This is a genomic window from Paracoccus marinus (assembly GCF_007018965.1).
GTDB lineage: Bacteria > Pseudomonadota > Alphaproteobacteria > Rhodobacterales > Rhodobacteraceae > Paracoccus > Paracoccus marinus.
In genome coordinates, this window is the sequence record NZ_VJYZ01000033.1 from 388,633 (window position 1) to 444,222 (window position 55,590).

The 55,590-nt window shown below is 70.0% G+C and carries 50 protein-coding genes and 1 tRNA gene (2 of these 51 cut by a window edge); 22 read left to right on the forward strand and 29 right to left on the reverse strand.

Translation table 11 applies throughout. The annotated features are described in order from the left end of the window. The 4 genes from FNF32_RS14055 to FNF32_RS14070 form a co-directional block, all read right to left on the reverse strand. Window positions 1–436, reverse strand: the 5' portion of a protein-coding gene (locus tag FNF32_RS14055; protein WP_131672866.1) for an NAD-dependent epimerase/dehydratase family protein. The gene continues 779 nt to the left of window position 1, outside the view; only the first 436 of its 1,215 coding nucleotides appear in the window; the start codon lies at window positions 434–436; the stop codon falls past the left edge of the window. Window positions 437–564: 128 nt separating this feature from the next. Continuing rightward, the gene (locus FNF32_RS14060; RefSeq protein ID WP_131672865.1) at window positions 565–1,998 is read right to left on the reverse strand and encodes a UdgX family uracil-DNA binding protein; all 1,434 of its coding nucleotides are present in this window, start codon (window positions 1,996–1,998) and stop codon (window positions 565–567) included. After that, the gene (locus tag FNF32_RS14065) at window positions 1,998–3,230 is read right to left on the reverse strand and encodes a putative DNA modification/repair radical SAM protein (RefSeq protein WP_131672864.1); all 1,233 of its coding nucleotides are present in this window, start codon (window positions 3,228–3,230) and stop codon (window positions 1,998–2,000) included. Before FNF32_RS14065 ends, FNF32_RS14060 begins: the two co-directional genes overlap by 1 nt. Window positions 3,231–3,468: 238 nt before the next feature. After that, window positions 3,469–3,897 (reverse strand): VOC family protein, encoded by a 429-nt coding sequence (locus tag FNF32_RS14070; protein ID WP_131672863.1) that lies wholly within the window; start codon window positions 3,895–3,897, stop codon window positions 3,469–3,471. Window positions 3,898–4,023: 126 nt separating this feature from the next. On the opposite strand from FNF32_RS14070, the gene thyX reads away from it, so the two are divergent. From thyX to FNF32_RS14100, 5 genes are all read left to right on the forward strand, one after another. Next, window positions 4,024–4,929 (forward strand): FAD-dependent thymidylate synthase, encoded by a 906-nt coding sequence (gene thyX, locus FNF32_RS14075; RefSeq protein ID WP_131672862.1) that lies wholly within the window; start codon window positions 4,024–4,026, stop codon window positions 4,927–4,929. A gap of 120 nt (window positions 4,930–5,049) precedes the next feature. Beyond that, window positions 5,050–5,841: a DUF6973 domain-containing protein gene (locus tag FNF32_RS14080; protein WP_131672861.1), complete on the forward strand. Its 792-nt coding sequence runs from the start codon at window positions 5,050–5,052 to the stop codon at window positions 5,839–5,841. A 74-nt stretch (window positions 5,842–5,915) separates the two neighbouring features. After that, a complete protein-coding gene (locus tag FNF32_RS14085; protein WP_131672860.1) occupies window positions 5,916–6,293 on the forward strand; it encodes a hypothetical protein in 378 nt (125 codons plus the stop codon). A gap of 416 nt (window positions 6,294–6,709) precedes the next feature. Continuing rightward, entirely contained in the window at window positions 6,710–7,624 is a 915-nt protein-coding gene (locus tag FNF32_RS14095) for a hypothetical protein (RefSeq protein ID WP_131672859.1), read from the forward strand. Continuing rightward, entirely contained in the window at window positions 7,617–8,432 is an 816-nt protein-coding gene (locus tag FNF32_RS14100; RefSeq protein ID WP_131672858.1) for a glycosyltransferase family protein, read from the forward strand. The genes FNF32_RS14095 and FNF32_RS14100 overlap by 8 nt, the downstream gene beginning before the upstream one ends. A gap of 23 nt (window positions 8,433–8,455) precedes the next feature. On the opposite strand, the gene FNF32_RS14105 is transcribed toward FNF32_RS14100, so the two are convergent. From FNF32_RS14105 to FNF32_RS14135, 7 genes are all read right to left on the reverse strand, one after another. Continuing rightward, window positions 8,456–9,283, reverse strand: a complete 828-nt coding sequence (locus FNF32_RS14105; RefSeq protein ID WP_131672857.1) for an alpha/beta fold hydrolase — start codon at window positions 9,281–9,283, stop codon at window positions 8,456–8,458. Between the two features lie 82 nt (window positions 9,284–9,365). Next, window positions 9,366–10,154 (reverse strand): enoyl-ACP reductase FabI, encoded by a 789-nt coding sequence (locus FNF32_RS14110; protein ID WP_131672856.1) that lies wholly within the window; start codon window positions 10,152–10,154, stop codon window positions 9,366–9,368. Window positions 10,155–10,159: 5 nt separating this feature from the next. Then, window positions 10,160–11,389: a beta-ketoacyl-ACP synthase I gene (gene fabB / locus FNF32_RS14115; protein ID WP_131672855.1), complete on the reverse strand. Its 1,230-nt coding sequence runs from the start codon at window positions 11,387–11,389 to the stop codon at window positions 10,160–10,162. 22 nt (window positions 11,390–11,411) lie between these two features. Then, window positions 11,412–11,921: a bifunctional 3-hydroxydecanoyl-ACP dehydratase/trans-2-decenoyl-ACP isomerase gene (gene fabA / locus FNF32_RS14120; protein ID WP_131672854.1), complete on the reverse strand. Its 510-nt coding sequence runs from the start codon at window positions 11,919–11,921 to the stop codon at window positions 11,412–11,414. Window positions 11,922–12,021: 100 nt separating this feature from the next. Next, a complete protein-coding gene (gene chrA / locus FNF32_RS14125) occupies window positions 12,022–13,257 on the reverse strand; it encodes a chromate efflux transporter (protein WP_131672853.1) in 1,236 nt (411 codons plus the stop codon). Window positions 13,258–13,264: 7 nt separating this feature from the next. Continuing rightward, complete coding sequence (locus tag FNF32_RS14130; RefSeq protein ID WP_246087845.1) at window positions 13,265–14,281, reverse strand: glycosyltransferase family 2 protein; 1,017 nt, start codon at window positions 14,279–14,281, stop codon at window positions 13,265–13,267. 2 nt (window positions 14,282–14,283) lie between these two features. Continuing rightward, window positions 14,284–14,925, reverse strand: coding sequence for a hypothetical protein (locus FNF32_RS14135; RefSeq protein WP_143796698.1), 642 nt, complete (start codon window positions 14,923–14,925; stop codon window positions 14,284–14,286). 63 nt (window positions 14,926–14,988) lie between these two features. Between FNF32_RS14135 and infC the strand changes: the two genes are divergently transcribed. The 4 genes from infC (at window position 14,989) to FNF32_RS14155 (ending at window position 19,381) form a co-directional block, all read left to right on the forward strand. Continuing rightward, window positions 14,989–15,666: a translation initiation factor IF-3 gene (gene infC / locus FNF32_RS14140; protein ID WP_131675292.1), complete on the forward strand. Its 678-nt coding sequence runs from the start codon at window positions 14,989–14,991 to the stop codon at window positions 15,664–15,666. A gap of 96 nt (window positions 15,667–15,762) precedes the next feature. Next, window positions 15,763–16,242 carry a dUTP diphosphatase gene (dut, locus tag FNF32_RS14145; RefSeq protein WP_131675291.1) on the forward strand — a complete coding sequence of 160 codons (480 nt, stop codon included), beginning with the start codon at window positions 15,763–15,765 and terminating at the stop codon, window positions 16,240–16,242. 23 nt (window positions 16,243–16,265) lie between these two features. After that, a complete protein-coding gene (locus FNF32_RS14150) occupies window positions 16,266–17,360 on the forward strand; it encodes a HesA/MoeB/ThiF family protein (RefSeq protein ID WP_131675295.1) in 1,095 nt (364 codons plus the stop codon). Next, a complete protein-coding gene (locus FNF32_RS14155; protein WP_131675290.1) occupies window positions 17,357–19,381 on the forward strand; it encodes a M3 family metallopeptidase in 2,025 nt (674 codons plus the stop codon). The genes FNF32_RS14150 and FNF32_RS14155 overlap by 4 nt, the downstream gene beginning before the upstream one ends. A gap of 23 nt (window positions 19,382–19,404) precedes the next feature. On the opposite strand, the gene FNF32_RS14160 is transcribed toward FNF32_RS14155, so the two are convergent. Next, entirely contained in the window at window positions 19,405–20,040 is a 636-nt protein-coding gene (locus FNF32_RS14160) for an SH3 domain-containing protein (protein ID WP_246087846.1), read from the reverse strand. Window positions 20,041–20,325: 285 nt separating this feature from the next. After that, window positions 20,326–20,400, reverse strand: a tRNA-Gly gene (locus tag FNF32_RS14165). Between the two features lie 134 nt (window positions 20,401–20,534). On the opposite strand from FNF32_RS14165, the gene FNF32_RS14170 reads away from it, so the two are divergent. Then, entirely contained in the window at window positions 20,535–21,158 is a 624-nt protein-coding gene (locus FNF32_RS14170) for a DUF5671 domain-containing protein (protein ID WP_131675289.1), read from the forward strand. Next, complete coding sequence (locus tag FNF32_RS14175) at window positions 21,148–21,582, forward strand: hypothetical protein (RefSeq protein WP_131675288.1); 435 nt, start codon at window positions 21,148–21,150, stop codon at window positions 21,580–21,582. Before FNF32_RS14170 ends, FNF32_RS14175 begins: the two co-directional genes overlap by 11 nt. Here FNF32_RS14175 and FNF32_RS14180 read toward each other — a convergent pair. Beyond that, on the reverse strand, window positions 21,579–22,031 hold the full coding sequence (locus tag FNF32_RS14180; protein ID WP_131675287.1) for a nucleoside deaminase: 453 nt from the start codon (window positions 22,029–22,031) through the stop codon (window positions 21,579–21,581). The genes FNF32_RS14175 and FNF32_RS14180 overlap by 4 nt on opposite strands. Window positions 22,032–22,140: 109 nt before the next feature. On the opposite strand from FNF32_RS14180, the gene FNF32_RS15820 reads away from it, so the two are divergent. Continuing rightward, window positions 22,141–24,201 carry a pseudouridine synthase gene (locus FNF32_RS15820; RefSeq protein WP_221930738.1) on the forward strand — a complete coding sequence of 687 codons (2,061 nt, stop codon included), beginning with the start codon at window positions 22,141–22,143 and terminating at the stop codon, window positions 24,199–24,201. 76 nt (window positions 24,202–24,277) lie between these two features. Here the strand turns inward: FNF32_RS15820 and hemP are convergent, their stop codons facing one another. Then, window positions 24,278–24,451 carry a hemin uptake protein HemP gene (hemP, locus tag FNF32_RS14190; protein WP_131675286.1) on the reverse strand — a complete coding sequence of 58 codons (174 nt, stop codon included), beginning with the start codon at window positions 24,449–24,451 and terminating at the stop codon, window positions 24,278–24,280. Between the two features lie 458 nt (window positions 24,452–24,909). Between hemP and FNF32_RS14195 the strand changes: the two genes are divergently transcribed. Next, the gene (locus tag FNF32_RS14195) at window positions 24,910–25,146 is read left to right on the forward strand and encodes a hypothetical protein (protein ID WP_131675285.1); all 237 of its coding nucleotides are present in this window, start codon (window positions 24,910–24,912) and stop codon (window positions 25,144–25,146) included. 200 nt (window positions 25,147–25,346) lie between these two features. Here the strand turns inward: FNF32_RS14195 and FNF32_RS14200 are convergent, their stop codons facing one another. From FNF32_RS14200 to FNF32_RS14215, 4 genes are all read right to left on the reverse strand, one after another. After that, window positions 25,347–26,006 (reverse strand): YjbF family lipoprotein, encoded by a 660-nt coding sequence (locus tag FNF32_RS14200; RefSeq protein WP_131675284.1) that lies wholly within the window; start codon window positions 26,004–26,006, stop codon window positions 25,347–25,349. Continuing rightward, window positions 26,003–28,231 carry a YjbH domain-containing protein gene (locus FNF32_RS14205; RefSeq protein WP_131675283.1) on the reverse strand — a complete coding sequence of 743 codons (2,229 nt, stop codon included), beginning with the start codon at window positions 28,229–28,231 and terminating at the stop codon, window positions 26,003–26,005. The genes FNF32_RS14200 and FNF32_RS14205 overlap by 4 nt, the downstream gene beginning before the upstream one ends. A gap of 136 nt (window positions 28,232–28,367) precedes the next feature. Next, a complete protein-coding gene (locus FNF32_RS14210; protein ID WP_143796699.1) occupies window positions 28,368–29,018 on the reverse strand; it encodes a hypothetical protein in 651 nt (216 codons plus the stop codon). A 112-nt stretch (window positions 29,019–29,130) separates the two neighbouring features. Continuing rightward, on the reverse strand, window positions 29,131–30,513 hold the full coding sequence (locus FNF32_RS14215) for an L-serine ammonia-lyase (protein WP_131675028.1): 1,383 nt from the start codon (window positions 30,511–30,513) through the stop codon (window positions 29,131–29,133). 202 nt (window positions 30,514–30,715) lie between these two features. On the opposite strand from FNF32_RS14215, the gene dusB reads away from it, so the two are divergent. From dusB to ntrX, 5 genes are all read left to right on the forward strand, one after another. Further along, a complete protein-coding gene (dusB, locus tag FNF32_RS14220) occupies window positions 30,716–31,735 on the forward strand; it encodes a tRNA dihydrouridine synthase DusB (protein WP_131675027.1) in 1,020 nt (339 codons plus the stop codon). Further along, window positions 31,732–32,835 carry a two-component system sensor histidine kinase NtrB gene (locus tag FNF32_RS14225; RefSeq protein ID WP_246087847.1) on the forward strand — a complete coding sequence of 368 codons (1,104 nt, stop codon included), beginning with the start codon at window positions 31,732–31,734 and terminating at the stop codon, window positions 32,833–32,835. Before dusB ends, FNF32_RS14225 begins: the two co-directional genes overlap by 4 nt. Beyond that, window positions 32,817–34,298 (forward strand): response regulator, encoded by a 1,482-nt coding sequence (locus FNF32_RS14230; protein ID WP_131675026.1) that lies wholly within the window; start codon window positions 32,817–32,819, stop codon window positions 34,296–34,298. Before FNF32_RS14225 ends, FNF32_RS14230 begins: the two co-directional genes overlap by 19 nt. 140 nt (window positions 34,299–34,438) lie before the next feature. Next, window positions 34,439–36,658 (forward strand): sensor histidine kinase NtrY-like, encoded by a 2,220-nt coding sequence (locus FNF32_RS14235; protein ID WP_246087848.1) that lies wholly within the window; start codon window positions 34,439–34,441, stop codon window positions 36,656–36,658. Continuing rightward, entirely contained in the window at window positions 36,651–38,042 is a 1,392-nt protein-coding gene (gene ntrX / locus FNF32_RS14240; RefSeq protein ID WP_131675024.1) for a nitrogen assimilation response regulator NtrX, read from the forward strand. Before FNF32_RS14235 ends, ntrX begins: the two co-directional genes overlap by 8 nt. Before the next feature lie 49 nt (window positions 38,043–38,091). On the opposite strand, the gene hflX is transcribed toward ntrX, so the two are convergent. The 7 genes from hflX to FNF32_RS14280 form a co-directional block, all read right to left on the reverse strand. Then, the gene (hflX, locus tag FNF32_RS14245) at window positions 38,092–39,504 is read right to left on the reverse strand and encodes a GTPase HflX (protein ID WP_281285690.1); all 1,413 of its coding nucleotides are present in this window, start codon (window positions 39,502–39,504) and stop codon (window positions 38,092–38,094) included. After that, entirely contained in the window at window positions 39,505–39,738 is a 234-nt protein-coding gene (gene hfq, locus FNF32_RS14250) for an RNA chaperone Hfq (protein ID WP_089343093.1), read from the reverse strand. A gap of 127 nt (window positions 39,739–39,865) precedes the next feature. Further along, a complete protein-coding gene (locus FNF32_RS14255; protein WP_131675023.1) occupies window positions 39,866–41,521 on the reverse strand; it encodes a TrkH family potassium uptake protein in 1,656 nt (551 codons plus the stop codon). A 14-nt stretch (window positions 41,522–41,535) separates the two neighbouring features. Then, on the reverse strand, window positions 41,536–42,912 hold the full coding sequence (gene trkA, locus FNF32_RS14260; RefSeq protein ID WP_143796700.1) for a Trk system potassium transporter TrkA: 1,377 nt from the start codon (window positions 42,910–42,912) through the stop codon (window positions 41,536–41,538). Window positions 42,913–43,070: 158 nt separating this feature from the next. Beyond that, window positions 43,071–44,591 (reverse strand): HlyD family type I secretion periplasmic adaptor subunit, encoded by a 1,521-nt coding sequence (locus FNF32_RS14270; RefSeq protein ID WP_131675020.1) that lies wholly within the window; start codon window positions 44,589–44,591, stop codon window positions 43,071–43,073. Continuing rightward, entirely contained in the window at window positions 44,588–46,324 is a 1,737-nt protein-coding gene (locus tag FNF32_RS14275; RefSeq protein ID WP_131675019.1) for a type I secretion system permease/ATPase, read from the reverse strand. Before FNF32_RS14275 ends, FNF32_RS14270 begins: the two co-directional genes overlap by 4 nt. A gap of 129 nt (window positions 46,325–46,453) precedes the next feature. Further along, entirely contained in the window at window positions 46,454–49,093 is a 2,640-nt protein-coding gene (locus tag FNF32_RS14280) for a transglycosylase domain-containing protein (protein WP_131675018.1), read from the reverse strand. Window positions 49,094–49,368: 275 nt separating this feature from the next. Between FNF32_RS14280 and FNF32_RS14285 the strand changes: the two genes are divergently transcribed. After that, complete coding sequence (locus tag FNF32_RS14285) at window positions 49,369–50,832, forward strand: ammonium transporter (protein WP_131675017.1); 1,464 nt, start codon at window positions 49,369–49,371, stop codon at window positions 50,830–50,832. 48 nt (window positions 50,833–50,880) lie between these two features. On the opposite strand, the gene FNF32_RS14290 is transcribed toward FNF32_RS14285, so the two are convergent. After that, complete coding sequence (locus tag FNF32_RS14290; protein ID WP_131675016.1) at window positions 50,881–51,879, reverse strand: polyprenyl synthetase family protein; 999 nt, start codon at window positions 51,877–51,879, stop codon at window positions 50,881–50,883. 73 nt (window positions 51,880–51,952) lie between these two features. On the opposite strand from FNF32_RS14290, the gene FNF32_RS14295 reads away from it, so the two are divergent. Genes FNF32_RS14295 through FNF32_RS14305 form a run of 3 tightly spaced genes read left to right on the forward strand, consistent with a single transcriptional unit; the run spans window position 51,953 to window position 53,164 of the window. Then, a complete protein-coding gene (locus tag FNF32_RS14295; protein WP_131675015.1) occupies window positions 51,953–52,159 on the forward strand; it encodes a putative signal transducing protein in 207 nt (68 codons plus the stop codon). A gap of 10 nt (window positions 52,160–52,169) precedes the next feature. After that, on the forward strand, window positions 52,170–52,940 hold the full coding sequence (locus tag FNF32_RS14300; RefSeq protein ID WP_246087849.1) for a tRNA1(Val) (adenine(37)-N6)-methyltransferase: 771 nt from the start codon (window positions 52,170–52,172) through the stop codon (window positions 52,938–52,940). A 59-nt stretch (window positions 52,941–52,999) separates the two neighbouring features. Continuing rightward, a complete protein-coding gene (locus FNF32_RS14305) occupies window positions 53,000–53,164 on the forward strand; it encodes a YdcH family protein (protein WP_131674833.1) in 165 nt (54 codons plus the stop codon). Between the two features lie 955 nt (window positions 53,165–54,119). Here FNF32_RS14305 and phbB read toward each other — a convergent pair. Together phbB and FNF32_RS14315 are read right to left on the reverse strand one after the other, a co-directional pair. Continuing rightward, entirely contained in the window at window positions 54,120–54,845 is a 726-nt protein-coding gene (gene phbB, locus FNF32_RS14310; RefSeq protein WP_131674832.1) for an acetoacetyl-CoA reductase, read from the reverse strand. A gap of 135 nt (window positions 54,846–54,980) precedes the next feature. Continuing rightward, window positions 54,981–55,590, reverse strand: the 3' portion of a protein-coding gene (locus FNF32_RS14315; protein ID WP_246087876.1) for an EAL domain-containing protein. 176 nt of this gene lie beyond the right edge of the window; the window shows 610 of its 786 coding nt (coding positions 177–786); the start codon falls outside the window, past its right edge; its stop codon occupies window positions 54,981–54,983.

Consider the following 55,590-nt stretch of genomic DNA (forward strand, 5'->3'; position numbering starts at 1 on the left):
TCGTGCCCAGATGGACGAGGTGCGCGTCGATGCCGGTTTCCACCAGCGCGGCCAACAGGTTGTGCGTGGCCGAGACGTTGTTGTCCACGGTGTAGACCTTGTGGCGGTCGGTCTTCATCGAATAGGGGGCGGCGCGCTGTTCGGCGAAGTGGATGACCGCGTCGGGGCGGTGGTCCAGCAGCCACGACTTCAGCCGCTCGTATTCGGTGGCGAGGTTCAGCAGGTGGAACTGGATCGTGTTGCCGCTTTCCTGCTTCCAGATGCGGCAGCGTTCCTGGATCGAATCCATCGGCGTCAGCGACTGCACGCCAAGCTCGGTGTCGATCCAGCGGCGCGACAGGTTGTCGACGATGTGGACCTCGTGGCCCAGGCTGGACAGGTGCAGCGAGGTGGGCCAGCCCACGAAACCATCGCCGCCAAGAACTGCGATCCGCATGTCAGGTACCCCTCGTCTTGCGCGTCTGCGCGGTCGTTATAGCGTGGCGAGGCGGCTGTCGAATGAAGATATGACGACAGCCTGATGGTTTGATGACAATCGGCTGATCCTCGCGCCGTTGGCAGGCCTCAGGCGACGAACCGCGCGGCGAGGCGCAGGTCCTCGACCAGCTGCGCCCGCGCCTCGTTCGCCGCGCCCACGTCGGGCACGCGCAGGATGTAGGACGGATGCCAGCTCAGCATGACCGGCCCCCCCTCGGTCTCTTCGACCTTGCCGCGGCGCCGGGTGATGCCTTCCTTGTGGCCGGTCAGGGCGTAGGCGGCGGTGCCGCCGAGCGCGAGCGTCAGCTTTGGCTGGATGAACCGCTGTTCCAGCCCCAGCCACCACTTGCAGATGTCGATCTCGGCCCGGTCGGGGTTCTGGTGCAGCCGCCGCTTGCCGCCCCGCGCGGTCATCTGCGGTTTGAACTTGAAGTGCTTGACCGCATTCGTCAGCCACACCTTGTCGCGTGCGAGGCCGGCCTTGCCCATCGCCTCGGCCAGGATCTCGCCCGCGGGGCCCACGAAGGGGCGGCCCTGCAGGTCCTCGTGGTCGCCGGGCTGCTCGCCCACGATCATCAGCCGCGCGTCGGGCGAACCCTCGCCCCACACCGTCTGGGTGGCGTGGCAGTGAAGGTCGCAGCGGTTGCAGTGGCGCGCGGCCTCGCCTGCCTGTTCCAGCGTGTCGATCCGGTCCGGGGCCTTGGGCATGGCGGCGCGGTACCTTTCGCTGATCTGGGCCGCGCGCGCGGGCGCGACGGTCGCCGCAGCCGAACGCATCTGGATGACCCTTCGTTCGGCGTCGGCCAGCATCGCCGGGATCGCCTGCGTCTCGGGCATGTTCTTCCAATATTTCATGGGCATCTCGGACCGCATCGCGTCCAGCTTGATCCGCGCCGGGTTGAAGATGTTGGTGAAATAAGTTGTCCACAGCGTCTCGGACGCGTCGTCGGGCAAGTCCGGCTTCGGTGCGCCGGGGCCAAGCGACAGCTCGCCTCCGATGAAGTCGGCGCGCTCGTCGGGGGTAAGGATCGTCCAGTCCATGTCGGCGAAGCGGCGCGCGAAGAAGGGCGCGTTGCGGGCGACGATGAAGTGTTCCGGCTCGAACCAGGCGGCGAAACGGCGGCGGGGGGCGTCCCCGGCCGCCGGCAGTTCGCGGAAGCGGACGAAGGCGCGCATCTTGTGGCTGTCGCGGCGGACGGACTTCGCCAGCGCCTCGAGCCGGGCCATCAGCGGATCGGCGGGGTTGCCCATGATGCCGCGGTCGTGCCGCAGCCGGTGCAGCAGGCCGTAAAGCAGCGAAAACCGTTCCGGGTCGCGGTGGCACAGCACGGTGTCGGCCAGATCGACGAAGGCGCGCGGCACGGTCAGCGGCCGGGCCGGGGGCAGGGGCTCTGGCGCAAAGAGGCCCGCCGCCCCGTCCCACGCCACGTCGTCGGGCGGCACGTCGGCGGCGGCGAGGCGGCGGGCGGCGTCGCGCCACGCCTCGCGCCAGCCAGTGTCGGGCAGGACCACGACCTGCATCAGATCAGCTGCAACTGCTCGGCCGGCGGCGCGAAGCGCGCGCGCAGGTCGGCGCTGTCGGTCAGCCCCTTGGGTGACCACCCCGGCACGCTGACAAAAGATCGCGCCTTTTTCATGACCGCCCCCAGCCGCGCAAGATCGTCATAGCGCAGCACGGCATGGCGCCGCGCGCCGAGGATGCGGTTCACGGTCTTGGTCCCGAACCCCGGCACCCGCAGCAGCATCTCGCGCGGGGCCCGGTTCACGTCGAGCGGAAAATCCGCGCGGTTCGCCAGCGCCCAGGCAAGCTTGGGGTCCATGTCGAGGTCGAGGTTGCCCGACGGCGCGACGCCCGCGATCTCGTCCACCTCGAACCCGTAGAACCGCATCAGCCAGTCGGCCTGATAAAGCCGGTGTTCCCGCATCAGGGGCGGCTTCACCAGCGGCAGGATGCTTGATGCGTCGGGGATCGGCGAGAACGCCGAGTAATAAACGCGTTTCAGCCCATATCCGGTGTAAAGCCGCGACGCCGTCGTCAGGATCGCCGCGTCATTGGCGCGGTCCGCGCCCACGATCATCTGCGTGGACTGTCCCGCGGGCGCGAACTTCGCCGGGCGCTTGCCCGTGTGGCTGCGATCGCGGCTCGCCTCGCGCGTCAGATGCACGCGGCCCATCGCGGTGCGGATCGTCTCGGGCCGCTTTTCCGGCGCCAGCTCGCGGATCGAATCGTCCTGCGGCAGCTCGATGTTGATCGACAGCCGGTCGGCGTAAAGCCCCGCCTCATCCAGCAGTTCGGGCGAGGCGTCGGGGATCGTCTTGAGGTGGATGTAGCCCTTGAACCCGTGGTCCAGCCGCAGCGTCTTTGCGATCCGCACCATGTCGGCCATCGTGGCGTCGGGCGAGCGGATGATGCCGGACGACAGGAACAGCCCCTCGATGTAGTTGCGGCGATAGAACTCCAGCGTCAGCGACACGACCTCCTCGACGCTGAAGCGCGCGCGTTCGACGTTCGAGCTGACTCGGTTCACGCAATAGGCGCAGTCGAAGATGCAGAAGTTCGTCATAAGGATCTTCAGCAGCGACACGCAGCGCCCGTCGGGCGTGTAGGCGTGGCAGATGCCCGCGCCCTCGGTCGAGCCGATGCCGCCCGCGCGCGAGTCGCGCTTTTCCGTCCCGCTGGAAGCGCAGGAGGCGTCGTATTTCGCCGCGTCCGAGAGAATCGCGAGCTTGCGTTGCAGGGTCATGCCAGCCATGATACCCAACGTATTTGTTCGCTCTATGTTCCGCAACAGTGGCGTGCGGCGGCGTGGCGGTCCTTCGATGCACCTGCCGGTCCGCTCAAAGCGGACCGGGACGCGCCCGCCCGCCCCTTGGCGGGCGCGTTCGCGCCCACCCGGGCGGACGCGTCCCTCCCGAGTGCTGGCTTCAAGGAGCCGCACGGAAACGGGCTCGTAGCCCGTCTCCTCCAGCAGGACCGCCCTGCCCGTCACATCACCAGTGCCCGGTATTCTCCATGCTTGCCCAAGGCTCCTGCGGCGGCAGGCGCTCGCCCTTCTGCAGCAGCTCCACCGACACGTTGTCCGGGCTGCGGACAAACGCCATGTGCCCGTCGCCCGGCGGGCGGTTGATCGTCACGCCGTTGTCCTGCAGGTGCTGGCACATGGCATAGATATCCTCGACCTCGTAGGCGAGATGGCCGAAGTGGCGGCTGTCCGACGGCAGCGCCTCGTCGCCGTCCCAGTTGTGGGTCAGCTCGACCGGCGCCGATTCGTCGCCCGGCGCGGCCATGAACACCAGCGAGAAGCGGCCCTTGTCGTTGTCGATGCGCCGGATCTCGCGCAGCCCCAGCAGGCCGAAGAATCGCATCGTCGCATCCAGGTCGAGAACGCGCACCATCGTGTGCAGGTAGCGGACTTCCATGATCGTCTCCCATCCGGTTTCGCGGCGATCCTGCCACGGCGGCATCGCCTTCGCCAGAACACAACACCTTCCGCGACGCGGGCAGCCGCGCTACAAGATGTGGTGAGAACCCGAGAGGACGCCGCCATGCCCCTGACGCCCGAACAGCAAGCCCAGATCGACGAGGATCGCAGCACGCCGCGCCCGACCCTGCGCGCCGTAAGCGAGGGGATGGAGCGGCACCTGTACGTCGCTCATCCGGTGCTGGACCACGGGCTCGTCCGCGTCATCGACTACATGGGCGACGATGGCGCGATCGTGCAGGCGGCGCGGGTCAGCTACGGCCGCGGCACGAAGGCGGTGTCGAACGACGAGGGGCTGATCCGCTACCTGATGCGGCACTGGCACTCGACCCCGTTCGAGATGTGCGAGGTCAAGTTCCACGTCAAGCTGCCGGTATTCGTCGCCCGCCAGTGGATCCGCCACCGCACCGCGAACGTGAACGAATACTCCGCCCGCTACTCGATCCTCGACCGGGAGTTCTACATTCCCGCGCCCGAACAGCTCGCTGCGCAGTCGAAGGTGAACAACCAGGGCCGCGGCGAGGTCCTGTCGGGCGACGAGGCGCAGCGCGTCCTGGACCTGCTGCGCGAGGACGCAACCCGCGCCTACGACCACTACGAGGACATGCTGTCGCAGGACGGTCAGCAGGGGCTGGCGCGCGAACTGGCGCGGATGAACCTCCCCGCGAACGTCTACACCCAGTGGTACTGGAAAACCGACCTTCACAACCTGTTCCACTTCCTGCGCCTGCGCGCGGACGCGCACGCGCAATACGAGATCCGCGTCTACGCGGAGGCGATGTGCCGGATCGTGAAAGACTGGGTGCCGCTGGCCTATGGGGCGTTCGAGGACTACCGGCTGGGCGGGGTGTCGCTGTCCGGGCGGGGGGTCGAGGTGCTGCGGCGGAGGCTGGCGGGGGAAGTGGTGACGGCGGAGAACTCGGGTATGAGCAAGGGGGAGTGGCGGGAGTTTGAGGGGGTTTGGGGGTGAGGTGGGCTGCTAGCGGGCGATGATAGCGGCGCTCGGCGATATTCCGCTCTTGCACCTACGACGTCATGTACCCATCGCAGAAAAAATCTACACAATCCTGAAGGATCAGGAGCGCGAGACATGTCATCCATCGTAAAACTGTCGTCTCCGCAATCGGCTTCGTCCGATTCTACCTCGGGCGCTGAACCGGCGAAGCCTAAGGTGGATGCGTCGTCGGCACTTAAACCGCAAGCCGCAAGTGACCAGCGCGCTGCACTTGAGAAAATCTTAACCGACTACAATGTCCACGATGACGAGATGACTGAGTGGGTTCCGCAAATGGGCGGCCTTCCGTTCGACATGCCGTTCGTCAGTCCAAAGTGGATGACCCGCACCGAGGGAAAATTGCTGGACGATCTGGCGTCTGCTCGGGGACTGGCCGGTCTTAAGGAATTCCGAAACATCATGTCGAATGAACCGCGTGACCGAGGTAAGGCCTTTACGACGGCAGACCGGTATTACCCGCGCGTCGATGGAAATGGGCGCGAAATCGCGGGGGCAGATGATGGACACAACGATGCGTTTCGCCACGCGTATTTCAATGCATTGCTGACCAGAAGCTTTGGTTCAGAGTTCGCAGCGGCCTTTGCGACGGCTCACGAGGGGACCCCCGGCAATCCCGCCAGCAAAGAGGCTATGGACCTTTACAACAACGAAGTTGGCCGGCGGGTCGCAATGCGAAACGTTGAAGCATTGGACGACGAACTCGCCGAACTGATTCAAGCTGCCCTTAAGAACGGCGAAATGGTAGTAATTGACGGCGCGGGCGAACTGGCGTTTTCTGACGAAGTTCCTGTCGGGCAGACCGGAAGAGCCAAAGATAGCCCGCGTGGCATACACAGGGCTCCTCCTCCTTTCGAGCCAAAACGGTGATTAAATATTGGATAGCGGCGGGCGTCGTCTCTATCGTTCTGCTGATGTCCGCCCTCCGTGACTCTGAGGCTGTCATGAACGACACTGCTCTAAGCGACGAGATCGCGCGCTTTACGGACGCAGGTCCGAGTGGTGCGACACTGCGGCTCGAACAGGTAACGGATTTCCCTTGGGATACGGTCCGTGCCTTCTCGGGCACGGCGCCACTTGAATACTATCGCCGGTACCTCGGCGCGGATTTTGATCTGGACGACAGCGTTAGCAGCTTGATTACAAGCGACTCCGGCATTCTCGTGTTTCAGCACAAGGGTGCGGTGGTCCGGACCGTCGTGCTTGGCCCGCCTGTCTACCTAGGCGACGGATTGGGACTCGCGCACGAGCGTCAGGACGCAGTGCTGATGGTGATCACCAAGGATCCAGGACCCTACGTTTCAATCGAGTTCGTTGAATAGAGCCGCGGCTTCGCCGGCGCGCTCACCCTCGCCACCCACTTCCTGACCACCGCCACGCGTTCCGCCTCATCCAGCCACGGAAGATGCCCCCGTCCGGGCACCTTCCCATAGATCATCTCGGGCCGCCGACGCCGCATCTCGGCGGCGGTCTCGTCCGACAGCAGGTCCGACCCTGCCCCGTGGATCAGCGCCAGCGGCAGCCCCGCGGTCCCCTACCTCTCGACAACAAGCTTCGCCCTGCCGTCATCCGGCCAACCGCACCCCCATCCCCCGCACCCCCAACCACCACGTGACGTCGCGTCCCATCCGCTCTAAGCTCCCGGCGCGCCAGACGTGGACACGCCGATGCCGAAGCCTTCCCCCGATCCTCGCCGTCCGCTCCGGCCCCTTCACGCCGTCCGGGCGCGCGCCGCCGGATGAGCGGCCCTGACCTGATCTTCATCCGAAGCCACCGCTTCGGCCCCGTCGAGGCGGCACTCGCGGCCCAGCTCGAGCCGGTGTTCGGGGCGGACAACGTCGCGCTTTGCCTCGACGAAAGCCGGGGCGCGGCCGACACCGGGCGGTGGCCCAAATCCAGCCTCACGCCCGGCCGGGTGCAGGACATGATCGGCGCCCCGCCCCCCGCCGACTGGGGCTGGCGCATGGGCGATCTGTGCCACATCGCCGTGGCCGACGATTTCGGCCCCCGCCGCCGCCAGTGGCTGATCGAATCCGACGTGCATATCCCCGCCGGGCGCGAGGCCGAGGTCTTTGCCCGCCTGTCCGCCATCGACGCAGACTTCATCGCCTGCAATCTCGCGCCGAAGAAGGTCAAGCAGATGGCCGCCGGCGTGCGGCTGGCGCTTCCGACCGCCGACTGGGGCTGCATCTTCGCGTTCAACCGGCTGGACGGCGCGCATGTGCCCGCGCTGCGCGACACCCGCCGCGCGATCGCCCGGGCGCTGCCGGGCAGCGGGTTACAGACGCCGAACGACGAGGCGGTGGTGGCAAATCTCGGCCACGCCGCCGGCTGGACGATGGTGGACCTGTTCCAGGCCGCGCCCGAGATGTTCGCGCGCAACTGGTTCGACACGAACCCCCCCATGCTGCGCGAGGCTTGCGACGTGAACCGCCGTCACCCGCGCGTGTCCCACCCGGTGCTGAGCTACGATGCCATCCGCGCGCGCCTCGGCGCGGCAGGCGCGGACGGGCATCCGCAGCGCTACAAGCCGGCGCGCCTTGGTCGCATCCTAAGCGCGCTTGACGAGGAGCGGCGCCAGACGCTGCTTGCGCTCATCGAACGGGACCCGACGCCCGCCGACACCCACCCCGGAAAGGACCCCGATGACTGAGCCTCTGCGCCTTTTCTGGTGGAACAAGTCGCCCAATTTCGGCGACGCCCTGTCGCGGGACGTGGTGGCGCATGTCTCGGGCCGCAAGGTCGAGTGGGCGGCCGAGACCGCAGCCCAGATCTTCGCGGTGGGCTCGATCATGTGGAACGTGCGCAAGGGCGTCCACAAGCGCGCCCCGGGGGGTGAGCCGCCGGTCGTCTGGGGCACCGGCTGCATGGAGCCGATCGGCACCGACTGGGTGAGCAAGGCCGAGATCGCGGCGCTTCGCGGCCCCGTGACGGCCGCGGTCTTCGACCGCTCGCCCGCGCTTGCCCTGGGCGATCCGGGTCTTCTCGCAGCCGAGGTGGTGGGGCCAGTGAGGCGCACCGACGCGATCGGCATCGTCCCGCACCATTCGCAGTTCGGCACGCCCGAAATCGAGGAGCTGCAGGCATTCGTGGCAGGCCAGCCCGACAGGCTCAGGCTGATCGACGTGCGCAGCAACGACGCGGCGGCGGTGATCCGCGACATCGCATCGTGCAGCCACGTGTTCTCGCAAAGCCTGCACGGGCTGATCGTGGCCGACGCCTACGGCATACCCAACCGGTTGATGAGGCCCGATGCGATCCATCGCAGCGCGTGGTTCAAGTTCTACGACTACTGCGCCAGCGTGCGCCGCAAGCCCGAGCCGGGGCTGACCTTGTCGGACCTGACCGCGCTTCTGGCGAAGGGGGAACCGGGCAGCATCACGTCAGCGGATGCAGGGCTGGTCCAGGAACTCTGCGCCGGGTTGAAAGCCGCCTTCCCGGATCGCCTGAAGGCGCAGTGAAGGCGGGTTCGCAGCACATTGGCTCACGATGCCAGCCGGTCCACCCAGGCCCGAACCACCGCCACGCTTTCCGCCTCATCCAGCCAGGGGATGTGTCCCCGCCCCGGCACCTTCCCGTAGATCATGTCGGGTCGCCGCCGCCGCATCTCGTCGGCGGTCTCGCCCGACAGCAGGTCCGACCCCGCGCCGTGGATCAGCGCCAGCGGCAGCCCCGCCATCGCATCGAAGAGCGGCCAGGCCGTCGCCGACGGATCCTTCATCGCCGCAAGGAAGCTGTCGCGCAGTTCCGGGTCGTAGGTCAGCTGAACGCCGTCCTCGCCCTGCCGGTAAAGCCGCGCCGCCTCCGCCTCCCACCGCCCTTCGGGCACTTCGCCGAAGCCGCGCAGCAGCTGCGGCATACGCGCCGCCACCTCGGCCAGGGTCCGCGCGGCGGGCCGCCGCCCGACATAGTCCATGATCGACGCAAGCCCCTCGGCCGACAGCGCCGGCCCCACGTCGTTCAGGCACACCCCCAGCAGCCGGTCCTTGGCGACCGCCGCCAGATACATCGCGATCAACCCCCCGCGCGAGGTGCCGACCACCGCCGCCGCCGGCAGCCCCAGGTGATCAAGCAGCGCCAGCACGTCCTTCGCCTCGACCGGCACGGTATAGGTCGCGGCGCCGGTCCAGTCCGATTGCCCGCGGCCCCGATAGTCCATGCGGATCATCCGGCAATCGGCCAGCGCGGGCGCGAGATAGTCGAAGTCGTCCATGCCGCGCGTCAGGCCGGCCAGGCACAGGACCGGAAGCCCTGCGCCTTCGTCCCGGTATGCCAGCCGCGCCCCGTCCGCCGCGGTAAAGAACTGCACCATCGCCTGCCTCATCTTCTGTCGAGAAATATCCTGGATGAATGGGGCCTCAGCCCCATTCATGGGCGGCGCCCCGGCCCGGCGCTCAGATGTTTTCGGGCTGCGGCATCCCCAGGACGTGATAGCCGCCGTCAACCGTCACCACCTCGCCGGTGGTGCAGTTGCCCCAGTCGGATGCGAGCCACACCGCCGTCCCGCCGATCGCCTCCAGCGTCGCGTTGGCGCGCAGGGGGGCGTTGGCTTCGGTGTGGCGGAAGGTCTTGCGCGCCCCGCCGATCGCCGCGCCGGCCAGCGTCTTCATCGGCCCGGGGCTGATCGCGTTCACGCGGATGCCGTCGGGGCCGAGGTCGTTCGCCAGATAGCGCACGGTCGATTCCAGCGCCGCCTTGGCGACGCCCATGACGTTGTAGAAGGGCGTCACCCGGTTCGAGCCGCCGTAGGTCAGCGTCAGGATGGTGCCGCCAGCCGACATCAGCGGCAGCGCGCGCCGCGCCACCTCGATCAGCGAATAGCACGAGATGTCCAGCGACCGCTGGAAGTTCGCCCGGCTCGTGTTGACGAACCGCCCGGTCAGCTCGTCCTTGTTGGAAAACGCGATCGCGTGCACGACGATGTCGATCCGGCCCCAGCGGTCCGCCAGAACCTCGAACGCGCGGTCGAGCGATGCGTCGTCGGTCACGTCCACGTCCACCAGCAGGTCCGACCCGACCGACGCCGCCAGCGGCTCGACGCGCTTGCCGAACGCCTCGCCCTGATAGGTGAATGCAAGCTCCGCGCCTTCGCGGGCCAGCGCCTGCGCGATCCCCCACGCGATCGAGCGATCGTTCGCGACACCCATGACCAGCGCGCGTTTCCCGGCAAGCAATCCGCTCATTCGTGTCAGTCCCGATACTTGGAAAGAACCAGCGTGGCGTTGGTGCCGCCGAAGCCGAAGCTGTTGGACAGGACGCTGTCGAAATCGACGCCGTCGATCCGCTCCATCGCGATTTCCTCGGGGCGGATCTCGGGGTCCAGCTCGGTGATGTTGGCCGAGGCCGAGATGAACCCTTCCTGCATCATCAGCAGCGAATAGATCGCCTCGTGAACACCGGTCGCGCCAAGGCTGTGGCCGGTCAGCGACTTGGTCGATCCGACCTTCGGCACGTTCCCCTCGCCAAAGACGCGGCGCAGCGCCTTGATCTCGGTCACGTCGCCGGCTTGCGTCGAGGTGCCGTGCGCGTTGACATAGTCGATCCGCCGCCCCTCGGGCAGGGTCGCGAGCGCCAGCCGCATCGACCGTTCGCCGCCCTCGCCTGACGGGGCGACCATGTCGTAGCCGTCGCTGGTCGCGCCGTAGCCGGTGACCTCGGCATAGATCTTGGCGCCGCGCGCCTTGGCGTGTTCCAGTTCCTCAAGCACCACCACGCCGCCGCCGCCGGCGATGACGAAGCCGTCGCGGGTCGCGTCGAAGGGCCGGCTCGCGGTGGAGGGATCGTCGTTGTACTTGGACGACATCGCGCCCATCGCGTCGAACAGGCACGACAGCGTCCAGTCCAGTTCCTCGCCGCCGCCGGCAAAGACGATGTCCTGCTTGTCCAGCTGGATCTGTTCGACCCCGTTGCCGATGCAGTGCGCGGAGGTGCTGCAGGCCGAGGTGATCGAGTAGTTCACGCCCTTGATGGAAAACGGCGTGGCGAGGCAGGCCGAGTTCGTGGACGACATGCAGCGCGTGACCATGAACGGCCCCATGCGCTTGGGCGCGCCCTTTTCGATGACGGTCTGGTGGGCGCTGAAGAAGTTCGACGTGGACGGCCCGCCCGACCCCATGATGAGACCGGTGCGCGGGTTCGACACGTCCTCGGGGGAAAGGCCGCTGTCCTCGATCGCCTGGTTCATGGCGATGAAGTTCCAGGCCGCGCCCTCGCCCATGAAGCGCAGGTCGCGCTTGTCGACATGGGCGGCGATGTCGATGGTGGGGCGGCCTTCGACCTGGCTTCGGAACCCGTGTTCCTTGTAGTCGGCGGATGCGACGATGCCCGAGCGGCCGTCGCGCAGCGACTGCGTGACCTCGGCTGCATTGTTCCCGATGGGCGAGACGATCCCCAGCCCGGTGATGACGACACGGCGCATGGGCACCTCCATTCCAGTGGTGTCAGCTCTCGGAAAGAGCGACCTTCATGTCCTTGACCTGGTAGATGACCTCGCCGTCCGCCTCGACCACGCCGTCGGCGACGCCCATGGTCAGGCGGCGGGTCTGCACGGCCTTGGTGAAATCGACCTTGTAGGTCAGCAGTTTGCGGTCGGGGCGGACCATGCCGGTCAGCTTGACTTCGCCCACGCCGAGCGCATAGCCGCGCCCCTGCCAGCCGCGCCAGCCGAGGTTGAAGCCGGTCAGCTGCCACAGCCCGTCAAGGCCAAGGCAGCCGGGCATGATCGGGTTGCCGGGAAAGTGGCAGGCGAAGAACCACAGGTCGGGGGTGATGTCGAACTCGGCCACGACGTGACCCTTGCCATGCAGGCCGCGATCCTCGCTGATGTCGGTGATGCGGTCCATCATCAGCATCGGCGGCTCGGGCAGTTGGGCGTTGCCCGGTCCGAACAGCTCGCCACGGGCGCAGGCCAGCAGGTCGTTCTTGTCGAAGCTGGTCTGGTCCAGGGCCATGTGGTGCCGTCCTGCGGTTGTTTGTTCAGGTTTTCGTGTAACAGAGCGCGGCGGAAACGCGCAAGGGCGCGCCCCGTCCGGCCCTCATGTGGGACCGGGGTCAGGTCAGGGCAAGGGCCACCCTGCCCGCCGCGCCCACAAGCACGACGATCCAGGCGGGCGCTTTCCAGACCATCAGCAGCACGATGCAGGCGACAGCCAGCCCAAAATCGCGGGCGTCGAGCACGGCGGTGGCGAAGATCGGATCGTAGAGCGCCGCGCCAAGGATTCCCACCACGGCGGCGTTCGCGCCCTGCATCATCGCCTGCGGCGCCGGGCGCGCGCGAAGCGCGTTCCAGAATGGCAGCGCGGCCGCGAGGATCAGGAACCCGGGCAGGAACACCGCCGTCAGCGCCAGCGCCGCGCCCGCCCAGCCGTTCGGCGCAGGGTCCAGCACCGCGCCGAGATAGGCGGCAAAGGTGAACAGCGGCCCGGGCACCGCCTGCGCCGCGCCGTAGCCTGCAAGGAACGCATCGTGCGAGACCCAGCCGCGGGCGACGACCTCGCCTTCAAGCAGCGGCAGCACGACGTGGCCGCCGCCGAACACCAGCGCGCCGGCGCGAAAGAAGCTGTCGAGGACCGCGAGCGCCTGCGACTGCCCGGCAAGGATCGGCAGCAGGACCAGCATCCCGGCAAAGGCGGCGAGGGCCGCAAGCCCGCCCGCGCGCGACACCGGCAGGTGAAGGACGCAGGCGGGCGCCCCGGCCTTACCCCGGCACAGGATCAGCCCGGCGACCGCCCCGGCCACGATCGCGCCCAGCATCCCGGCCGCGCCGGACACCAGGGCCAGCATCACGACCGCCGCAACCGCGATGCCCGCGCGCTGCCGGTCAGGGCACAGGCTGCGTGCCATCCCCCACACCGCCTGCGCGACGACCGCTACCGCGACGATCTTCAGCCCGTGCAACGCGCCCGCGCCTGCCGGCCCGCCCACCCGTGGCGCGACCATGGCGAACAGCACCATCAGCACCGCCGAGGGCAGGGTAAAGCCCGCGAACGCGGCCAGCGCGCCGGGCCAGCCGGCGCGCGACAGCCCCAGCGCGAAACCCACCTGGCTCGACGTGGGGCCGGGCAGGAACTGGCACAGCGCGACGAGGTCCGCGTAGGCGCGGTCGTCGAGCCAGCGTCGGCGCAGGACGATGTCGTGGCGAAAATATCCCAGATGCGCGATCGGCCCGCCGAACGAGGTCAGGCCCAGCCGCAGGAACGTCCCGAACACTTCGGCCGCCGATCCGCCGGGGCGCGCGCGGACATCCGCGCCCTTGGGCGGCGTCGCCGTGCGCCGGTCCGGCGTCACGACCGGCTCAGAACCACTGCCCCGGCTCCATCAGCCCCAGCTCCAGCAGCTGGTTCGAGGTCCAGCGGAACCGCAGCGAGTTGTTCCACGCGAACCCGGTGATGTGGTCGCGGGACGACGGGTTCCGGGCCAGCGCCTTGGCCACCCGGAACGACGCGACGGCCGCCGTCAGGTTGTGGTGCCAGGGGCAGGAGTGGGTGTTGTATTCCTCGACGTTGAAGCGGTGGTCGGCCAGAAGCTCCAGCCCCGGCTGGGTGCGGAACAGCGCGATCCGGTCGATCCGGCGGCGGTCGAGCGGCAGATGCTCCTCGAACCGCCAGCGCAGCCCGCCGTAGAAGTCCAGCTGGCGTTCCTTCAGCGCGCCGTTCCGGTCCGTGCGGCCAAGCGCGTAGTAGCCGGTGCGGTCGAACATCGCCTCGTCCAGGCTGACGGCGTTGGGAAACCGCGACAGGTCGGGGGCGTACATGTCGATGACGTAGCTCAGCATCGCCCGCCTGCGTTCCTCGGCATGGAACGCCAGCAGTTCGCCGACCGACCGGGTCTCGGCGAAGGGATAGAACAGGTATTCGGCATTGTAGCCGTAATAGACCCAGGTGTCGGCGGGGGCGGCCTTGATGATCGCGTTCACCGGATCGACATGCGCGCGCGGCTGGCGGCAGTCGTGGATCAGGTTCACGACCTTTTCCTTGGGATCGTCGGGCAGCATCGAGGCGGGCAGGGGGTCGGCCGACAGCGCGAGGATGCGGCGAAAGCCCGCGCGGATGTGGTGTTCCAGCGTCGAGGCGACCTCGACCCCGTCCTCGATCAGGACGATCGCGATGGGTCCTTTCGCCAGGACCTCGCCGGGTGAGGCGAGGAAGCTTTCGAACCGGCGCACGACGCGGGCCCGGGCGGGCAGGGGTGCGGGCAGCGGGGCGGGCGCGGGTGCCGTTGCGGCGGCGGCGCCCGCGTCGGGCTGCGGGCGAGGGGCCGGCGGCAGGATAGGCTCGGCGCCTTCGGCCAGCGGCTGGTCAGGCCGCTGCATGTTCATCGCAGGACGGCCCGCACCTGGTCGAGCGCGGCCGGCAGGATCGCGGGGTTGCCCTCGGCCGAGGCGATGACCGCCTTGAGCGTGGTTTTCTGCGCGTCAGCGATGGCGCTGGCGTCGATCAGCTGGTCGACCCGGGCCCGGTCGAACCCCTCGGGGGTCAGAAGCGCGGCGATCTCGGCCGCCGTCATGGTGGCCTCGCCCGCGGTCTCTTTCGCCTCGGCGGCCTGTCCGGCGGCCTGGGCCGCGGCCTGCGTGGCGTCTTGCGCGCCCGCCGCATCGCCCCGGGCCGCCTCTGCCTGCGCCTGTTCGGCGGCCACCGCCGCGTCGTCGGCGGCCTTGATCGCCTGCTCGGCGGCGGCTTCGGCCTGGGCCGCGGCGTCGGCGGCGGGGCCGACCTCGGCCGCGTTGGCGTTGGCCGACGCTTCTGCCGCGGCGTCGGCCGCGATGGCCGCCGCGTCCGCCGCGGCATCGGCGGCGCTGTCCGCGCTGCCCGCGCCGGTTCCGGTGGGTGCGGTGGCCGGGGCCGTCGTCGCGGGCGCGCCGGTCTGCGGGACCGTCGCGGGCCTGTCGCCAAAGCGGTCCAGCCCCCACCACAACCCTGCGCCGACGACCAGCACCAAGATCAACCAACCCAGCATCCGACGCATATGCGATCCCCGAAACTTTCCGCCGGGCGAGAGTATCGCACAGCCTATTGGTGTATGAAAGCCGCGCCACCTGCCCAGGCGGCCCGCGCCACGGCCCGGCAGCGGCCCGCCTGCGGGCGAAACGCGGTTGAAACCGGCGCTGTTCTTCCTTATTTTCCCGGGGTCCATATCAGCTATCCAAGGAACACTGCCATAGCCCGCAGACCGCACAATGCGCCGCCCCAGCGCGACACCGGCCCCCGCGTCAACGACCGCATCCGCGTCCCCGAGATCCGCCTGATCGGCGCGGACGGCGAAAACATCGGCGTCGTCCCCCCCGCACGCGGCATCGAGCTGGCGGAGGAGGTCGGGCTCGATCTGGTCGAGATTTCGCCCAACGCCACGCCGCCGGTCTGCAAGATCATGGATGTGGGCAAGTTCAAGTACGAACAGCAGAAGCGCGAAGCCGAAGCCCGCAAGAACCAGAAGATCATCGAGATCAAGGAAGTGAAGTTCCGCCCCGGGACCGACACCCACGACTACGATGTGAAGATGCGCAACGTCATGCGGTTCCTGGAAGACGGCGACAAGGTCAAGGTCACGCTGCGGTTCCGCGGCCGCGAGATGGCGCACCAGGACCTCGGCCTCGACCTGCTGAACCGCGTCCGCGACGACGTGGGCGAGACCGGCAAGGTCGAATCGATGCCGCGGCTGGAAGGCCGGCAGATGGTGATGATGATCGCGCCGCGCTGATGCGCGCCGCTGCTTCGACGTGATGATCGGCCTGCCCGCCCGGGCGGGCCGTTTTCTTTTACGGCCGGCCGCCGCCGGCCCGACGGCAGGTGAGAGATGCAGGCAGCAGACCCGTTCCCCGAAGCGCCCGAAATCCTCGTGACGCGGGACAAGGGCGCCGACCCCGCATTGCCGCTGCCCGACTACGCCACGGCGGGCGCCGCGGGCGCCGATGTCCGCGCGGACCTGCGCGGCGGTGAGATGACGCTGGCCCCGGGCGAGGTCGCGCTGGTCCCGACCGGCCTGCGACTGCAGATCCCGGAAGGGTGGGAGGTACAGCTGCGCGCGCGCTCTGGCCTCGCGCTCCGCCACGGGATCGGACTTGCGAACGGGGTAGGGACCATCGACGCGGATTATCGCGGGCCGTTGGGGGTGATCCTGGTGAACCTTGGCGGCGCGGCTTTCACGGTGACGCACGGCGACCGGATCGCGCAGGCGGTGCTGGCCCCGGTCTGGCGGGCGCGGTTCCGCGAGGTCGCCGCGCTGGACGACACCGCGCGCGGGTCCGGCGGCTTCGGGTCCACGGGCCGGGGCTGAGCTTGGGCGGATTGTTCACCATCATGGCGCTGACTGCCGGCGCGCGGATCGCCGGGTTGCGCGGCTGGCGGCTCGCGGCGCTTGCCGCCGCCATCTGGGCGGCGCTGCTGGCTGCGGTCGTCGCCGCGCCGGGCAGCGCCCCGGCCCGGCTGGCGGGGACGGATGCGCGCGGCTGGGCCGTTCTCGGCGTGCTAGGGGGGCTCGCGGTGGCTTACGCTGCGGCGGTCAACTGGGCCCGGCGCCGCGCGCAGCCCGCGCCGGAGTTGCAGGTTGCCCCCGCGCGCGCGGCATCGGCCGACCCGCGCGTGGCCGCCCCCGACGCGCCGTTGACCGACCCCGAACTCGATCGCTACGCCCGCCACATTGTCCTGCGCGAGGTGGGGGGCCAGGGGCAGCGGGCGCTGAAGGCGGCGAATGTTCTGGTGGTGGGGGCGGGCGGGCTTGGCGCGCCGGTGCTGCAATATCTCGCGGCGGCGGGCGTGGGGCGGATCACCGTGGCCGATGACGACGTGGTGAGCCTGTCTAACCTGCAGCGGCAGGTGGTCTTTTCCACCGCCGATGTCGGCCGCCCCAAGGTCCGGGCCGCGGCCGACCGGCTGGCGGCGCTGAACCCGCATGTCGTGGTGACACCCCTCGACCGCCGCATCGGCAAGGGCGACACGGACCTGATCGCGGGCCACGACCTGGTCCTGGACGGCACCGACAGCTTTGCCGCCCGCGCGGCCGTTAACGCCGCCTGCGTGGCGGCGGGCGTTCCCCTGATCGCGGGCGCGATCGCGCAGTGGGAAGGGCAGGTCGCCCTTTACGATCCCCTGCGCGGCGGCCCCTGCATGGCCTGCGTGTTTCCCGACGCGCCCGCCCCCGGCCTTGCGCCCCCCTGCGCCGAGGCGGGCGTCGTCGGCGCGCTGCCCGGCGTCGTCGGCAGCATCATGGCGCTGGAGGCGATCAAGTCGATCGCTGGCACCGTCTCGCGCCGCGCGGGCGAGGGGTTGCGCGGCCGCATGCTGATCTTCGACGGACTGTGGGGCGAGACCCGCAGGATCGACATCCCGGCCCGGCCCGGCTGCCCGGTCTGCGGCGGCAAGGGCGCCGCCAAACAGGAAGGAACCGCCCCATGAACGACGAACTCGTCCGCTGGACCGGCCCGCAGGGCCTGCCACGCTTCGACCTGATCGCCGACGACGACTTCGCCCCGGCCTTCGACGCCGCGCTGGCCGAAGCCGCCGCCACGCACGAGGCGATCGCCGCGAACCACGCCGCCCCCGATTTCGCCAACACCATCGCCGCGATGGAGACGGCGGACGAGGCGCTGGGGCGCGTGGCGTCGGTCTTCTATACCCTCGCGGGCCTTGCCTCGAACCCCGCGCGCGAGGACCTGCAGCGTGAGCTGGCGCCGAAACTTGCCGCCCATCACGCGCGGATCGCGATGGACCCGCGGCTTTACGCGCGGGTGCAGGCGGTCGCGGCGGGGGCTGATGCGCTGGCGCCGCAGGACCGCCGCATCACCGACCTCGCGCTGCGCGACATGCGCCGCGCGGGCGCCGCGCTGGACGAGGCGGGCCGGGCACGCATGGCCGCGCTCAAGGGGCGGCTGGCCGTGCTCACGACGGATTTCGCCCAGCACGTGCTGGCCGACGAACGCGACTTCGTGCTGCCCGTGCCGGACGACCGGCTGGGCGGGCTGTCGGACGATCTGCTCGCCGCGATGCGCGCCGCCGCCGCGTCGCGCGACCTATCCGGGCAGGTGGTGACGCTGGGCCGGTCGCTGATCGTGCCGTTCCTCGAACAGTCCACCGACCGCGATCTGCGCGAGGCCGCGTGGCGCGGCTGGACCGCGCGCGGCAGCGGCGCGGGCGCGGGGGGTGCTGCCACCGACAACCGCGCCATCGTGGCCGAGATCCTGGCCCTGCGCCACGAACGCGCCGAACTGCTGGGCTATCCCGACTTCGCCGCCTTCAAGCTGGATACCGAGATGGCGCAGACCGCCGATCAGGTGCAGGCGCTGCTGGACGAGGTGTGGTCCGCCGCGCGGCCGCGCGTGCTGGCCGACGAGGCCGACCTGGCCGCCCGCGCCGCCGCCGACGGCATCAACGGCGCGCTGGAACCGTGGGACTGGCGCTATTACGCAGCCCACCGCCGCCGCGACAGCCTTGCGGTGGACGAGGCCGAGGTGAAGCCCTACCTGCCGCTGGACGGGATGATCGCCGCCGCCTTCGACGTGGCGCGCCGCCTCTTCGGGCTGGACTTCGCGCCCTTCGACGCGCGCTTCTGGGACGACCGGGTGCGCGGCTGGACCGTGACGCGCGGCGGCCGCCTTACGGCCGTGTTCGTCGGCGACTATTTCGCGCGCCCGGGCAAGCGGTCGGGGGCGTGGTGTTCCGCCATGCAGCCTCAGCACAAGGTCGGCGCGGGCCAGCGCGCCATCGTGCTGAACGCCTGCAACTTCACCGCGCCGCCGCGTCCGGGCGATCCGGCGCTTCTGTCATGGGACGAGGCGCGGACGCTCTTTCACGAATTCGGCCACGCGCTGCACCAGATCCTGTCGGACGTGGACTGGCCGTCCATCGCGGGCACGTCGGTCGCGCGCGACTTCGTCGAACTGCCGAGCCAGCTGTTCGAGCATTGGCTGGACGTGCCGCAGGTGCTGGACGCGCACGCCCGCCACGTCAAGACCGGCGCGCCGATGCCGGCGGAACTGCGCGACCGGATCATCGCGGCCGAGCAGGCCGACGCGGGCTTCGCCACGACCGAATACCTGGAAAGCGCGATGGTGGACCTTGCCTTCCATCGCGGTGCCCCGCCCGCCGACCCGATGGCGCGGCAGGCCGAGGTGCTGGCCGACATGGGCGCGCCGCGCGCCGTCCCGATGCGCCACGCGACCCCGCATTTCGCGCATGTCTTTTCGGGCGACGGCTATTCGGCCGGCTATTACAGCTATCTGTGGTCCGAGGTGATGGACGCCGACGCCTTCGCCGCGTTCGAGGAAACCGGCGACCCCTTCGATCCCGCGACCGCCGCGCGGCTGGAGAAGTCCATCTTGTCGCAGGGCGGGTCGCGCCCCGCCGACGCATTGTGGCACGAGTTCCGAGGCCGCAAGCCGGGGATCCAGCCGTTGCTGCGCGGGCGCGGGCTCGCCTGACGGGAAATCCGGCGGGGCTGCGCCTATTCGCGCAGTTCCTGCCGGTCCACGCCCCACATCACGTCCTTCATGATCCACCCCTTCTCGCCGCCACCCGACACGCGGCACCAGTCGGGGTTGCATTCGTGGACGCGGACGATGGCGCCCGCCTCGGCCCGGGCGACGACGGTGGCATTGGTGTCGGGGCGCGCGCGGAGGTCCACCATGTCGGCGGTGATGACCGCCGTGCGGACCCCGGACAGCAGCGAATAATGCACCCAGCCACCCGCGCCGTCGCGGTCCTCGACCCGGCGCCAGTGGCCGAACTCGGCCACCACGCGCAGCGGCATGCCTGCGTGACGGAACACCCAGTCGATCCGGTGCGACAGGCTGGGACCGCGCCGGGCGTTCCCCTCGCTTCCCTTCAGCGAGACGTAGCGCGGCAGCGGCAGGTTCGTGACCGGACCGCGGTTGGGGTCGCGCTGTTCGTTCTGGTTGCGGCTGATGAGCGAATCCGCGGTCACGTCGCCGGGGTCGATCTGGATCGAGGGCTCGCCCGCGCCTTCGCCCGCGCCCTCCGCCGTGCCGTCACCGCCCAGGCCCTGCGCGATGACCGGCAGTGGCGCGATGGTCGCGGCCAGCATCAACCCCGCCGCCAGCATGGATGTCGCGATGTTCATGTCGTGCCCTCTGCGCCGCACATCGCGGCTCGCCTGTCCTGTCCCGTGACGCGGCATCGGGGGCCGCGGCCGGAACTTGTGACCGTTCCGTGCAGGCGGCAGTCTGCCAAAGCACGCCCCGCATTGGAAGCCAAAGGCCGGGGGGTGGGGGGTCACCCTTGCGTCAGCGGCTGCAGTGGTCGCGCACCGCAATGTGGGCGGTGAGCCGTGCGGGCGGACCGAGCAAGGCGCCTTGCGGCACCCGGAACGCAAAAAGCCGGCCCCGAGGGGCCGGCCTTTTTACGTTGGAGCGGGCGATGAGATTCGAACTCACGACCCTAACCTTGGCAAGGTTATGCTCTACCCCTGAGCTACGCCCGCGCTCCGTTCCGGTGGACGCTGCCGCCGGTGACGGGTGATTTAGGGAATGCCGCGCGGGGGTGCAAGCAGAAAATCGCGCCGCTTGACGCGGTTTGCGCAACCGTCATTCTTCACCCGAACCGACAGGATGCCCCATGACACAGACCGACCGACTGGCCGATTTCGTCCTCGCGGGGCTCTCCGCGGGGCGCGCGCCCGACGAACTTGGCCGCGCCCTGACCAGCGCGGGGTGGAGCGAGCGCGAGGTCGCGTCCGCGCTGGGCGCATGGCTGCCGCAGGCCCCCGGCATCCCGCCGGTGCCGCGCCCTCGGCCCTATGTCTCGGCGGGCGGGGCGGTGACCTACGGGCTTCTTTTCCTGCTGCTGGCGACGATCTGCTGGCACGTGACGACGCTTGGCTTCGACGTGATCGATTCGCTTCTGCCCGATTACAGCACCATCTACGATCCGCCGCGCTCGGGCCTGCGCTGGTCGGTCGCGGTGCTCGTCATCACGGTGCCGCTGTTCTTCTGGCTGAATGCCCGCGTGGCGCGCACGACCCGGCGCGACCCCGGCAGGCAGCGGTCGCTGGTGCGCAAGTGGCTGGCCGCGACGACGCTGATGCTGGCGGCGGTGGCGCTGCTGTCGGATGCGGTGGCCGTCATCTATGCCTTCCTGAACGGCGACCTGACCGCGCGCTTTCTGGCCAAGGCGGTGCTGGTCGCGCTGATCGGCGGGCTGGCGCTGGCCTATTACAAGGACGAGCTCGATGCCGGCTGATCGACCGATGCAGCGTGCGGCGACCTGGGGCATCGCGATCCTGGCCGCCGCGGCGGTAGGGGCGGGGCTGGCCCTGTCGGGCGGCCCGGAACGCGGCCGGAAAGAGCGGCGGGACGACGCGCGGCTGCAGGACCTGGGCCAGATGTCGCAGACGATCAACTGCCTTGCGGGCGACAGCGCAAGGTTGCCTGCGGAAATCGCCACCACCGGCGGCTGCCCCGGCCCGATGCGCACCGTCGATCCCTTCACCGACCAGCCCTACCGGGTCGAGCCGGTGGCCGAGGGGAAGTACCGGCTGTGCGCTGGCTTTGAACTGCCGGCCGAGGCCGCGCAAAGCTGGCCCGCCCGCGACGGCGACTGCCTGGTCTATGACCTGCCCCGTCCGAACCCGGTCCAGGTGGTGCCGCCGCCCCCCGCGGGCTAGCCGCGCCGCTCGGCGAAGAACGCGCGCAGCAGAGCCTGCGACTGCGCGCCCGACACCCCGTCATAGACAAGCGGCCGGTGGTGGCATTGCGGATGGTCGAACACCCGCGCCCCATGCGCCACGCCCCCCATCCGCGGATCGGCCGCGCCGTAGTAAAGCGTCGCGATCCGCGCGGCCGAGATCGCGGCGGCGCACATCGGACACGGCTCGAGCGTGACCCACAGGACATGGCCCGGCAGACGCTCGGACCCGGCGGCGGCGCAGGCGGCGCGGATGGCCAGAACCTCGGCGTGCGCGGTCGGGTCGGACAGTTCGCGCGTGCGGTTGCCCGCGGCCGCCACCACGCGCCCGGCCGGGTCGCACAGGACCGCGCCCACGGGAACCTCGCCCCGGGCGGCGGCGGCCCGCGCCTGATCCAGCGCCTGCGGCATGTGGCTGATGAATGTCATGTCCCGGTCCTGCCCTGCGGCGCGCGCGGGATCAAGAACCGCTTTCGCCGTTGGCGCGTTCAGGTTAACACCGCCGTTCGCCACCGCAGGGATGCGCCAGGAGATCGCCATGACCGACCAGAACGACCAGACCGGAACCCCGGACGAACCGCAGCAGGACGACCTGCCCACCGCAACCGACGACGGGACCGAGGCGCTTTCCGACGCCCAGCCGGTCGCGGCCGACGAAGATTATGCCGAGATCTACGCGGGCGAGGATGCTGGCGCGGACGACGCGGCCGCCGTGGATGAGCGCGAAGGCGGGGATAACGAGGTTCCCGCCGAAGAACCCGGCGACGAAACTGGCGACGAGCCCGCTCAAAGCCCCGCCGCTACCCCCGGCGAACCGCCCGCCTCGGCGCCGAAATCGTCGGGCGGCGAGCGCATCGCCAAGGTCATGGCCCGAGCCGGGATCGCCAGCCGCCGCGAGGCCGAGCGGATGATCGTCGAGGGCCGGGTCAGGGTGAACGGCGACGCGATCACCAGCCCCGCGCTCGACATCCTGCCGACCGACAAGGTCGTCGTGGACGGAAAGCCGATGGACGCGCCGCAGGAAACGCGGATGTGGCTTTACTACAAGCCGGTCGGCCTCGTGACCTCGGAAAGCGACGAGAAGGGGCGCCAGACCGTGTTCGAGGCGCTGCCCCGCGACCTGCCGCGCGTCATGTCGGTGGGCCGGCTCGACATCACGTCCGAGGGGCTGCTGCTGCTGACCAACGACGGCGAGCTGAAAAGACGGCTGGAACTGCCCGCGACGGGCTGGCTGCGCCGGTACCGCGTCCGCGTGAACGGGAACCCGTCCGAGCTGACCTTCGACCCGCTGCGGCGCGGCGCCACCATCGACGGCGAGGAGTTCCAGCCGATGGAGGTCAAGCTCGACAGCCAGAAGGGCGCGAACGCCTGGCTGACGGTCGGCATTCGCGAGGGCCGCAACCGCGAGATCCGTCGCGCGATGGCCCATGTGGGCCTGCAGGTGAACCGCCTGATCCGCATCGCCTACGGCCCCTTCCGCCTCGTCGGGATGGAGGAGAACGAGGTGCGCGAGGTCAAGCGCCGGATCCTCAAGGACCAGTTGGGCGGGCTGCTGACCGGCGACAGCGACGAGGAACCCCGCGCCGCCACGCGCGGCCGCCGCGACGACGACCGCGGCGCGCGTCCGGCGCGCGGCGACCGGCCGGAACGTGGTAATCGGGGCGACCGGGGAGAGCGCGCCTCGCGTGGCCACCGCCCGGCGTTTGACAATCGCGATGGCGACGGGCCGCGCAAGCCTCGCGCCCCGCGCGCCGAAGGCGGCGGCGGATACGACCGCAAGCCGCGTGAAGGTGCGGGCGGATTTGATCGCAAGCCGCGCGGTGAAAGTCCGGGTGGCTATGACCGCAAGCCGCGCGCTGAGGGTGCGGGGGGCGGTTTCGACCGAAAGCCGCGTACCGAAGGTGCCGGGGGATACGATCGCAAGCCGCGCGGCGAAGGTGCCGGCGGCTACGAGCGGAAGCCGCGCGCCGAGGGCGCGGGGGGCGGCTACGAGCGCAAGCCCCGTGACGGCGCGGGCGGCTATTCGCGCGGACCCCGGCCTGAAGGCGCGGGAGGCGACGACCGCAAGCCGCGCGCCGAGGGGGGCGCGGGAGGCTACGACCGCAAGCCGCGGGCCGAGGGGGGCGCGGGAGCATTCGACCGCAAGCCGCGATCCGTGGGCGAGCAGGGCGACCAGCCCCGCAAGCCGCGCTGGAAGGCGTCCGAGGGGGGCGACCGCGGCGCGGGTGGGCAGGGGCGGCCTCGTGCCGAGGGGCAGGGCGACAGCCGCCCGCCCCGCGCGGCGGGTGGCGAGCGCGGCAAGCCCGCTTACGGCGACCGGCCTGGCTTCGGCGGCAAGCCGGCCGCCGACAGGCCGTCAGCAGGCAAACCGTACGGGGGCAAGCCCGGGGGCGGCGGTCGCGGCAAGCCGTTTGGCGGAAAACCGGGTGACGAAAGGCCCGGCGGCAAGCCTGCTGTTGGCAAGCCCGGTGGCGGCAGGCCTGGCGGAAAGCCGTTCGGGGGCAAGCCGGGCGGCGCGCGGCCGGCGGGGCGCGGACCGCGTCCGGGTGGCGCGCCCACCGGACCGCGTGGCCCGGGAGGCGGCAGCCGCGAACGCTGAGAGGCCGTTCGCTGCTGGTCGGCCGAACTGCCGATGACATCAGGGTCCCGCCATCAGCGGGACCCTTTTTCGCATCCTACTTGGTCAGGATCAGCTTGCCCGCGCGGGTGATCCGCAGGTTGTACAGCTGGTCCCCCAGCGCGATCAGCGCCTGGTTGCCGCCCGCCGTCAGCGAGGTCGCCTCGTGGACCGGCACCTGCGGCAGGCGGATGTGGGGCAGGCTCGGGAAATCGGCTTGGTTGATGTTCATCGTGGCGGACCTTCTCGGAACGATGTTTGGGAGCGGGCGAGTCAGCGGCTCACGTGAAATCTGACAAGAACAGTCGGACATGTCCAGAGTATTTTTGTCGGCAATTCGTTCTGGCGCTCCCCGCAGCATGCGCCGCACGCCCGAACGGCCAGCTCGCGCGGCGTCACGGGAACACCCGTCAGGCGCGATTCGATTGCGCGCAGGCTGCTCCGATGCGATAGTCAGGGCTCGGTTGGCGGCCATTCCACGGCCGCCAGGGCGACAGGTGCAATTCGGCCACAGACCGGGAAGCTCCTGATAATGGCTGGAACTTGGCCCTCTCGACGGTGTTGGCGATTATGCAACAGTCGACTGGGGCAGCTATCTGAAGAATGCGTCGCCGCTTTCCAAGATCGGGTCTTTATGTAACTGTCGCAACGATGCTGTCGGGGACGGCAGCCTTCAAAAAAGTACGGAGCATGATCATGACCAAATTCGCTACCTTCGCGCTGGCCCTCGGCCTGTCCGCGTCGACCGCACTGGCCGGTGGCTACGTCGCCCCGGTCGTCGACGTCGAGCCCGTCGTCGTTGACACCCAGCCCGCGCGCTCGAACGCTGGCCTGGTTGTCCCGGCGCTGCTGCTGCTGGGCGTCATCGCCGCCGTCGCTTCGGATGACGACGACGACGAAGACGACACCACCGGTGACGACGAGTAATCCTTCGGGATTGCAGTAATCGGGCCGGTCGAAAGACCGGCCCTTTTATTTTGTCCGATGCCATGTCGAAGGAACCGGCAGTCCGGTTCACCGATCTTTGCCGCAGATCATCGCAAGGCGGCATCGGAACAAGGGGCGGAACACGAAAAAGGGCGCCCGACCGGCGCCCTTTTTGTATTCTCGCAGCCCGGCTGGCCCCGTCAGGGACGCAGTGTCTGGATCGTCAGATAGCCGAGCCCCGGCCCGCCCCACTGCCGCGACACGCTGATCGCCCCGCCGGAGACGGCATAGTTGTTCTGGAACGAGATCCCGTTTCCCTCGCAGCTTTCGATCGTGACGCCCGCCTTCGGACCCGGCCCGATGGTGCAGGTGAAGGGCAGGGGCCGTTCGGTCCCGTCGGCCGCGTAGTAGCGCAGGGTGCGGCGGGCCTGGCCCGACTGCCCGGCGCGGATCAGGGCGGCCGACTGCGACGCGTCGGTGGCCGACATGTCGTGGCCAAGGCCGCGGGTGCCGACCAGCATGCCGCCGCGCAGGATCACCGCCTGCTCGTTCGGGGTCATGTAGGTGCGCATGCCGCCGTTCTGCCCGGTCATGGCCAGCACCTCGGTCGTGCCCATGCCTTCGAGGCCCACGAGGATCAGCGGCCCCGGATTGACCGACAGCGCCGTGGCGGCCATTTTGGCCGGATCGCGCGGGGCGGCGGGCTCGGCGGCCTGCCCGCGCTGCGCCACGGCCTGGGTGAGGGTCTGGCGCGCCACGCCGACAAGTGAGGGATCGTTGTTCGAGCCGCCGCTGCTGCAGGCGGCCAGCGCGACCAGCGCGGTAAGGGCGGCGGTGCCGCGCAAAGTGTTCGCGTTCATCGCCAGAATTTCCCCCAACCGTCGTACAAGCGGACCGAATGGCTGTCCCGCACCGTGTCGTAAAGCCGGCCCTGAACGCTGAGCCGCTGCCCGCCGTCGCGGTTCAGCGACGACAGCGTCCCACCGACGGTCCTGAGCGACGGCTGCCCCGTGCCCCACGCCAGCGGAATGCTGATCGAGATGCCCTTGTCGAACGACCCCTCGCCGAACTCGTCCGCGCTGAGGTCGGTCTTGGTGGCGAAGGCGCCGACTTCCCAGCCGTTGGCGAACTCGCGGCTGATCTCGACCGTCGCGCCGACGTCACCGGCCAGGTACTTGCCCGCGTCCACGCGGCCGCGGAAGCCGTTGCCGAACTCGTAATAGGCCGAGACGTGGCCCGTCGTCGCCTCGTAGTCGAGGAACTCGAACGCATTGCGATAATCGCGCTTGCGGACCCGGTTGACCTCGGCCCCCAGGGCCAGCTGCGAGTTGACCGGCTTCCACAGAAGCTCGCCCGAGACGCCGCCGTACATCCGTTCCAGCATGCCGACGGTCACGCGCGAATAGGTCGTCTGGGTCGGCCGCGCGTACCAGTTCAGCGTCAGGCGCGGCACCTGCAGGTTGTCGTTGCCGCTGTACATCCGCGAATCCGACCGGACCCGGTAGACGCCGTTGTTCTGGGCCGTGATCTCGGCATCCGACAGGGCGAGGTATTCGTCGACGTCGTACGTGCCCGGCGCTTCCTGGTCGGCGTTGCCGAACACGCGCTGGCGCAGGCTGCCCTGCAGGACGATCCCCGGGCGCAGCTCGTAGCGCGCGGTGACCTCGCCCCCGACTTCGTAGCGGAACGGCTGGTCGGGGTCGAAGAGGCCCGTCGACAGATAGGGCTTGATCGCCCAGTCGAAGTCCGGGAACTCGCCCGGCGACATGACCAGGCCCGCAGGCCGCGGCTCCGCGTCGGTCAGGGCGGCGGCGCTGGCGATCTGCCCGGCCTCGGTGTTTTCCAGGCGCTCCACGTCGGACCGGCGCAGCGTCACCGACGACGTCGGCAGCCCGGCTTCCGAGCTTGTGATGACCAGCGTCTCGACCGAAGGGGGCAGCGCGCGCGTCATCAGGCGGGCGGCGCGGCCCACCGCCTCGGCGTGCTGGATGTAGCGTTCGTTGCGGATGCGGATCTCGGCGCGGTCTGCGGTCAGGACCATCGATTCAAGCCGCTGGCCTTCGTCGGCCAAGGCGTCGCCCAGCGCCTTCTGGATCGCCGGCTGCGCGGTCGGGTCGCTGGCCCAGACGCCGGACCAGCCGTCGGGATCGGAGGCGCGGTCGGGCCGCGGCCGCACCGGCGCGGGCGCCGGTTCCAGCCCGGACGGGTAGGCCGCGCGCTTGGGGCTGGTCACAAGGCTGAACTGGACGCCGACGTGCTTGGCGCCAAGAACATAGGCGCCGACCTGGTAGTTCTGGCCCAGCTGGTAGGTCGCGCCGAAGTTGAAGTGGTTCTTCAGCGGGTCGGAATCGCTCAGCCAGACCGAGCGGGCGCAGTTGTCGGCGTCGCCCGTTTCGCAGGCGTACTCGTCGCCTGAATATTCCGCGACCAGCGTCAACTTGTCGTTGGCGGACCAGGCGACGCTGGCGAAGGGCGCGACTTCGCCCTTGAACCAGGTGTCGGCGTTCAGGCTGCCGCCGGTGCCGGTATCGGGGCCGGGACGGTCGCCGAACGGGTTGCCGATGCCGCCGCCCTGCGCCAGCCGGCCCCAGCCAAGGCCCGCGCTGGCGCGCAGGCGCGGCGACAGGGTCTTGGTCGCGACGATGTATTCGGCCGAATAGAAGCCGGTGCCGATCGCGTCCTGGATGCCGACTGCGACGGCGGGGCGCCAGGTGCCCTCGACCTCGTCCAGCACCTGGAAGCGCAGGTCGAAGGAACGGTCGCGCACGTAGCCGCGCCGTTCCTCGGTGCTGTCGAACTTGCCGTAGCGCAGCGCGGTGGTGAGCCGGGGGGTCAGCTGGAACACGAGGCCCACCCGCTCGGTCAGCTTGGACCGGGTCGCGGTCGCCGACAGCGTGGCGTCGGGCAGCATCTCGGCCGAGGGGGTGTCGATCGCGCCGGGCAGGCCATAGTTGTTCATCGACCGCCCGATCGTGGGATCGGCGTTCAACGCCCCCGCGCCGGCGCACAGGACGATGCTGGCGGGAAGCGCGGTGGTCAGAAGATGGCGCAGCAAAGTCTGGCGGCGATTGAGGCGTCGGGGCATCCGGCGGTCCTTTGTTGCGGACGAGGCGGGCACCGCATCACGCGAGAGCCCGCACCCGATCCTAGCGGCGACGCGCCCGTCCGCGCCAGCGGCAAGGTGCGAGTGGTTCGTCATTGCGCCAAAGGCGCAACAGGTGTCAGCCCTGCGCGGGCTTGGCCGCCGCAGGGGCGGCCGCGGCCGTCGCGGGTGCCGAGGCCGTCGGCGCTGCGGGGGCTGCGGGCGCTGCGGGCGCCGGTGCGGCAGGCGCCATCGGTCCCGGCTGCGCCAGCGCGGCGGCGGCGGGGGTGCCGGCCGGGGCCGCGCAACCCGCGAAGGTCTTGCGGTTGGCCCGCAGCGTCGCGGTCAGGGGCGACGCGCCGCAATCGGCGGGCGTCACGTTCAGCGAGAACACGACATCGTTCAGTTCGCCCACGAACTCGACGCCCCGCGCATAGACGATCCGCCGCACCGGCACGGTCGCCGACTTGGCGCCGGGGCGTGAGAACGTGGCGCTTTCGCCCGCGACCACGACCGCCCAGCCGGGCCCGGCCGCGGCGGCCGCCGTCAGGTCCACTGTCTCGCGTTCGGCCGTGGCGCGGGCAGCGCCCGCCTCGCCCACCTGCAGCGGCTGGTCAACCGGCGACACCTGCGGCGGCGGCGGGATCGTGGGCGGCCCGGCCACGACCGGGGCCACGGGGGCGACCGGCTCGGGCTTGTCCCACGGCATGCGAAGGTTCGCCTGATCGCCACAGGCGGCCAGCGCCAGCGGAAGGGCCAGAAGTGCGATGCGGAAGTTCATGGTGGTCACGTCCCGTCGTTTTTTGGTTCCGGCAGCACTAACCCGGCGCGGGCCGCGCTGACAAGCAGCCCGGACCCCCCGCAGGCAGGCGGCTCCGCGGATCGGCGATCTACCGCCCGGCTCAGCAGTTCGGGACGTTGACGGCAAGCCCGCCGAGCGATGTTTCCTTGTACTTTTCGGACATGTCGCGGCCGGTCTGGCGCATCGTCTCGATCGCGGCGTCCAGCGGCACGATGTGCTGCCCGTCGCCCCTGAGCGCGAGGCTTGCGGCGCTGACCGCCTTGATCGCGCCCAGGCCGTTCCGTTCGATGCACGGAACCTGCACGAGGCCGCGAACCGGATCGCAGGTCATGCCCAAGTGATGTTCCAGCGCGATTTCCGCCGCGTTCTCGACCTGCTCGACGGTTCCGCCCAGCACCGCAGCCATCCCGGCCGCCGCCATCGCGCTGGCCGACCCGACCTCGGCCTGGCAGCCGCATTCCGCGCCCGAGATGCTGGCGTTGTGCTTGACGAGCCCGCCCACGGCAGCGGCCGTCAGCAGGAAATCCCCCAGCATCGCCTCGGACGCGCCCGGCACGTGGTCGAGCCAGTAGCGGATCACCGCAGGCACGACGCCCGCGGCCCCGTTGGTGGGGGCGGTCACGACCTGCCCGCCGGCGGCGTTTTCCTCGTTCACGGCCATCGCATAGGCCGACATCCAGTCGTTGGCGACATGCGGCGCCTGCATGTTCAGCCCCCGCTCGCTCATCAGCGAGGCATGGATCGACGGCGCCCGCCTGCGCACATTGAGGCCACCGGGCAGGATGCCCCCGGTTTCCAGGCCCCGGTCCATGCAGTCGCGCATCACCTGCCAGATCCGGCGAAGGCCCGCGTCGATCTCGGCGTCGCTGCGCCGGGTGCGTTCGTTCGCGCGCTTCATCGCGGCGATGCTCAGGCCGGATGCCCGGGCCATCGCCAGCATCTCGGCCGCGCTCGTGAACGGGTAGGGGACGGTCGGCGCCGCGTCGGTGCGGCTGTCGTCGCCCTTGGCGGCAAGCTCCGCCTCGGTCATCACGAAGCCGCCGCCGACGGAATAGAACGTCTCGCGCGCGATCACGTCACCCTGCGCGTCGGTCGCCATCAGGATCATGCCGTTGGCGTGGCCGGGCAGCACCCGGTCGAAGTCGAAGATCAGGTCGGCATCGGGGTCGAACCGCAGCGGCCCCAGCCCTTCAGGCGTCAGGGTCCGGGTGCGAATGTTGTCCGCCAGCGCCGCGTCGGCCGCGTCGCGGTCCATGCGGTCGGGGGTGAATCCGGCAAGGCCAAGGATCGTCGCCCGGTCGGTGGCGTGCCCCTTGCCGGTGAAGGCGAGGCTGCCGTGAAGGCTCGCCCGCAGCCCCCGGGTGGTGAACGGCGCGGCCCTGAGAGTGTCGAGAAACCGCGCCCCGGCCACCATCGGCCCCATCGTGTGCGACGACGACGGCCCCACACCGACCTTGAACAGGTCGAACACCGACAGAAACATCGCAATCCCCTTCGAGTTGCCGCGACCCTACGCGCTGCGGACGGCAATGCAACCCGCTCGGGACGCGCTCCGCTTGTAAAATGCCGTAATTTTAGGCAGAAGAGCGCCCAGATGGCGCGCAATGTGGCAGCAGCCGCGCGCAGTCGCGGCCGGTGCAGCGTCACGAGTGCGGCGCGTCCATCGGCAGTTCACAGGATGATCCATGCGACAGCGTGTCCAGATCGGCGACTTCAGCCTTGACCCCCCGGTGTTTCTTGCACCGATGGCGGGGATTACGGACCTGCCGTTCCGGCGCGCGGTCGCGCGTCACAGCGCGGGCGGCGTGGGCCTGGTCGTCAGCGAGATGGTCGCCTCGACCGAGATGGTGACGCCGCGCCCGTCCACCCGTGCGGCCGTGCGCGCCAAGGCGCTGGTCGAGGGGGGCGTGCCGGTCAGCGTTCAGATCGCGGGGCGCGAGGCCGGCGCGATGGCCGAAACGGCGCGGATCGTGGCGGGCATGGGCGCGGGAATCGTGGACATCAACATGGGCTGTCCCGCGCGCAAGGTGACGGGCGGCCTGTCCGGGGCGGCGCTGATGCGCGACCTCGACCATGCGCTGGGGCTGATCGACGCGGTGGTGGGCGCGGTGGACCTGCCGGTGACGCTGAAGATGCGGCTTGGCTGGGACGGGGGCTGCCTGAACGCCCCGGACCTTGCCCGGCGCGCGCGCGACGCGGGCGTCCGCATGGTCACGGTCCACGGCCGCACGCGCGAGCAGTTCTATACCGGAAGCGCGGACTGGTCCGCGATCCGCGCGGTGCGCGACGCTGTCCCCGACCTGCCGCTGGTCGCCAACGGCGACGTGGTGGACGCAGCCAGCGCCCGCGCCGCGCTGGACCGGTCGGGCGCGGATGCGGTGATGGTCGGGCGGGGCGCGCAGGGCGCGCCGTGGCGGCTGGCGCAGATCTCGGCCCGGCTGCACGGCACGCCCGCGCCCGACGTGCCGCGCGGCGCGGCGCTGGCCGACGCCATCGCCGCCCATCATGATGACATCCTGTCCCATTACGGCCGCGACCTTGGCCTGCGCGTCGCCCGCAAGCACCTGGGCTGGTACGCCGAGGCGGCGGGCGCGGGCGAGGGGCGCCGCACGCTCATGTCCGCCCCAAGCGCGGCCGAGGTTCACGCCGCGATCCGCGCGGTGTTTTCCGGCGCGCCGGGCGACGCGCGCGCGGACGCCGCGTGACCGCGCCCGCCGACAGCAGGTGGATGGCGCTGCCGATGCCCGCGGTGCTGTTCGACGCCCAGGGCCGGTTCGCGGCGCTGAACGACGCGGCGCAAGCGTGGCTGAACCTGTCGGACCGCTCGGCCGTGGGGCTGTTGCCCGATGATGCGCGGCTTGCCGGGCGGCTGCGGGTGGACCCCGCGCTGATGCAGATGCTGGCGGTCGCGCTGCAGGGCGACGAGGTCGCAAGCCGCCCCGCGCTCAGGTGGAGCATCGGCGACCGGACCGGCGGCTTCGCCACGCGGATGGCGGCGCTGCACATGGGCCCCGCGCCCGAAGGCTGCGTGTCGGCGGTGATCGTGCCCGCCGCCGCCGGCCCCGGCCCGAACCGCGCCGCGCGCGCGGCCGTCGGCATGGCCGACATGCTGGCGCACGAGATCAAGAACCCGCTTGCCGGCATCCGCGGCGCGGCCCAGCTTCTGGCCGAGGGCCTGGGCCCCGAGGATCGCGAGCTTGCCGACCTGATCGTCGCGGAATCGCGCCGGATCGTCGCGCTGCTGGACCAGGTCGAACGCTTCGGCGACACCTCGGCCCCGCATCTGGCCCCGATCAACATCCACGACGTGCTGGACCGCGCCCGCCGCTCGTTTCAGCTGACGGGCGCGCGCTGCCGGATCGTGGCCGACTACGACCCCTCTCTGCCGCTCGCGCTGGCCGATCCCGACCTGGTCGTGCAGGCGGTGCTGAACCTGCTGCGCAACGCGGCCGAGGCGCTGGCGCGGGACGGCCGCACCGACGACGACCCGCGCGGCCCGGGCATCGTGCGCATCCGCACGCTCTACGACGGCACCCTGCGCCGCACGCTGGACGACACGCCCCTGCCGCTGGTGGTCGAGGTCGAGGATGACGGGCCGGGCGTGCCCGACAACATCGCCGACCAGGTGTTCGAGCCGTTCGTGTCGGGGCGCGAGAACGGCACCGGACTTGGCCTTGCGCTGGTCAGCAAGATCGCGGCCGACCACGGCGCCGGGCTGCGGCTGGACAGCCGCCCCGGGCGCACCGTGATCCGCCTTTCGCTTCCCCTCGCCGGAAAGGATACCCCATGGACGGCACGGTCCTGATCGCCGACGACGACCGCAGCATCCGCACGGTGCTGACGCAGGCGCTGACCCGCGCGGGCTGCCGCGTCCACGCCACCGGCAGCCTGTCGCAGCTGCAACGCTGGGTCGAGGAAGGGCGGGGCGATCTGGTCGTCACCGACGTGATGATGCCCGACGGGAACGGGCTCGACGTCGTGCCCTCGATCGCGCGGGCGCGCCCGATGCTGCCGGTGATCGTGATTTCGGCCCAGAACACGATCGTGACGGCGATCCGCGCGACCGAGGCCGAGGTGTTCGACTATCTGCCGAAACCGTTCGACCTGCCCGACCTGATGGCGCGGATCCGGGCGGGGCTGTCGCGCCGTCCCGTGCGCGTGGGAACCGAGGGTGGCGAGACGCGGGCCGCGCAGCCCGCCGCCGACCCGGCGATGCCGCTGGTCGGGCATGCGCCCGCGATGCAGGCGCTGTTCCGCACGGTCGCGCGGGTCGTGAACGCGGACCTGTCGGTGATGGTGTCGGGCGAGCCGGGGTCGGGCCGCACCACGGTCGCGCGCGCGCTTCACGACCACTCGGACCGCCGCGACGGGCCGCTGGTGGTGATAAGCCCGGCCGATGCGGCTGACGCCCTGCCTGCGGCGTTCGCGCGGGCGGCCGGCGGCACGCTGCTGGTCGAGGGCCCGGCCGGGTTCGAGCCCGGCGCGCAGGCGCGGCTGATCGGCCTGATCGAGGCCGCCGAGGCCGGGCACGATCCGTCGCGTATGCCGCGCCTGGTCGCCACCGGCGGGCCGGACGCGATGGCCGACGTGTCGTCGGGCCAGCTGCGGCAGGACCTGCACTACCGGCTTGCCGGGGTCGTCCTGCCGGTTCCGCCGCTGCGGGCGCGGGGGGACGACATCGCGCCCTTGGCCCGCCACCTCCTCGCGCGCGCGGCCGCGCTGGGCCTGCCGCGCCGCGATCTGTCGGACGAAGGGGCGGCGGTCCTGCGGGCATGGCAGTTTCCGGGCAACGTGCGCGAACTGGACAACACCATGCGGCGCGTGGCCCTGATCGCGGCCGGACCCGAGGCGACCGCCGACGATATCCGCGCCGCGCTGACGTCCGCGAGCGCCGCCGGGATGTCCGATCACGCACCGGCCCCGTCGCCCGCCTACGCCTCGCCTGCCCAAACCTCACCCGCCCACGCCTCGCCGCCCGCCCCTGCCCCCCGCACCGGTCCGACCACCGCCGCGCCCGAGCGGCTGGGCCAGTCGATCGAGACGCATCTGCAACGCTACTTCGACCTGCACGGCGAGGACCTGCCGCCGCCCGGCCTTTACGACCGCATCCTGCGCGAGGTGGAGCGCCCGCTGATCGAGATCGCCCTGGACGCGACCGGCGGAAACCAGCTTCGATGCGCGGAATTGCTGGGAATCAACCGGAATACGCTTCGGAAGAAGGTGAACGACCTGAATATCGAGGTGACACGCCGCCGCCGCCTGATGTAAAACAGCCACAGATGGTCGTCGCATAGTCGCGGCAAGGCCACATCAGCCGCGAACACAGCGGCGCTGGCGGGACGAGGCGGGCAATGGCGGTGGCGCAGTCAAGGCGCATCCATTGGGACAGGCTGGCAGGGCTGCGCCGCATGCGGCGGGTGCAGACCGTGGCCACGGTGGGCCTTGCCGTGCTGGGCCCGGTCCTTGCGCTCGCGACCTTCGCCGTACTGGGCCCGCTGGACGAGCCGACCGACAGCACCACCCTGCGGCTCGTGCTGCTGGCGGACTTCATCTACCTTCTGCTGCTGACCGGGCTCGTGGTCGCGCGGCTGGCGCGGATGGCCGTCGCCCGCCGCAACGCCGCCGCCGGATCGCGGCTGCACATGCGGCTGGTCGGCGTCTTTGCCGGCATTGCGCTGATCCCCACCGTGCTGGTCGCGCTGTTCGCGGGCCTGACCGTCAACATCGGCCTTGAGGGCTGGTTCTCGACCCGGGTGCAGTCGGTCGTGTCCAGCTCGCTGTCGGCCGCCGAGGCCTATCAGGACGAACACCGCCGCGACCTCGTGTCGGATGCGCGGATGCTGGCCGGGCTGCTGGATTCCGCCGCCGCCGAGAACCCGCTGATCGACGACGGCAGCGTCCGCGCGCTGCTGTCGCAGGGGCAGGCCCGGATCCAGCGCGGCCTGCGCGAGGCGTATGTCATCGACGGCGGCGGCGCGATCCGCGCGCGGGGCGAACGGTCCTACCTGTTCGGGTACGAGGCGCCGGCGCCCGCCCAGTTCGACACCGCCGCAAGGTCCGGCCTGCTGCTGATCCAGGACTGGCAGAACAACGAGTTCCGGGCGCTCGTCCCGCTGAAGGGGATACCCGACCGCTTTCTTTACGTGACCCGCGACGTGGACGGCGACCTCTTGGGCCTTCTGGACGACACGCGCGAGACGGTGGGGCTGTATCAGCAGCTGGAAAAAGTCCGCGGCAAGGTCCTGTTCGAGTTCTCGCTGGTCTATCTCAGCTTCGCGCTGTTGCTCGTGGCGGCCGCGATCTGGATGGGCATGTGGTTCGCCGAACGCCTGTCGCGCCCCATCGGCCGGCTGGCGGCGGCGTCCGAACAGATCGGGCGCGGCAATCTGGACGTGCAGGTGCCCGAACTGGATACGGGGGACGAGATCCAGACGCTGGGCGCCAGTTTCAACCACATGACCCGGCAATTGAAGCAGCAGCACGAGGAACTGGTCGCCACCTACCGCGCCGCCGACGAACAGCGGCGGCTGTTCGATAACGTGCTGAGCTCGGTCACGCCGGGCGTGGTGGGGCTGGACGCGACGGGCGGCATCGACTTCCTGAACCGCTCGGCCCACCGGCTGGTCGGCCTTGACCCGCGCCGCGACATCGACCGCCCGCTGCCCGAGGCTGTGCCCGAGTTCGCGCCGCTGTTCGACCGTGTCACCGGTTCGGTCGCGGAATCGGTGCAGGACGAGGTGCGGATCACCCGCGACGGGCGGATCGAAAGCCTGCTCGTCCGCATCGCGGTGCGACGCGGCGCAGAAGGCGAGGTCGAGGGCTACGTGATCGCCTTTGACGACGTGACCGAACTTGTCACCGCGCAGCGCATGGCCGCCTGGGGCGACGTCGCCCGCCGCGTCGCGCACGAGATCAAGAACCCGCTGACCCCGATCCAGCTTTCGGCCGAGCGCATCCGCCGCAAGGTCGCCCGGATCGTCCCCGAGGGCGAGACGCGCGAGGCGCTGGACCAGCTTGTCGGCATCATCATCCGCCAGACCAACGACCTGCGCCGGATCGTGGACGAATTCAGCCGCTTCGCCCGGATGCCCGAACCCGACCGCAAGGAAGTCGACCTTGCCCGGCTGATGCGCGACGCCGTGATTTTGCAGCAGGACGCGGTCGCGGGCGGGATCAGGGCCGACATCCCGGACGCCCCCGTGATCGTCGATTGCGACGGGGGGATGATGGGGCAGGTGTTCACCAACCTTCTCAAGAACGCGGCCGAGGCGGTGCGCGACCGGCCCGCGGGCGACTGGGTCGCCTGCGTCAGCGCCGCCATGAACGCGCAACCCGACGCGGTCACGATCACCATCACCGACAACGGCGTGGGCCTGCCCCAGGACCGCACCCGGCTGTTCGAGCCCTACGTGACCATGAAGCAGGGGGGCACCGGCCTTGGCCTGCCGATCGTCAAGAAGATCGTCGAGGAACACGGCGGCAGCCTGACCCTGACCGATGCAGAACCCGACGCCGCGGGTCACCGCGGCGCCAAGGCCGAGATCCGGCTACCCCGCGAACGCCAGCCCGTCCGGCTGACCCAGTCGCGCAAGACCAGACCAGAGCAGGAGGCACAGGCATATGAGTGACATTCTGATCGTCGACGACGAACGCGACATCCGCGAACTGATCGCGGACATCCTTCAGGACGAGGGGTTTTCGACCCGCCTTGCCGCCAACAGCGACGAGGCGCTGGCGTCGATCAACGCGGCCCAGCCCGCGCTGATGATCCTCGACATCTGGCTCAAGGACAGCCGGATGGACGGGCTCGACATCCTCAAGCACGCCAAGGCAAACAATCCCGACGTGCCGGTCGTCATCATATCGGGCCACGGCAACATCGAGATCGCGGTCGCCGCCATCCGGCAGGGCGCCTACGACTTCATCGAAAAGCCGTTCAACATCGACCAGCTGATGGTCGTGATCCGCCGGGCGATGGAAACCAGCCGCCTGCGCCGCGAAAACGCGACGCTGCGCCGCCGCGACAGCTCGCCCGCCGAGATGCTGGGCCATTCCGGGCCGTTCCGGCGCCTGCGCGACAATCTCGACAAGGTCGCGCGGTCGAACGGTCGGGTGATGCTGACGGGCGAGCCGGGGTCGGGCAAGGAACTCGCCGCCCGCTACATCCACGCCCACAGCGCCCGCGCCGAGGCGCCGTTCGTCATCGTCCCCTGCGCCACCATCGAACCCGAGCGGATGGAGGAGGTGCTGTTCGGCCGGGAATCGCCCGAGCGCGGCGTGGAGCCCGGCCTGCTGGAACAGGCGCATGGCGGCTTCATCTACTTCGACGAGGTCGCGGACATGCCGCTGGGCACGCAGCCCAAGATCCTGAGGGTCCTGACCGAGCAGCAGTTCCAGCGGTCGGGTGGGACCGACCGGGTGCGGGTTGACCTGCGCGTCCTCAGCTCGACAAACCGCGATCTCGCCCACGAGATCGAGGTCGGCCGCTTCCGGCAGGAGCTTTACGACCGCCTGAACGTCGTCCCGATCGCGGTACCGTCCTTGGGCGACCGGCGCGAGGATATCGGCGCGCTCGCCCGCCGCTTCATCGAACAGTTCCATGTGACGCAGGGGCTGCCGCTGCGCGACCTGCCCGACGACACCGTGACGGTGCTGCACACGATGCGCTGGCCCGGCAACATCCGCCAGCTTCGCAACGTGATCGAGCGGGTGCTGATCCTTGGCGAGGGGAACGGTCCGATCCAGCCGGGCGAGCTAGAGCCGCAGTCGGGCGCAGGCGAGAACGGCGACAGCCTTGCGCTTGGCAATCGCATCACCAGCCTGCCCCTGCGGGACGCGCGCGAGTTGTTCGAGCGGGAATACCTGCTGGCGCAGATCGAGCGTTTCGGCGGCAACATCAGCCGCACCGCGCATTTTGTGGGCATGGAACGCAGCGCGCTGCATCGCAAGCTGAAGTCGCTGGGCGTCGTCGGCGGCATGCGCGCGGAAGAGGAACTGATGGCGGCGAAGTAGCCGCCGCCATCACTCCGCCATCATCCCGTGGTCGCCCCGCCGGCCGCGCTCAGTCGCGGCCCAGCGGGTCCCAGCCGCCCGGCGTCCGGGTCGGCCCATCGTCATCCTCGTCGTCATCGGCGTCCGCGTCATCGCGGTCGGTGCCGTTTAGCGCCTCGAACGCGGATTGCTGGCGCCGGGTCCAGGTGACGAACATGCGCTGCCCGTCCTCGGTCGCTTCCTCGGACCGGACGACGCCCAGGTCGTGCAGCCAGGCGCGGCGGCGACCGTCCGAGAACGGGATCGTCACCTCGCCATCGACGCGCGGCTCGTCCAGCACGTCGGCCAGCCGCAGGTCGATGGCGGCGATCAGGTCGTCCAGGCCCTCGCCGGTCAGCGCCGACACCGCCTGCACGTCGTCGCGCCGCGCGTCGGTGCGGCGAAGGGCCGCGCGGATATCTGGCGACAGCGCGTCGATCTTGTTCCAGATCTCGATCAGCGCCACGTCCTCTTCCACGCCCAGGCTTTCCAGGATCTCGCCCACATCCCCGGCCTGTTCCTCGGTTTCCGGGTGGCTGATATCGCGGACGTGCAGGATCAGATCGGCCTCCAGCACCTCTTCCAGCGTCGCGCGAAAGGCCGCGACCAGCTGCGTCGGCAGGTCGCTGATGAAGCCCACCGTGTCGGACAGGATGATCCTGCGGCCCTTGGCCTCGCCGTCGGGGCCGGGCAGGTTGATCGCCCGCATGGTCGGGTCGAGGGTCGCGAACAGCATGTCCTTGGCCAGTACGTCCGCCCCGGTCAGGCGGTTGAACAGCGTGGACTTGCCGGCGTTGGTGTAACCCACCAGCGCCACGATCGGGTAGGGGACCTTGGCGCGTGCCGCGCGGTGCAGGGTGCGGGTGCGGACCACGCGGTCAAGCTGACGGCGAAGGCGGATCATCTGGTCGTCGATGGCGCGGCGGTCAGCCTCGATCTGCGTCTCTCCGGGGCCGCCGACGAAGCCGAAGCCGCCGCGCTGCCGTTCGAGGTGGGTCCAGGCGCGCACCAGCCGCGTCCGCTGATAGCTGAGCGCGGCCAGTTCAACCTGCAGCACGCCTTCGCGGGTGCGGGCGCGGTCGGCGAAGATTTCGAGGATCAACCCGGTCCGGTCCAGGATCTTGACGTCCCATTCCTTTTCCAGGTTGCGCTGCTGCACCGGGCTGACCGGGCCGTCGATCAGCACCAGCTCGGCCTCGGCCTCTTTCAGCGCGGTGCCCAGCTCGTCGAGCTTGCCCGACGAGAACAGCATCCCCGGCGACGGATTGCGCAGCCGCGCGACCGTGGCGCCCACCACGTCCAGCGCGGGCAGCGCCCGGGCCAGCGCGACCGCTTCTTCCAGCGCCAGGTCGGGCGAGCGGCGCTGGTCGCGGCGGTCGCCCATGTCGGGGTGGATGACGAAGGCCCGGGTGGGAAGCGCGACGGTTGACTGCGCCTCGACCACTCAGTCGTCGCCTTCGTAAAGGCTGATCGGCTGGCCGGGCATGATGGTCGAAATGGCGTGCTTGTAGACCAGCTGGGACTGCCCGTCGCGGCGCAGCAACACGCAGAAGTTGTCGAACCAGGTGATGACGCCTTGCAGCTTGACCCCGTTGATCAGGAAGATCGTGACCGGGACCTTGGCCTTGCGAACATGATTGAGGAACGCGTCCTGAAGGTTCTGTTTGTCGCCAGCCATTGGCGTCACCTTTTCTTGTTGGTCAGTCTGACAGAATCACATTTATGCGAGCGGCCGCTTTGGCGCAAGCAGGCCCCGGATACGTGGTGAACGAGCTCAGAAACTGTGGCGCGCGAATGCCCGCATCCTATCGCTTCCACAACCCCGGCGAGAGCATGGCGAGCAGCGCCAGCGTCTCGATCCGTCCCGCGACCATCGCCCCGGCCAGCACCGACTTGGTGAACACGGTCAGCCCGCCCCAGCCGGCCCACGGCGCCCCGGCCGCGCCCGCGTCGGTGTGGTAGGCCTGGATCAGCGGGATCGCCTCGGCCAGGGGGCCGGTGTTGGTCAGCGCGGCGACCGACAGGATCGTCGCCGTTTCCAGCCGGATCGGCCGGATCGTCACCAGAATGACGACGAGCGCCAGCGAGACCGCGAACAGCATGAAGAAGATGAACGCGAGATGCGCGCCGCCGTGTCGCAGCTGCCGCGCGCGCGCGCCCCCGCCCGCGACCGAGGCGGGGTGGACGATGCGTTCCAGTTCGCGCTTGCTGTGGCGGGCGAGCGCATAGACCCGCAAAAGCTTGACCCCGCCTGCCGCGGTGGCAACGCCGCCGCCCATCATCGCAAGACCCGCGAGCATCAGCCCAGGCGCAGCCAGCCCCGACCAGGCGCGCGCGCCTTCCCAGTGGATCGAGGTCCAGCCTGTCGTGGTCAGGAACGACAGCGCGCTGAAGGCGGCCCCCCACGCGGCCGCGAGCGCGCGCGCCACGTCGCCGATCACGCCGGGCGCCGTCGCCTCGGGCGGGGTGACCGGATCGATGACGCCCATCGCGCCCAAGGCCGGGCGGATCAGCAGCACCAGCGTCACCGACAGGACGAGGCCCGCCGCCATCCGCACCTCGGGGTCGTCGCGCAGGGTGGGGCCGATCTGCAGCTCGTCCCCGCCGGGCCAGGGGCGGCGGGTAAGCGCGGGCAGCAGGAACAGGGCGATCACCGCCTCGGCCGCGACACCGCCGCCCGGCGCGCCGACCGGACCGTCCAGCGGGGAAATGCCGCTGGTCGACAGGGTTCCCATGGCGCGGCACAACGCGACGAGGCCCGGATCGCCCAGCACCAGCAGCGCCAGCCACAGCGCCCCGGTCAGGCCCACATAGACCGGCGCGATCTCGGCCCCCCAACGCCACATGCGGTTGCCCGGATCGGCCGAGATCCGGCGGATGCGGCTGTCCGGGCGCGGCACCCGGTGGGGCGAGGATCTGCTGGGCCGCGGATCGTCGGCGCGGTCGGCCGCGATGGCGGTGCCGGTGTCCGACACGATCTCGAACCCGCCGACATGGATCGGCGCCAAAAGCGCGATTGCCGCGACCAGCACGAACAGCCCGCCGAGCCAGCCGACCGTCGCCCGCCACAGGTGCAGCGTCGGGTCGAGAAGGTCGGGCGCATAAAGCGAGGCGCCGGTGGTGGTCAGGCAGGACAGCATTTCCCACCAGGCGTTGAACAGCCCGGTGTCGGGCATCGCGATGGCGAACGGGACGGCCAGCAGCAGCGGCAGCAGGACATAGGCGCCCAGCATGGTCGGCAGGACCGCGCGGGTCCGGTCGGCGGGCGGCCGTCCCGCCATCGCGATGGACAGAAGCGTCAGGATCAGCGTGCAGCCGATCGCGCTGTGCAGGAAGATGCGCGCGATCCGCCAGTCGGACGCGACCGCCGCATGGGCGGCAGGCACCAGCATCGACAGCGACGCGATCAGCGCGAGCTGCAGGATGATCGGCAGGCGGATCAGGCGCTGGCGGCGAGGCATGGCGCGGGGGGCCGTCAGAAATAGTCGATGCCGACCTGCAGCATCCCGTCGATCGTGTCCACGTCGCCGTTCAGCGCAAAGATCAGCACCACGTCGCCCGCGTCGATCCTGAGACCGGGCAGCGGCTTCACGATCCGGTCGCCCTTCTGCACGGCGGCGATCAGGGCGCCGGCGGGCAGGTCGAGTTCGCAGATCAGGCGGCCGGCAAAGCCGGAACTCGGCAGCACCTGCGCCTCGATCAATTCGGCCTCGGCGTCGCCGATGGAATAAAGGTCGCGCACCCGGCCGTGGCGGATGTGGCGCAGGATCGTGCTGACGGTCGCGGCGCGCGGGTCGACATAGGCGTCGATCCCCAGGGGCCCGCGCAAGGGGATCAGCGTCGGGTCGTTGAGAAGCGACACCACCATCCCCGCGCCGAGCTGGCGGGCGCGCACCGCGCCCAGCAGGTTCGTCTTGTCGTCCTGCGTCAGCATCAGGACCGCGTCGGCGCGCGCCACCCCCGCCTCGACCAGCAGGTCGGCAGACATCCCGTCGCCCTGAAGCACGACCACCCGTTCCAGCGTGTCGGCCGCGGCCTCTGCCTGGGTGCGGTCGCGTTCGATCAGCTTGGCGTTCAGGCGCGGCAGCTTCTTTTCGATCGCCTGCGCGACCGCGAGCCCCACGTTCCCCGCGCCCACGATGATGACGCGCTGCGGCCGGGCGGTGGGCTTGCCGAACCGTTCCAGCGTACGCTCGACCTCCTCGATCGGGCAGACGACATAGATCTCGTCGCCTGGGTAAAGCTCGTCGGCGGGTTCGGGCGCGAACAGGCGGCCGGCGCGGCGGATGCCGACTACCAGCGCCTTGTTGTCGATGAACATGTCGTCGAGCTGGCGCAGCGAGGCGTTGAGAATCGGGCAGTCGTGATCCAGCGCCAGGCCCAGCATCAGGACCCGGTCCTTCATGAAGGTCTCGACGTCGAAGGTCGCGGGCGCCTGCAGGCGCTGCATGGCGGCGCGCGCGACCTCGCGTTCGGGGCTGATGACGACGTCGATGGGCAGGTTCGCGGTGCCGTACATGCCCGCGTAGGACGGGTCCAGATAGGACGCCGCGCGCAGCCGTGCGATCTTGCGCGGGATCTGGAAGACTGCGTGCGCGATCTCGCAGGCGACGATGTTGATCTCGTCCGAATGAGTCGCGGCGATGAGAAGGTCGCAGTCGGCGGCGCCGGCGCGGGCGAGGACGTCGGGGTGGCTGGCGAAACCCGCAATTCCCTGGACGTCCAGCATGTCGGTCGCGCGGCGGATCAGGTCGGCATCGGTGTCGATGACGGTGATGTCGTTGCGCTCGCCGCTCAGGTGGCGCGCGATCTGCCAGCCGACCTGTCCTGCCCCGCAGATGATGATCTTCATGAGCGCACTCCGGTTGCGGCAAGGCTTAGGCGGAAACCGACCGGCGGGGCAATGGCGTCGGGGGGCCGTGCCGCGCGGCGGACATGCGGCGTTGCGTGGGCGGGGCGGGCCGCGCGGCCGTGGCGGACCGGGCCGTGGCCGCCGACGGGGCCCGGCGCCTAGGTCTCGCGCAGCGCGCGCGAGAAATAGTCGGTCAGCGGTTTCAGCAGATAGGCCATCGGGCTGCGCTCGCCGGTCTGGATGAACACCTCGACCGGCATCCCCGGCACCAGCGCCGCATCGCCCAGCCGCGCGAGCTCTTCGGGAGAGATCGTGACCTCGGCGCGGTAGTAGGGGACGCCTGTGGTCTGGTCGGTCACCGCGTCGGCCGAGACGTTGGCGAGCGTGCCGCCGATCTCGGGCGTCGTGCGCGACGACAGCGCCGACATCCGCAGCATCACGTCCTGCCCGGTCCTGACCTCGTCCACGTGCAGGGGCGAGACGCGGGCCGCGACCACGAGCGGGCGGTCCTGCGGCACCAGGAACATGATCGGATCGGCCGGCCGGATGACCGAACGGGGGGTCGTCACCTGCATCTCGTGGACGATCCCGGACACCGGGGCGCGGATGTCGAGGCGCGCGATCTGTTCCGTCAGGCCGCGGCGACGCTCGGCCAGTTCCAGTTCGCGGTAGCCCTGGTCGCGCAGGTCGGTCTCGGCGCTTTCGCGGCGTTCCGAGGATTGCTGAAGCTGCGTGATCCCGATCTCGGTGCGCCGGGTCTCGCCTTGCGCGCGGGACGCGGCCAGTTCGCCCAGCTGCCCGTCAAGGCTCGCGGCCTCGCGTTCCAGCGCCAGCACGCGCGGCGCCTGCGCCAGCCCTTTTTCCAGAAGCGTGCGCTGGTCGGTCAGTTCGCGCTCGATCAGGTCGCGCTGGGTGCGGGTCGCGGCTTCCTGCGCCTCAATCCCGACGATCTGTTCGGTGACCTGCTGCGCCTGCTGTTCCAGCTGGTCCAGCGATTGCTTCAGCGTGTCGCGGCGGGCGTCGAACAGGCTGGTCTGCCCGTCCAGCAGTTCCTGCAGGGCAGGACGCTCGGCCAGGCTGTCGGTCAGTTCGGGCGGGAACCGGGGGGCGTCGGCGGTGTCGCGCTCGGCCTCCAGCCGGCCGCGGCGGGCGAGGATCTCGAAATACTGGCCCTCGACGATCGCAAGCTCGGTCCTGAGCAATTCGCCGTCGAGCCGGACGAGGGTGTCGCCCGCCTTGACCGGCTGGCCTTCGCGCACGAGGATCGCGTCCACCACGCCGCCATCGGGGTGCTGGACGATTTGGCGATGGCGCTCGACCTCGATCTGGCCCGGCGAGACGACCGCGCCCGAGATGCGCGAGAATGTGGCCCAGCCGCCGAAGCCACCCACCAGGATGAGCAGGCTGACGAGCCCCAGCGTCAGGGTGCCGCCGACCGGCCAGCGCCTGCGCGCGGCCTCGCGCGGCGGAACGGCAGGGGCAGGGGGCGGGGCAGGGACAGGGGGGCGGGGGGCCGTCGCTGCGCGGGCGGCAAAGGGGTAATGCGCGGGTCGGCCGGCGGCGCGGTTCGTGGGCAGCGTGGTGCCGGTGCCGGCGGTGCCCGCGGGTGCGGGGGCGGGCGACACGGCGCCGGAAGGGACCGGGCCCACGGGCAGGTTCGCGTCGTTCTTGCCGGTCATGCCGCACCCCCTGCCGCGACCGGCGCGGTGCGGATTTCCTGCGCGTTGCGGACCGTCGATTTCAGCACCTCGTCGCGCGGGCCGAACGCGCGCACGGTGCCCTGTTCCATCACCAGCAGAAGGTCGCATTCGGCGATCGCGGCCGGGCGGTGGGCCATGATGATGACCGATCCGCCCCGCGCCTTGATCGCCCGGATCGCGACGTTGAGCGCCTGCGAGCCTTCGTTGTCGAGGTTCGAGTTCGGCTCGTCCAGAACGAACAGCACCGGCTCGCCATAAAGGGCGCGGGCAAGGCCCACCCGCTGGATCTGCCCGCCCGACAGGCGCGCGCCCGCCTGCGACACGGGCGTGTCGTAGCCCTGCGGCAGGTCGAGGATCATCCGGTGCGCCGCCGCCTGCGTCGCGGCCCGCACGATCGCCGCGGAATCGGGTTCCGGCGACAGGCGGGCGATGTTCTCGGCAATGGTGCCATCGAACAGCGTGACCTGCTGGGGCAGGTAGCCGATCAGGCTGCCCAGCACGTCCGGGTCGTACTGGTCGAGTGTCGCCCCGTCGAGCCGGATCGACCCGCCCACGGGCGTCCACGCGCCGGTCAGCGCCCGCGCGAGCGTGGACTTGCCCGCACCCGACGACCCGATCACGCCCATCGCCTGCCCCGGCTGCAGGGTGAAGTTCACCCCGCGCAGGGTCGCCACGTCGGCACCGGGCGGCACGACCGACAGGTTCGTGGCCTGCAGCCGCGCGGCCGGGCGCGGCAGGGGGGTGCGCGCCGGCGGCGGCGGGCGCCGCGACAGCAGGACCGCCAGCCGCCGCCACCCGTCCTGCCCGCGCTGCACCAGGGGCCAGCCGCCCACGATCTGCTCGATCGGCGCCAGCGTCCGGCCCATGAGGACCGAGCTTGCGATCATCGCCCCCGGCGTGACCTCGCCCTTGAGGACGAGCCACGCGCCGGCGGCGAGGAGCGCGCTTTGCAGGAACAGCCGGAACACGCGGGAAAACACGGTAAAGGCCGACGCGCGGTCGGCGCCGCGCATCGAGGCCACCGCGACAACGTCGCGTTGCCGCTGCCAGCGCGACAGCGTCGCCCCGCGCATGCCGAGCGCGCCGATCAGCTCACCCTCTTCGCGGTACATGGCGGCGGCGCGGTCGGCCTGCTGCGACGACATGTGCGCCTGCCGCAGCGGATCGCGCGACATCAGCTGGTTCAGAAGCGTCGTGATGACCAGGACGAGCCCGCCCAGACAGGCCATCGCCCCCAAGAGCGGGTGGAAGATGAAGAGCCCGGCAAGAAACATCGGCACCCAAGGCAGGTCGAAGAGCGCCAGCATCACGGGCGACCCCACCAGCCGCTGCACGGCGTCGAGATCGGCCGGCCCCGCGGCGGTCGCCGCCGCCTGTCCGGTCGCCGCGCCGTCCTGCAGCGCGGCGCGGAACACGCGCCCTTCCATCTGCGCATGGAACCGGGCCGCAAGCCGCGCCATCACGCGCGTCCGGGCAAGGTCCAGAAGCCCCATCATCACGAAAAGGAACGTCACCACCGCGAACAGCGCCGCCAGCGTCTCGACCGAGCGGCTGCCGAGGACGCGGTCGTAGACCTGCATCATGAACAGCGGCCCGGTCAGGTTCAGCAGGTTCACCGCGGCGGAAAACGCGCCCACCGACAGAAGCAGATGCAGCCCTGCCGAACGCGCCGCGCGCAGTTCCTTCTGCCCGTCATGTGCCATCTGAGGCATTCGCCACCTGTCCGCCGCGCAAAGGAATCCGATTCGTCCCCGACTGTCTTACGCCCGTGACAATTAAGAAACCATCGACGCGCGCAGGCGCGGCCCCCACGTCGGGCGCCGATGCGCGGAAAAGCCCCGCTAGTTGTCGCCCATCGCCGCACCCAGCGCCGCGGCGAGCGCGTCGTCGGCAGGTGCGCCAGCCGTGCCCGCGGTGCCGGCCGCGCTGCTGTCCAGCGCGGCGGGGTCGGGTGCCTGCGCCTGTGCAGGTTCGGGCTCGACCGGCGCGAGGCCCGCGGCGGATGCGTCGGCGAACGGGTCCGGGCCGCCGTCGGAGCTGACGACCGCGCCCGGCGTCCGGGGTGCCGTCACGCCGGGCGGGACCGGGTCGGCAACGCCGCCGTCGGGCGCGGGGGCAAGGCTTTCGGCGGCCGCGATCTCGGCCTCGGCCGCTGCGTCGGCTTCCTGTGCGGATGCCATCGCCTCGGCCAGCGCCGCGTCGAGGTTGCCGTTCGCCGGATCGGGGGCGGGCGCCAGCGCGCCGCCGCCCATCTCGCCGGGCAGGTTGCGGATCGGCGCCGCGTCCGACACGGCCTGCGCCAGCGCCGCCGCCAGCGGATCGGCGTCGCCCACTGCGACGATCTGCGGCACGATCCCGCCGCCGCCGCTGGTGGTGTCCAGCGGCTCGTTCGGCAGGCCCTGGTGGATCTCGGTCATGACGGCCGACCAGATTTCGGCCGGAAGGCCGCCGCCGGTCACGCCTGTCATCTGGCTGTTGTCGTCATAGCCCATCCAGACGCCCGCCACGTATTGCTGCGAGAAGCCCACGAACCACGCATCGCGATAGGACGAGGTGGTGCCGGTCTTGCCCGCGACGTCGCGCCCGTCGGCCAGCTTCGCGCGGGTGCCGGTGCCGTGCTGCACGACTTCGCGCATCATCCCGATCAGCTCGCCCGCCGCCTGGGGCGAGATCACGCGCTGCCCCATCCCGCCGACCTGGCCCATGAGCGGCGTCTGCTCACCCTTGATCGCCAGCTCGACCAATCCATAGGGGCGGACCGCGGTGCCGCCGTTGCGGATGCCCGCATAGGCGCCCGTCATGTCGAGAAGCGTGGTTTCCGACACCCCGAGCCCCAGCGACGGCCCGGCCGCGAGGTTGTGGCCAAAGCCGAAATCCTCGGCCACGCGGCGCACCGCGTCGCGCCCCACTGCCTCCTGCAGGCGGATGGTCGAGGTGTTGAGCGAGTTCATCAGCGACGTGGTCAGCGTGACCTCGCCCCGGTAACGGCGGGTGTAGTTCTTGGGCGACCACGGCCCCGACCCGCGCACGTTGATCGTCAGCGGCGCGTCCAGTACCATGCTGTCGGGGGTGTAGCCCATGTCGAGCGCGGCGGCGTAGATGAACGGCTTGAACGCCGATCCGGGCTGGCGCATCGCCTGGGTAGCGCGGTTGAAGGTGCCGTTCACCTTGGTGTCGCGGCCGCCCACCATGGCGCGCACCGCGCCGTCGGCGGACATGATGACCACCGCCGCCTCGACCTTGGAGCCGTCCTTGACCTTTTCGTCGAACACCTTGGCCAGCGCCCGTTCCGCGGCGCGCTGGACCTGCTGGTCGAAGGTCGTCTTGATCGTCACGTCCTCGGTCGTCTCGCTGGTGAGAAAGCCCGGACCGGATTCCATCACCCAGTCCGCGAAATAGCCGCCCGCGCGCGCCTCGGCCGCGCGGCTGAGCGCGGCGGGCCGGGCCTTGGCGGTCGCGAACTCGTCGTCCTTCAGGTAGCCCTGCTGGTGCATCAGCCCCAGGATGACGCTGGCCCGTTCGCGCGAGCGTTCGAGGTTCGCGGTCGGCGCGAAGTAGCTGGGCGCCTTCAGCAGCCCCGCCATCATCGCGGCCTCGGCGGCCGTCACATCGGATGCGGGCTTGCCGAAATAGCGCTGGCTCGCCGCCTCGAACCCGCGGGCGCCTGCGCCCAGATAGCTGCGGTTCATGTAGATGTTGAGGATGTCGTCCTTGGAGTACTTCGTCTCCATCGCCAGCGCGTAGGGCACTTCCTTGACCTTGCGCCACAGCGAGGACTGGCGGCACTCGGCCTCGAAATCGGCTTCGGACTTCCACTTGGTCGGGTCGAACGTGTCGCCCAGGCACAGAAGCTTCGCGACCTGCTGGGTGATGGTCGAGCCGCCGTTGCCTTCCAGCGGACCGCGCCCCTCGGCCATGTTGATCTTGATGGCGCTGGCCACGCCGCGCGGATCGACGCCGAGGTGGGAATAGAACCGCTTGTCCTCGGTCGCGACCACGGCGTTCTTCAGCACCGGCGCGATCTTGTCGGAACTGACGGTGCCGAACGTCTCGCCGCGCCAGGCGAACACCTTGCCGTCGCGGTCCAGCATCGTGACCGACCCGCGCTGGCGGCCGTCGAACAGCGCCTGCGGTTCGGGCAGGGTCGAATAATAATAGGCGGTGGCCGTGAACAGGATCAGCGCGAAGGTCAGCCCCAGCCGCCAGACGCTGCCCCAAATGATTCGCCACACCAGCGCGACCGACCCGGCGATGCCGCGCGACACGACGTTGCCCCGCCTGCGGGCCTTGGGTGCGGGCGCCGCGGCGGCGCGGCGCCGCGCCTCGCGCGGGGGCAGGCCGCCGCCGTTACCATTGCCGCCGTTACCGTTGTCGCCGCCGTTGCCGCCGCCGCCCTTCACGGGCTTGCGCGGCGCGGGCGTCGCCTGATCCGCGTAACGCTTGTCGGCGACGATGCGCCGGTTGCCGGTTGTGTTCTTCATGCCTGCAATCCTGCGACCGTTCCCCGGCCTTGTCGCGCATCTGATACAGCAAGACGCCCGGATTGAGAACACGTGCGGGCGGCGCTGACCCACTCGTGACCTGACCAACTGCGCGGCATTTTGCGCAAAAACTGCCTGAACTCAGGGCACGGCGCAAACCCCATGCTGCAGCGCGGCATGCGCGCTGGACGCCGCGACCCCGGCCTTGGTCCCCTGAGCGTGAGGCGGGCGCATCCGCGACCCGGTCGCAGCTTGGACGAGATGGACGAGGCAAGATGACATACGAACATTCCCCGGGCACGGGTCGCGGCGCCGTTCGGATCGCCGGCGGGACGATCGCGGCGCTGGCGCTGATGTCGGTCGCCGGCGCGGCATTGGCGCAGGCGACCGACGCCGTGACGGCAGCCGTGCCCGCCGCCGTCACGAGCGCGCCGGTGCCCGACAAGGGCGACACGACCTGGGTCATGGTGTCGGCGATCCTCGTCATGATGATGACGATCCCCGGCCTCGCCCTGTTCTACGGCGGGCTGGTCAGGTCCCGGAACGTCCTGTCGGTGCTGATGCAGGTGCTGGCCGTGTTTTCGGTCATGGCGATCCTGTGGGTCTGCGTCGGCTATTCGCTGGCCTTCACCGGCGCGGGTGACGCCGCGGCCGCGGGGCCGCTGACGCCGTTCATCGGCGGGCTGTCCAAGGCGTTCCTGTCCGGGGTCACCACCTCGTCGGTGGCCGAGACGTTCTCGGCCGGGGTGTTCATTCCCGAGCTGTCCTTCGTCATCTTCCAGATGGCCTTCGCCTGCATCGCGCCCGCGCTGATCGTGGGCGCCACGGCCGAACGGATGAAGTTCGTGGCCATTCTCGCCTTTGTCGTGATCTGGTTCTTCCTGTCCTACCTGCCGATGGCGCACATGGTCTGGTGGTGGGGCGGCCCCAGCGCCTACACGGCGCCCGCGGGGTACCTGTTCTCGCACGGGGCGCTCGACTTCGCGGGCGGCACCGTCATCCACATCAACGCGGGCGTCGCGGGGCTGGTGGCGGCGCATGTCGCGGGGCCGCGCGTGGGCTACGGCAAGGAACTGATGGCGCCGCACAACCTGACCTTCACGCTGCTGGGCGGGTGCCTGCTATGGATCGGCTGGTTCGGCTTCAATGCTGGCTCGAACCTCGAGGCGAACGGCCTGACCGCGCTCGCGATCCTGAACACGACAGTCGCCACCGCCGCCGCCGCGCTGGCGTGGAGCCTGGGCGAATGGATCCTGCGCGGGCACCCGTCGCTGCTGGGCGGCGTGTCGGGCGCGGTCGCGGGTCTGGTCGGCGTGACGCCCGCCGCGGGCTTCGTCGGGCCGATGGGCGCGATCGCGATCGGCGTCGCCGCGGGTCTTGCCTGCATGTGGTTCGTGGTGGTCATGAAATCGCGGATGCGGATCGACGACAGCCTCGACGTGTTCGGCATCCACGGCGTGGGCGGCATCGTTGGCGCGATCCTGACCGGGGTGTTCGCGGCACCCGCGCTGGGCGGATCGGGCGTGTTCGATTATTCGACCGGATCGGTCGCCGTATTCGACATGGGCCGCCAGGTCGGCGTCCAGGCGCTGGGCGTGGCGACCTGCGTGGTCTGGTCGACGCTGGTGTCCTTCGCGGCGATCTACCTGGTCCGGGCGACGATCGGCCTGCGGGTCGATACGAACGACGAGCGCCAGGGACTGGACCTGACCAGTCACGGCGAGAACGCCTACAACTGATCGCCCGAGAACATGCAAGGGGCCCGGTTCGCGCCGGGCCCTTCGGCGTCAGGCGACGCGGGCCACCACGAACCCGGCCATCTCGGCCAGCAGGTCGCGCACAGGGTGGTCGGGCAGGGGATCCAGCGCCGCGCGGGCGCGGTCGGACCACGCCAGCGCATCGGCGCGCGCCGCCTCGATCCCGCCGCGCCGGGCCAGGATCGCCATCGCGCGGTCCAGATCGCCGTCCTGCTGGTCGCCATCCTGGATCGTGCGCTGCCAGAACGCGCGCTCGTCCGCATCGGCGGCCGCGACCGCCTTGATGACCGGCAGCGTCAGCTTGCGCTCGCGGAAATCGTCGCCGACGTTCTTGCCGATCGTGTCGGTCGCGCCGCCATAGTCCAGCACGTCGTCGACGATCTGGAACGCAATCCCCAGCGCATCGCCAAAGTCGTAAAGCGCGCGCACCTGTTCGGCCGGCGCCTCGGCGATCACGCCGCCCACCTCGGCCGCGGCCGAGAACAGCGCCGCGGTCTTGCCGCGCACGACCTGCAGATAGACGTCCTCGTCGGTGGCAAGGTTGCGCGCGGCGGTCAGCTGCAGCACCTCGCCCTCGGAAATCGTGGCCGAGGCGTTCGACAGGATCTCCATCACCCGCAGGTTTTCGGTATCGGTCATCAGCTGGAAGCTGCGCGCGAACAGGTAGTCGCCGACCAGAACACTGGACTTGTTGTCCCACAGCAGGTTCGCGGTCGGCCGCCCGCGGCGCTGGCGGCTTTCGTCCACCACGTCGTCGTGAAGCAGCGTCGCGGTGTGGATGAACTCGACCGTCGCGGCCAGCAGGTGATGCCGGGTGCCCTGGTATCCGCACAGCCGCGCCGCCGCGACCGTCAGCAGCGGCCTGAGCCGCTTGCCCCCCGCCTCGACCAGATGGGCCGTGACTTCCGGGATCAGGGGCGCGTGGCGGCTGACCATGCGTTCGCGGATCAGCGCGTTCACCGCGGCCATGTCGTCCGACAGAAGCCGGGACAGCCGTTCCAGCGGTTCACCGTTGTCTTTCATGGCCATGCGCGGATCCTTTCGGCCGAGGGCTTGCCACGCCGTGGACAGTTTCGCAACCGGCCGCTAGCCTTCGCCTGCCATGAAGGAAGTGCTGCGCGCCACCGATCCCCTGACCCTCGTACGCGCCGCCGATCTGCTGGCGGGCGAGGGGATCGCGGCGTTCCAGCTGGACCAGCACATGAGCGTTCTCGAAGGCTCGCTGGGGATCCTGCCGCGGCGGCTTATGGTCGCGGACCGCGACCTGTTCATGGCCCGCGCGATCCTGCGCGACCACGACATCACCTGACCACCGTCACGTGACCGCAAGCCCGGTTCCGACCCGCACCGACGATTTCCTGGGCGGACGCCTGCGGCTGACGCAGCCCGCGCACGGCTACCGCGCCGGGGCCGACGCGGTGATGCTGGCGGCCGCCTGCGCCGCCGCGCCGGGGCAGTCGGTGCTGGAACTTGGCTGCGGCGCGGGGGCCGCGCTGCTTTGCCTGGGCGTGCGGGTGCCGGGGCTGACGCTCGCGGGCATCGAGCGTGACCCGCTGGCCGCGAACCTCGCCCGCGCCAATGCCGACGCGGCGGGCCTGGCCGCCCATATCGTCACGGGCGATCTGTCGCGGCTGCCGCCCGGCGTGGCGGCGACCTCGGTGGACCACGTGATCGCGAACCCGCCGTTCTTCGCCACCGGCACCCGCGCCCCCGACGCCTATCGGGCCGGCGCGCGGCACGAGGAAACGCCGCTTGCCGACTGGATCGACACCGGCCTGCGGCGGCTGCGGCCGCGCGGCTGGCTGACCGTCATCCACCGGGCCGAGCGGTTGGGCGACCTGCTGGACGCGCTGTCGGGCCGGGCGGGCGACGTGGCGATCCTGCCGGTCGCGCCCCGCGCGGGCGCGGCCGCGGGGCGGGTCATCGTCGCCGCGCGAAAGGGCGCGCGCGGGCCCCTGCGCCTGCTCGCGCCCTTCGTCATGCACGCGAACGCGCGCCATCTGCACGACGGCGAGGATCTGACGCCCGAAGCGCAGGCAGTTCTGCGCGGCGGCGCGGCCCTGGACCTGAAACCGCCGGAAAGGCGGTGACAGAATCGGAAATCTGTGTTCGTTTTGTGACACTGACCACAGAACAGGAGTGTCTGCCCATGTCCGTCGCCTCGCACGTTCAGGAACTGCGCAAGAAGCACCAGAATCTGTCCGAAGCCGTGGAGCGTGCCCAGCGTGCGCCAGGCACCGACGACATCTCGCTGTCCGAGATGAAGCGCGAGAAGTTGCGTCTGAAGGAAGAGATCGCCCGGCTCACCCACTAGTCCGCGCCGCGCCTTTCGGGGCGCATCTTTCCTCCCCGGCCGCCCCGGATCCGCCCTGGCCGCCGGCAGTTGTTTTTCCGATCAGGTTTTTTTTGACACCAGGGCCGGCGCGATCGCGCCGGTCCTGCCGCTTGAGGCGGCACGATGAGGGAAGCTGCGGGTAGGGGAGGTCGCGGTGCAGCGGCTGTCCGGTCGAGCGGTAGAAGCTAATGGAAAAACGAGGGTGCAGGACACCGCCGCCCACACGCGCCGGCAAAAGGCGGTGCTTGCGAGTGTACTGGGTGTCGTCCGGCACGCTACTTGGCGGTATAGATCTTAGTACGTTAAGTGTGGCGACACTTGCAGTTATAGGAACCTTTGGCTGTATATGCGATCTTCATTCCGCAACACGCATGCATTTTATATACTTTGTGGATACGTGGTATCCTACATGGTTATTTTTGTCATTACCATCGCTCCGAATTCCAAGTACTTTTTTTCAAAAACGGGCTCCAGTATATTTGACGTCGCAGCAGCATTAGCTGTTGTAAATCTTCTGCCTACAATTTTCTTTTTTTTCTGCATATGGGCTCTCATCTTCAACAGAGCTGCTCTACGCAGAGCATCTCCGTGGCTTTCACTGGCAGTGGCTGTGGTGCTTGTATTATGGATGATAACCGCAAAATTTTTGTTAGATGGAATGTAAGTGGCTGACAAAAAACCGCAATTTGCCAAGCATCAATTTTACACACACGGAGAACCACGCCCGCGAGCCGCGTAATACCGTGCGCCGGCTACCGACTTAGCCTTTCACTCTTGCATGCGCAGCCGCTCGACCGGTGACAAGCGGTCCTCGCTCCAGCGAACGGCCTTCGCATCTTCGATCCCGCCGGACCATCAACCGGCGGGACCGAAACCGAACCCGGAAAGGTCGGGGCTGGGCTGCACGAACCTTCGCCCTTACCGCACGGCGGGGTCAGCCAAAGAACTGCGCCCCGTTCGCGCTGAGCGTCGAGCCGGTGATGAAGCCGGACTCGTCGGAGGCAAGGAACACGACGCAGCGCGCGATTTCCTCCGGTTCGCCCAGCCGTCCGACAGGAATCTGCGGCAGGATGCGGTCGGTCAGCACCTTTTCGTCGATGGCGCGGACCATTTCGGTGCCGATATAGCCCGGCGCGATCGCGTTGACGGTGATCCCCGCCCGGGCGCCTTCCTGCGCGAGCGCGCGGGTGAAGCCGATGTCGCCCGCCTTTGCCGCCGAATAGTTCGCCTGACCGGCCTGGCCCTTTTGCCCGTTCACCGAACTGATGTTGATGACGCGGCCAAACTTCCGGTCGCGCATGCCCGACCAGACGCAATGCGTCATGTTGAAAAGCCCGGTCAGGTTCGTGTCGATGACCTCCTTCCACTGGGTCGGGGTCATCTTGTGGAACATGGCGTCGCGGGTGATGCCCGCGTTGTTGACGAGGACCGCCACCGGGCCCAGGTCCTCCTCGACCTGGCGCACACCGGTCTGGCAGGCGTCGTAGTCGGTGACCGACCACTTGTAGCTGCGGATCCCCGCCTCGCCCGAAAAGGCGCGCGCCGCCTCGTCATTGCCGGCATAGGTCGCGGCGACCTGATAGCCTTGCGCTTTCAACGCCTTGCTGATCGCCGCGCCGATCCCGCGCGACCCCCCTGTAACCAGCGCAACCTTGTCCATGATTTACCCCCTCCCTGAGGCTTGTTCATGGCCGGAACGTTAGCGGATGCCTGATTGTTGCCCAACCCCGACGCTTTTTGCCCGCAGCCGGTGCTTGAGAGGCCCGGCAACGGGTGCCGCGCGCCGCTGGGCCACTCACCGGCGCTGCGCGGTGCTGCCGGGGGATCGCCACGGCGGCACGATGGTCGGGGCGCCGAAATAGTAGCCCTGCAGGCAGTCCAGCCCCATCTCGATCAGGAATGCCGCGTCCTCGGCCGTTTCGACCGATTCGGCCACGGTGAACATGTCGAAATGGTGGGCGATCGACTGCAGCGCGCGGGTCAGGACCTGGTTGTCGCGTTCCTCGGCAATGCCGCGGATGAAGCGGCCGTCGATCTTGATCATGTCGAAGCAGAAGTCCTGCAGATAGCGGAACGAGGTGTAGCCCGCGCCGAAATCGTCCAGCGCGAAGCTGACGCCGCGCCCCTGCAGGTCGTGCATGAACGTCCGCACCTCGTCCGGCAGGTCCATGGCCGAGCTTTCCGTGACCTCGAGGATCAGCCGCTCGGCGATGCTTTCGCGGTTCCTGAGCCCGTCGGCCAGGGTCCGCGCCCAGTCCTCGTGCCCGATCGAGCGCGCCGACATGTTCACCGACAGCCGGACCGCCGGCTCTTGGGTCAGCGTCTGCAGGCCCAGCGACAGCGCGAGGCAGTCGATCTGCCGGCCAAGTTCGGTGGTTTCCACATGCGGCATGAAATCGCGCAGC

Excerpts from the sequence above, each read along its gene's own strand:
- FNF32_RS14110 (WP_131672856.1), bottom strand. The coding sequence starts at position 10,154 with ATGAGCGGATTGCTTGCCGGGAAACGCGCGCTGGTCATGGGTGTCGCG.
- trkA (WP_143796700.1), bottom strand. The coding sequence starts at position 42,912 with ATGAAGATCATCATCTGCGGGGCAGGACAGGTCGGCTGGCAGATCGCG.
- FNF32_RS14060 (WP_131672865.1), bottom strand. The coding sequence starts at position 1,998 with ATGCAGGTCGTGGTCCTGCCCGACACTGGCTGGCGCGAGGCGTGGCGC.
- FNF32_RS14285 (WP_131675017.1), top strand. The coding sequence starts at position 49,369 with ATGACATACGAACATTCCCCGGGCACGGGTCGCGGCGCCGTTCGGATC.
- FNF32_RS14135 (WP_143796698.1), bottom strand. The coding sequence starts at position 14,925 with ATGCTGGGTTGGTTGATCTTGGTGCTGGTCGTCGGCGCAGGGTTGTGG.
- FNF32_RS14235 (WP_246087848.1), top strand. The coding sequence starts at position 34,439 with ATGCGGCGGGTGCAGACCGTGGCCACGGTGGGCCTTGCCGTGCTGGGC.
- FNF32_RS14195 (WP_131675285.1), top strand. The coding sequence starts at position 24,910 with ATGATCATGACCAAATTCGCTACCTTCGCGCTGGCCCTCGGCCTGTCC.
- fabA (WP_131672854.1), bottom strand. The coding sequence starts at position 11,921 with ATGGCCCTGGACCAGACCAGCTTCGACAAGAACGACCTGCTGGCCTGC.
- ntrX (WP_131675024.1), top strand. The coding sequence starts at position 36,651 with ATGAGTGACATTCTGATCGTCGACGACGAACGCGACATCCGCGAACTG.
- FNF32_RS14170 (WP_131675289.1), top strand. The coding sequence starts at position 20,535 with ATGACACAGACCGACCGACTGGCCGATTTCGTCCTCGCGGGGCTCTCC.
- FNF32_RS14280 (WP_131675018.1), bottom strand. The coding sequence starts at position 49,093 with ATGAAGAACACAACCGGCAACCGGCGCATCGTCGCCGACAAGCGTTAC.
- hemP (WP_131675286.1), bottom strand. The coding sequence starts at position 24,451 with ATGAACATCAACCAAGCCGATTTCCCGAGCCTGCCCCACATCCGCCTG.
- FNF32_RS14205 (WP_131675283.1), bottom strand. The coding sequence starts at position 28,231 with ATGCCCCGACGCCTCAATCGCCGCCAGACTTTGCTGCGCCATCTTCTG.
- dut (WP_131675291.1), top strand. The coding sequence starts at position 15,763 with ATGCAGGCAGCAGACCCGTTCCCCGAAGCGCCCGAAATCCTCGTGACG.
- FNF32_RS14175 (WP_131675288.1), top strand. The coding sequence starts at position 21,148 with ATGCCGGCTGATCGACCGATGCAGCGTGCGGCGACCTGGGGCATCGCG.
- FNF32_RS14290 (WP_131675016.1), bottom strand. The coding sequence starts at position 51,879 with ATGGCCATGAAAGACAACGGTGAACCGCTGGAACGGCTGTCCCGGCTT.
- fabB (WP_131672855.1), bottom strand. The coding sequence starts at position 11,389 with ATGCGCCGTGTCGTCATCACCGGGCTGGGGATCGTCTCGCCCATCGGG.
- FNF32_RS14100 (WP_131672858.1), top strand. The coding sequence starts at position 7,617 with ATGACTGAGCCTCTGCGCCTTTTCTGGTGGAACAAGTCGCCCAATTTC.
- FNF32_RS14295 (WP_131675015.1), top strand. The coding sequence starts at position 51,953 with ATGAAGGAAGTGCTGCGCGCCACCGATCCCCTGACCCTCGTACGCGCC.
- FNF32_RS14155 (WP_131675290.1), top strand. The coding sequence starts at position 17,357 with ATGAACGACGAACTCGTCCGCTGGACCGGCCCGCAGGGCCTGCCACGC.
- dusB (WP_131675027.1), top strand. The coding sequence starts at position 30,716 with ATGCGACAGCGTGTCCAGATCGGCGACTTCAGCCTTGACCCCCCGGTG.
- hfq (WP_089343093.1), bottom strand. The coding sequence starts at position 39,738 with ATGGCTGGCGACAAACAGAACCTTCAGGACGCGTTCCTCAATCATGTT.
- FNF32_RS14255 (WP_131675023.1), bottom strand. The coding sequence starts at position 41,521 with ATGCCTCGCCGCCAGCGCCTGATCCGCCTGCCGATCATCCTGCAGCTC.
- FNF32_RS14080 (WP_131672861.1), top strand. The coding sequence starts at position 5,050 with ATGTCATCCATCGTAAAACTGTCGTCTCCGCAATCGGCTTCGTCCGAT.
- FNF32_RS14200 (WP_131675284.1), bottom strand. The coding sequence starts at position 26,006 with ATGAACGCGAACACTTTGCGCGGCACCGCCGCCCTTACCGCGCTGGTC.
- FNF32_RS15820 (WP_221930738.1), top strand. The coding sequence starts at position 22,141 with ATGACCGACCAGAACGACCAGACCGGAACCCCGGACGAACCGCAGCAG.
- FNF32_RS14275 (WP_131675019.1), bottom strand. The coding sequence starts at position 46,324 with ATGCCTCAGATGGCACATGACGGGCAGAAGGAACTGCGCGCGGCGCGT.
- FNF32_RS14150 (WP_131675295.1), top strand. The coding sequence starts at position 16,266 with ATGGCGCTGACTGCCGGCGCGCGGATCGCCGGGTTGCGCGGCTGGCGG.
- FNF32_RS14105 (WP_131672857.1), bottom strand. The coding sequence starts at position 9,283 with ATGGTGCAGTTCTTTACCGCGGCGGACGGGGCGCGGCTGGCATACCGG.
- FNF32_RS14270 (WP_131675020.1), bottom strand. The coding sequence starts at position 44,591 with ATGACCGGCAAGAACGACGCGAACCTGCCCGTGGGCCCGGTCCCTTCC.
- FNF32_RS14215 (WP_131675028.1), bottom strand. The coding sequence starts at position 30,513 with ATGTTTCTGTCGGTGTTCGACCTGTTCAAGGTCGGTGTGGGGCCGTCG.
- FNF32_RS14160 (WP_246087846.1), bottom strand. The coding sequence starts at position 20,040 with ATGAACATCGCGACATCCATGCTGGCGGCGGGGTTGATGCTGGCCGCG.
- FNF32_RS14085 (WP_131672860.1), top strand. The coding sequence starts at position 5,916 with ATGAACGACACTGCTCTAAGCGACGAGATCGCGCGCTTTACGGACGCA.
- FNF32_RS14180 (WP_131675287.1), bottom strand. The coding sequence starts at position 22,031 with ATGACATTCATCAGCCACATGCCGCAGGCGCTGGATCAGGCGCGGGCC.
- FNF32_RS14065 (WP_131672864.1), bottom strand. The coding sequence starts at position 3,230 with ATGGCTGGCATGACCCTGCAACGCAAGCTCGCGATTCTCTCGGACGCG.
- phbB (WP_131674832.1), bottom strand. The coding sequence starts at position 54,845 with ATGGACAAGGTTGCGCTGGTTACAGGGGGGTCGCGCGGGATCGGCGCG.
- thyX (WP_131672862.1), top strand. The coding sequence starts at position 4,024 with ATGCCCCTGACGCCCGAACAGCAAGCCCAGATCGACGAGGATCGCAGC.
- FNF32_RS14070 (WP_131672863.1), bottom strand. The coding sequence starts at position 3,897 with ATGGAAGTCCGCTACCTGCACACGATGGTGCGCGTTCTCGACCTGGAT.
- FNF32_RS14230 (WP_131675026.1), top strand. The coding sequence starts at position 32,817 with ATGGACGGCACGGTCCTGATCGCCGACGACGACCGCAGCATCCGCACG.
- FNF32_RS14130 (WP_246087845.1), bottom strand. The coding sequence starts at position 14,281 with ATGCAGCGGCCTGACCAGCCGCTGGCCGAAGGCGCCGAGCCTATCCTG.
- FNF32_RS14305 (WP_131674833.1), top strand. The coding sequence starts at position 53,000 with ATGTCCGTCGCCTCGCACGTTCAGGAACTGCGCAAGAAGCACCAGAAT.
- FNF32_RS14095 (WP_131672859.1), top strand. The coding sequence starts at position 6,710 with ATGAGCGGCCCTGACCTGATCTTCATCCGAAGCCACCGCTTCGGCCCC.
- infC (WP_131675292.1), top strand. The coding sequence starts at position 14,989 with ATGAAAGCCGCGCCACCTGCCCAGGCGGCCCGCGCCACGGCCCGGCAG.